The sequence below is a fragment of the Bacillus sp. NPDC094106 genome (genome assembly GCF_044764345.1).
Lineage (GTDB): Bacteria > Bacillota > Bacilli > Bacillales > Bacillaceae_G > Bacillus_A.
The window spans coordinates 1-57,671 of the sequence record NZ_JBIWHY010000015.1 but is presented as its reverse complement, the minus strand read 5'-3'; the positions used below and the strand labels follow the sequence as shown (position 1 = coordinate 57,671).

The window sequence follows — 57,671 nt, the reverse complement described above, 5'->3', positions numbered from 1 at the left end:
TATTGAAGACCTTTTACAATATAATAAAGATGATTCTACAATAAAAAATGAAGGTCAAACTTTTGAAGAACATAGGAAAGAAAGAGAAGAAAATATAAAAGAAGATAAGAAAAATGGTACATATGATAATAATGATCCTTTAAAATATCAATAAGTTTAAGGGGAAAAGAGAGTATACTTTGGTATTGTGTAATAAAGATAAAGCCCACCCACAGAAATAGGTGGGCTTTTTAATACGAAAAGAAAAGACACTCATATAAGAGTGCCTTTTCCGATAGTTTTTTAGCAGAAGCAAGCAGCTCCAACTATGATTAATAAAATAAATAATACAACTAATAAAGCAAATCCTCCAGTAAAGCCGCAGCCGCCACAACTACCACCAAAGCCCATAATAGTTCCTCCTTTAGATAAGAGGACAAAACAAGGGTTCACTCATGTATTTTAACGGATTCAATTTACTTTGTGTTTTTACGTATTAATTGAGCAGGTCCTTTTGAAAATAAAGAAAAGACACCCTAAGGTGCCTTCCTCCGACTTGAAACACTTTCATTCAATACGAATCTATCCGTATTACCCCTTTGTTATACGTGTAAACACGTCCTATAAAACAGAATCATTTATTTTTACCAGATTGTTAGGGTAACAAATACAAGATTATTGATATCATTTGGTTGACTAGATTGTAATAACGCTACATCTGTATGGTTAAGATGCGTTATGCTTCTAATCATAGAATCTGTTTTATAGAACGTATCCACAATAGTTATTTTATCATATTAATTATTTATTTCGTGTAATTTGTTCTGAATATGTATAATTGCATAAAGTTTATGAAAAAAAAGAGAGTATACTTTGATAGTGTGCAATAAGGCGATAACCTACCTACGGAAATGGGTAGGTTATCATATATTGGTGAGCTTGGGGTAGCACCACATCGCTATCAAGCTAACAGAACAGGTTGCCCCCAAAAACGACAAATCCTAGCTTCCTGGGATACCATTGAAAACATGGTATGTATATGGTATGATCTCCTTCTATGTTTTGAAGTGTGAAAAAATTCAGATATTATTTTTTGTCAGGGGGAAAAACAATATGGAAATTTTACTAATCAGACATGGCGAATCAGAAGCAGATATACTGAATGTACATGAGGGAAGTGCTGATTTTTCATTGACTGAAAATGGAATTAATCAAGCAAGAAAGATGGCAAACAGGGTAAAACAAGAATTCCCACCAGATTTCATTTGGTCTAGTACCATGACAAGGGCTAAACAAACAGCTGAAATATTAGCTAATGTTATTTCATGTCCAATAGAATTTACAACGGAACTCCGAGAGCATGACAACGGAAACATGGCTGGAAAACCTCTAGATGAAGTCGCGTTTCCTTCTTGGTTGTTACCTCATGAAAAATGGGGAGAATACGGAGAATCAAAAATTGAGTTTAGAGCTAGAGGAGAACATATTCTATCTCATATTCTAAAAAATAGTAATCAATACAAAAGGATTGCTATTGTAACTCATGGAGGGATGATCTCAAGATTAATTGAAAGCTTTCTTCAATTACCTGTAAATCATAATATCTTCTTCAAAACAGAGGATACTGGAATTCACCTCCTTGAATATGGTGATCAATACAAATTTATAAAATTTACAAATAATGCTACTCATTTGAATTAATTTTAATACAGAATCACTTCCTATAAGACCTGGAGACAGGGTTTCACAAAAAAGAAAAAACTAGTGCTAGCAAAGTCACAGCCGAGTCTGATGGACGTTTTTCGTATTTTTTGCTTAGCGTGGGGGTTTTCTAAAAAATTGGCAATAGCGATGTAGCGGGACCCCTTCTAATAAAGATCAAAAGGTAAGAATAGAATAATTATGATGTTATGTGGCATATATATAGTCTGGTTGACCTAACTATAAACAACAAGCAACTTATATCAGTATATTTATTTCTGTATAATCATTGTTTAAAAGGGGATGAGTGAATGAGGTTGAATCATTTGAATCTATGTGTTGATGATTTATCAGAAGCTAGACATTTCTTTGAAACATTTTTTGATTTTCAATATTTGGAACAAAAAGGAAAAGCTCTTGTAGTGATGAGTGATAAGAATGGATTTATTCTCGTGTTAAGTGATCCAAAAGCATTTAAGGGGGAAAAGGACGTTAGATATCCTGAAGCTTTTCATATTGGTTTTTTGGTGGAAACTTCACGTGAAGTTGATCAAGCATATGATCGTTTAGTAGCTGGGGGTATTGAAATAGACAAGGAACCTTATACAATGAGAGGTAGTAGTTATGGTTTCTATTTCACAGTATTTAATGATTTATTAATTGAAGTTTCTTGTCTCGATTATAGAGATGGTCAAAAAGTTTCAAAACTCAATGACACTCGTCTTGAGTAATTGTTTCAAGATATAAGCCCCTTCCCAGACTTGGGAAGGGGCTTATTACCATAATTCCCGTTATCAGTAGTCAACGATGCATAAAATTTTTGTTATGGGGGTAATTAAAAATCTTAGCTTGATGGTGATGGGGCTGATCCCCTATTTGGTAAATAAATTAGAATCTAATAATAGAAAAATTTTTACCTATTCGTATATAAGAATTGCCCTTTTTGATTACCGATAACAAAGATTATGGTAACTAAATTTTATAAGAATAACCCCTTACCATTTCAAAGGTAAGGAGTTATTCTACTGCTGTTGTTTAGCATAAATGAAGTTATTTCTTTCGTTTTATTTTAGAAACTCCAAATCCAATAGCAACACCAATCATTATACCAAGAGCAAGATTATTAATAAGTAGCCCAAAAGTTGTCCCCAAACACATTCCTATAGATAGATATTCTAATTACCGTTTTTGCATCACTTTGTTTATTTGTATTCAAGAAGATATATTTCCTTTCTGCAGAATTATGAATTGTAAGTTTACATGACTTATTTATAGTAGGGTAAAGATGAATAACAAATCATTAATTTAACCATATAATAAGATTTTATTTATTTTGTTCATCTATGCTGGTTTATAAGGATTTTTGATCAAATGCTATTTAAAATCTACAGTTACAAAAAAATCTGGGATTGAGGAGCTTAAAGACTGATTGATCTAAATCTAAACTTCTTTCGTTATATCATACTGTAACAATTGTCGATGGTCATAAAATTTTTCAAAAATAACACCCATTAAATAGAAAAATAATAAACCAAAACAAATGTGAATGAGTGTAAATTCAACTCCAAATGAAGCAAATTCATACACAATAACCGGTAATTTTGCAGTTGTCCAAACCCCTAAAAAAAATACAATGTACCGTATGCTTGCTCCTTTTTTTAATAAAAGTGTGGCAATTGGAAAAGCGACGTAAAGGGGGCCAGCTGCAATTCCTCCTAATAATAGGGAAAATAAGGTGCCATAAATGCCAGATTTTTTCCCCATATATCTAATTAGCGTTTCTTTCTCCACCCATTTGTCAAGCAAACCTACGAATACTAAGACAGGAGGGAGTAGAAGCAGCATATCTAAAATGCTTTTTCCTGTTAATTGAAATGCCTTCCATCCCACCGTTTGGTTTATAAGAGTTAGGATAATGAGACCAGATAATAAAATGAAAAAGAACCGATACTTTCTTAATTCATTCATACCATCACCACCCAAATAATATATGAAAATATGAGAGACATTACCACTGCAGATGCATTGCGAGAATAAGCAAAACTTCGTCCAAATATTTTTCGTTCCATAGGTAAAGTTGTGATTCCTACTGACATTAATGTAGACATTAATGCAGCTACTTGAGGAAGACCAGCACCATTTTGGACTAATGTATGTCCAAGAGGAAATACAACAAAGCTTGGAAGTAGTGCAACAGAGCCAATTATTGTCGAATAAACAATACCTATCAATCCAGATTTTTCTCCAATGATTGAAGAAATGAGTGATGGCGTTAATATAGATAGTGATAGTCCAACGAAAAGCATAATTGATAACATGTCAGGTATAATATTACGAAACATTTTCCATGACTTTAATAGAGCATCTTTTGTTTTATTTCGATCCTTTATAAAAGAAATACTGATAAGAATAATAGCGATAGCGTAAAGGATAACACCATTAATCATGATCAGACTCCTTCCATTCTTTATATTTGTTTAAGAAAAATGATAAATTCTTAATTTTTTCTTCAATATCTATTTGAAAATCTTCTAATTTTCTTTTTCCAACTGTAGTAATTTTGTACATCTTTATCGGCTTATCTTGATCAGTTGTATCCAAATAAGACTCAACAGCACCTTCTTTCTCTAATTTTTTTAGTGTGCGATATATGATGGCACTATCAATTGGATTGATGGGAAGCTCTTCTTCACATTTCTGCAGAAGTTTCCCTCCATAGCAATCTCCCTCTGTTAAAAACAGCAAAAGAAATGCACCTGTATGTCTCCCTGTATGTTTCATAAAATATACAACCTCCTAATTTAAATGTGAAAATTTTTTCGTTAACATAACATTAAAGTTATTACTGTCAGTAACATATTACTGTCATTAACAGTAATATGTTACTGACAGTATAAAATTAATATAATCTCATGTCAATTCTAAAATATACAACATGTTTTTTTATCTTTGTGATAACATGAATTCAATTGCAAATATTACCGAAGAATTGATAAAGTCAACAGAAATGAATGCGATGTCTTCTAGGGGGCTTGCCGCATGCCCATCAAGCTAATATTTTAAAGTGACCCCATAACGAAAATTTCATCTTTTCATAGGTGTCCATGGGAATTTAGTTCATTTTTTTCGTTTTGGGGAACAATTAATTTCTTAAGTTGATGGATGCGGGGCGATACCCCTTAAAGTATTATTTCTTTATAGTATACATATTTTGGTATGTACATTGTACACAGTTTGGACACATGATTTACATATGTGTGTGCTATATTTCAGGCTAAAGCTGTTTGCTCTTGTTTTTTGTATTTTCTGCGTAATAATACTAGAACGAAATTTATATAGCGTACAGTGGAAAAATAATTTGTTATCCAATACATGTTACTGTGGGGAAAGGATTGAATTGTATGAAGTCCATACTAGAAGCATCTACACATACGCATTTTCCTCCTTTCGAATGGAATTACGGTCAAAGAAAACCAGAACTCCTTAAAGAGGAATGTTTACATCACTTATTTGAAGAAACTGTAGATCGTTATGAAAATCGGATTGCTGTTATTTGTGACGATGAGAAGATAACGTATAGAGAGCTAGAAGTAGAATCGAATAAATTAGCGAGATATTTACGGCTGAAAGGAATTAAACGCGGCAGCCGCGTAGCGATTCTTCTCGATCGCTCTATAGAAACTTATATTGCGATGCTGGGTATTATGAAAGCGGGAGCTGCGTATGTACCGCTAGATCCGAGTTATCCAGAAGACCGGGTGCAATATATTGTACAAGACTGCGGTATTGCTGCAGTTATTATGACTGCGGAAATTGCTGCTCGGTATGATGTAGAATGCTTAACTGTTCTATTGGATCAAGAAGCTATGTTGATTGCAGATCAAGATGGTGAACGCTTATGTAAAGAAGAAGTGCAAGTACAGTGTGATGATTTGTCTTATATTATTTACACTTCAGGTACGACAGGACGTCCAAAAGGTGTGTTAATTGAGCATCATACTGCAGCTCATGTTGTGAGAGCTTCACAAACTTTTTATCAAGTTGTGCCGGAAGATCGAGTGTACCAAGGATTTACGACTGCATTTGATGCATCTGTTGAGGAAATTTGGATGGCATTTTCAAACGGTGCAGCGCTTGTAGTTGGTACACGTAAGTTACAGCAAAGTGGAATGGAGCTACCGAAGAGGTTGACAGAGCTTGGTGTAACAGTTCTTTCTTGTGTACCAACATTGCTTACGATGTGGGAAGAAGATATTCCAACACTTCGTTTGTTAATTGTTGGAGGAGAAGAGTGTCTAAGTCATGTTGTACAGCGCTGGTGTCGCCCTGGAAGGCGCATGATGAATACGTACGGTCCAACAGAGGCAACCGTAATTGCTACTTATGCAGAATGTGATCCGAACAAACCAGTGACAATTGGAAAGCCTCTTCCGAACTATACTGTTTATATTTTAGATGAACAGATGCATTCCGTTCCTATTGGAGAATCTGGTGAATTATATATTGGAGGTGCCGGATTAGCTCGTGGTTATGTGAACCGAGAAGATTTAACAAAAGAAAAGTTCGTTGATAATCCATTTTGTAAAACGCCTTTTGATTCAACTCGTTTATACCGGACAGGAGACTTAGTTCGTTTTAACAAGCAAGGAGATATTGAATTTTTAGGAAGAATTGATAGTCAGGTGAAAATTCGTGGATATCGCGTTGAGCTTAGCGAAATCGAAGCGGTTATCATGGCTGTTCCTCATGTGCGGGGTGCTGTTGTGAATGTACATGAACAAGCACCTGGGCTACAAGTATTAGTTGCTTATCTTGTATTGGATGAAGGAGAAACGCCACATATGTCGGTTATACACAACCGTCTAAAAGAACGTCTCCCGGCATATATGGTACCTTCTTATATTGAAGTGCTTGATGAGCTTCCGACTCTTATAAGCGGAAAGGTTAATCGTAAGAGTTTACCGGCACCAACAGGGCAGCAGCGTTTTCAGAAAGAATATACAGCGCCTAAAAACGAAACGGAAGAAATAATCGCCAAGGCATGGCAAGACGTTTTTCAGCAAGATAATATTTCTGTTACGGAACATTTCTTTGATGATTTAGGCGGGCATTCCTTATTCGCTGCACTCGTTGTCTCAAAACTTCGGGAACATCGTACGATGACAGGTATGGCTGTTTCAGATGTGTATGCACATCCAACAATTGAGCAGCTTGCTGATTTTATACAATCACAATCTAGACCTGAAATAAAGCAACCAGTTCGTAAAGAAGTACCGCCTGTATCAGACGGTGTATATAAGAAAAATGGGTTTATGCAGGGAATTAGTATATACGCTCTTACACTTTTAGCATCGTTGCCGTTTGTGTTTGTATATTTACATTTATCTAATAGTCCGTGGGGAGATGAGCAAATTTTCTTAGCTGTAGTTTCTATGTTTGCTATTTATTGTCCGGCTATGATTATTATTTCCATTGCGGCAAAGTGGCTCTTAATTGGTCGCTTTAAAGAGGGGGAGTATCCACTTTGGGGAAGTTATTACTTTCGTTGGTGGCTTGTGCGCCGAATTCAAGCACTTGCACCGGTTAACTTCTTAACAGGGACACCGTTTTTAAATTGGTATTATCGTCTGATGGGAGCAAAAATCGGAAAAGATTGTTACATTGGCACGCAGCACTTGCATTCGTTTGACTTAATTGAAATCGGAAATGAAAGCAGTATTGGATTAGACGCACAGCTGCTTGGTTACACAGTTGAAGGGAATACGCTGAAAATCGGTAAAATTTCAGTAGGAAACAACTGTTATATCGGAGCAAATGCTGTTATTTCACCTAATACAACTGTCCAAGATCACTCGCAATTAGGAGAGCAATCGATGCTTCCTTCTCATACGGTTATACCATCTAATGAGTGTTGGAGCGGCTCTCCTGCAAGACAAACAAATGTAAAAGATGATCATGTAGAGGCAATGGCAGCTTTTTCAGCAAAACAAAACAGATTGCATCGTTTTGGACTTGGCGTATTGTATATAGTTGGAATCATTATGCTTATGTTAGTTCCAAGTTTGAGTTTTTTACCAGCTATTTTTCTAATACGAGGTTTATTTCCATATATGGGAGCTTGGGAGTTGCTTTTAGCACCTATATTTTCACTTATTGGTGTAGTTACGTTATGTTTTGTAATCGTCTTGCTAAAACGGGTTATACTAGGCCGAGTAAAAGAAGGACAATATTCGTTGCATAGTACATTTTATGTACGAAAATGGTTTGTAGATAAGCTACTCATGATGAGCTTAGCATTCAATAATTCACTGTATGCGACCATTTATGCAGCACCATTTTTACGTCTACTCGGTGCGAAAATGGGGAAAATGGTTGAAGTTTCTACAGTTACGAATATTGCCCCAGATTTACTAATCGCGGGTGAAGGCAGCTTTATTGCTGATGCTGTTTCTATTGGTACGCCAAAAGTATTTCACAATCAAATTTATATTGCGAAAACAAAGATTGGAAGCCGTACGTTTATTGGGAATAGCGCTCATATTGAAGGAGGAAAAACAATCGGAAATGGTTGTTTAATTGGAGTTATGTCTGTTCCTCCTGAAGAAAAAGAGATTTCGGATGGTACATCATGGTTAGGTTCACCATCTATGTTTTTACCAAACCGAGACATTAATACTAATTTTTCGGAAGAGGAAACATATCATCCAACAAGAAATCTTTATATAAAACGACTTATGATTGAATTTTGTCGCGTTACGCTTCCTGGTGCTTTTGCTATTTGGATTAGTGGCTTTTTAGTGTTTAGCCTCTGGGAGGAAACTCGCTATTTTTCTGCCTTCGAGATCATTGCATTGTTTCCATTGTTAACGATAGGAGCAGGTTTACTAGCATCAGGATTAGTTGTTCTTATTAAAAGACTCCTCATTGGTCGTTACGAGCAGACAGCAAAGCCGCTATGGAGCACATTTGTATGGCGTAGTGAACTAGTGACAGCTTTATATGAAAATGTGACTGTTCCTTACTTGTTAAATTTATTTTTAGGGACACCGTTTGCGCGGTATATTCTGAGCTGGTTTGGCGTGAAAATGGGAGAAAGAGTATTCTTGGATTCTACACACATATCAGAGTTTGATTTAGTGCATATTGGAGATGGTGCTGCCATTAACTTGAACAGTACGCTGCAGACGCATTTATTTGAGGATCGTGTTATGAAAATGTCAAATCTTGTTGTTGGTAATAGCTGTTCAATCGGAAATGGCTCAGTTGTTTTATATGATACGGTTATGAATCCGGGATCATCACTTGGAAACCTTTCGCTTATCATGAAAGGAGAAACTTTACCTGCTTATACACATTGGGAAGGAGCACCTGCTAACTATTGTTATGCCACAGAGAAACAAAGTAAGGAAGTTGGGTGATTTCATATGCTAGAAATATATGCAGTGCATATGGAGAAAGAGACGTTCATCAATTGGGAACGCCTTCTTCCCTATATAAGTGAAGAAAGACGTGCAAGAATTTCGCTTCGAAAAACGTACGAAGATATCATGAGAGAAATAGTATGTGACGCACTAGTGCAGCATATTGTATATAAAAAATATGGTATGAAAAATAGACTTGAGTGGGGCCGTACTTTATATGGAAAGCCCTATATTCATAAACTGCCTTCATTTCAATTTAGTTTATCTCATGCAGGCGAATGGGTTGTATGCGCAGTGGATACGCAGCCTGTTGGAATAGATATAGAATGTGTGCGGGCAGTGGATTTTCAAGCAATAAAGCATTTATTTTCGCCGCAAGAACAAAAATGGTGGGAGAAAATACCGGAAGACAAACAAGTAGAGACTTTTTATCACATTTGGACTGGAAAGGAAAGTTATATAAAAGCGATTGGAACAGGCGTATCTAAAAACTTGTCTTCTTTTACAGTTTCCCTTTCAGAGGGGAGAGTATACGATGAACACTTGAAGGGAATTTGGTTTATAAAACAAATTCCCTTCCACCAAGAGTATATTCTCTCAGTATGTACAAGAGGAAAGGATTTTTCTAAGAACATTCAATCTATGACTATGAAATATTTAATAGAAGAAAGACTTTATCGTTCTATATAAATACAAAATTAAAAAAACGACATAAAACCTTTCTTTTTAGATGGACGAGAGCATCTTGCCATGCATAGAAGCGGCCATGGTCTTTTCCTGCCACGTGCAAAGGTTAAAACAAAGGGAGAAAGCGAGTGCAGGTCATGTTTTGTCTGCATAGCAGCGATTTATATGTCACTCCCTTCCTTTGGTGATGAACCAGATTTATATAGATATTAATGAAGAGTTTTTCATCTCAATCTAGCGGTCGGAAAACTTCATTGATGGTTTATTACAATCATAGTGGAAAATGCAGAAGAACTGTTCTGATTTTGATTGTTTTATCTTAAAAAACATAGTGTTAGCAAGGATTTTCAACTGTAGCTATCTCTTGTACAAAATACGTGCAAGAAATAGAAAAGTTAATTATACTAGTGCTACATTTCATTTTTTATGAAAGAGGGATTCAGATGAATATGAGTAAGAAAATTTTCACACTAATGTTAGCTTTCACTCTGTTTGCCTTACCAACATTTGCACAGGCAAAAACCTATAGTGGCGGTAAATCGTCAGTTTCATCCCATTCTAGTAGCGGAGGATTCAGTACGAAAGGATCGACTTCATCCCGTTCTTCGGATGGAACATATCATTCTGGCTATAAATCTTCATCATCAAATGTACAAGCAAAGAAGCCAGCTTCTGTCGATCATGCACCGCAGCCACAGCCAGCTCCTAAGAAATCTAGCTTTTGGGGCCACGCAGCATCATTTGGGGCAGGAGCTTTACTAGGTAGTATGCTACATCCATTTGGAAATCATGGAGTTGGTGGAGTAGGCGGAAGCTTTTTTTCTAGTGGTTTGTTAATAGATATTGTCATTCTTTTAGGAATTGTTTGGGTTCTGCGACGTATTTTCGCAAGACGTTAAGAAGGAGAGAGAACGATGAAGATTTACTTTACTGAACAAGATGTAGTTGATGCGGTTTGTGTACATGCAGCCTCTATCTACGCGTACCGTCCGGAGCAAATTGATGTTGATTTGCAGTTTCATCCGAATAAAGGATTTGGCGCCAGTGCTCGTTTGCCGTATCGAACTGTAGAGCTTGGTGAGCAGGAATTAATTGATGCAATTGCATTTTACCTACGTGAATATCACAATTTTATTCCGGAGAGTTTGCGCATTGACTTACAATTTCATGAGCAAACAGGATTTGCAGCGGATATAGAGGTAGCGTAAAGAAGAAAACAATTTAAAATAGAAGAAAACCGATTCTTATGTATTTAAAGAATCGGTTTTTTGATTTTTATTCGGTTTTTTTAATTTCCGATATAAAGCAGCTTGATTTACACTTGTAATGAATTGTTTTGCAGGTTGTCCCGAACGATATAATTCAACAACCATTTTTTTAAACGCTTCATTAAATTTCTTGTTTGTCATACGGACACTTCCTCCTTGAAACGCATTGTAAGGACTTAACTAAGTTGTGTTCATATGACTATACTAACTCCAAGGACTTTATGGAAGTGAAAGGGTAGTTTTGATTATAAATAATCTCTTAGAGTCCCGTTTTCGATACAGGAGAGAGGAATCTTTTTCTCTACACCTTCTTTCATATTACGTAAAACAATGGTTTCCGTAGAGATTTCGGTTTCACCAATAATAAGCACGTAAGGAATCTTTTCTTTATTTGCGTAATTAAGAGCTCGTTTCAGCTTGCGGCCAGCAAGTTCAAGTTCAATTTTAAGTGTATGATTCGAACGTAATTGCTGGGCGATTTGTAAACACTTCGTTTCCGTTCCAATTGGAATAATGAAAATATCAGCAGAATTAGAGTCTGTTTCTTTTTGCGCAAGCGCAGTATAAATAACATCTAGACCAAAGGAAATACCTACTGTTGGGTAAGGTGTATTATCATTACGAAAGGCTCCAATTATATTATCATAACGTCCACCACTGCCAATACTTGAAGATATACTGCCATCTGTTAAGAAAATTTCATAAATTGTACCCGTATACATTGTAAGACCTCGCGCTAAGAATGGATTGAAACTAGTATTGTTTTTGATGCCAAGTGCGAGTAAATATTGTTGTAATTGCTGAAGTTCATTGATACCCTCTGTAACAAGTGAATTTGAGAACGTTTCTTTAAATTCATTCAAGTCTAATGTCAGGCAAGACTTAATCGTATTACAAATAATCTCTATCATTTCTTTTACGATTCCGCGACTTTGTAAGTCTTTTCGTATACCGTCAATTCCAATCTTTTCAATTTTATCTAATGATAAAATGACATCATTTGTTAATTCATCTGGAATTTCAATTGATTTAAGAATACCTGTTAATAACTTACGATTATTATATTGAATCGTAACATCTAAGTTTAAAGTTTGAAAAAGATCAAAAGCCATGCCCATTAATTCAGCTTCAGCGATAACAGATTCTACCCCAACTATATCAACGTCACATTGGATAAACTCGCGGAACCTACCTTGTTTAATTGGACCGTCACGGAATACCTTGCCAATTTCATAGCGTTTAAAGGGAAGGCGAATGTCCGGATTCATTGCTACAACTTTTGCAAAGGGAATCGTTAAATCATAACGAAGTGCGAGTTCACGGTTTCCTTGGTCACGTAGTGTATACATTTCTTTTAAAATCTCGGAACCACCGCCATATTTGTAAGCCATAAGTTCATACATATTTAGTGTAGGCGTTTCAAGTGGTTTACAGCCATAGCGCTCAAAAGTCTCTTCACAAGCTCGTTTAATTGTATTTCGCAACATTTGTTCTGACGGTAAATAATCTTTCGTTCCTTTTACATTTCTTATATCCATTTGAATCACTCCTTTTTAAATTTAAAAAAGCTATGCAGGTATAAAAATACCCACATAGCTTTATAGATGCTTCGTGGGTCAACAGGAAAAGCCCTGTACCCACGAAGAAAAAATTCTTCGGATACACGGCGTTATGTATGATGATGAAGTTGGAAAGAAGTATTAAAATAAAACATATGCAATCTCTCCTTAAGTTTTTTAAAAATTATAACAAATGTTTTTTTGAATATCAATATTTTTCAAAAAAGAATCCCTTAACATGTCATATTGTGTTAAGGGATCATATTTATAATGTAATTGTAGCAGTAGTAGCTTTTGTTACTTCAATTAAATCTTTGCCAGATATAAAAATTTGTAATCCTCTTTTACCAGCACTAATACTGATTGGATTAAGATTAGCTGCTGATTCATCAATATATAATGGATAGTTCTTTTTCGCGCCTAGTGGTGAGACACCGCCGCGAATGTAACCTGTAAGCCCTAATATTTCTTTCATGTGAACCATTTCAACTTTTTTATTATGACTTGCGGATGCTAATGCTTTTAAATTCAATTCTTTATGGGCAGGAACACACGCCATAATAACACCTGTCTTATCTCCTCGAAGGACCAGTGTTTTAAAAACCTGTTCTAATTGCAAATCAACTTGCTCTGCGACATGCTTAGCATTTAAATTTTCTTCATCCCATTCATATTCATGGACGGAGTACTTCGTTTTATGCTTATCAAGTAGACGACAAGCGTTTGTTTTGCTACTCATATAGTACACTTCCTTATATATTTCTTCTTAATTTAGTATACAAAATTTTATAACATAAGACAGGGGAAATGCAAAAATACAAGAATATGTAACATATAACGTAGAAGAAGAGAGGGAGAAAGATGTGGAAAACAGCAGATCTTTGTGATGTTTTTGAAAATGAGGTACAAGTATGTCAACAAGCGTTTCAGTCATACGGCAAGAAGGAGCAATTTTATGGGAAGATTGCAACAGTTAAAGTGAAAGATGATAATGTATTAGTGAAAGAAGCGTTGCAATCGTTACCAGAAGGAACAGTATTAGTAGTTGATGGAGAAGGCTCTACGAATTGTGCGTTACTTGGAGATAATTTGGCAAACATTGCAGAAGAACGAAATGTAGCAGGGGTTATTATATATGGATGTGTTCGTGATTCTAAGGAACTGCGAAACATTAATATTGGTATATTTGCATTAGGAACAATGCCAAAGAGAAGTAGAAAAGAGGGAAAAGGAGAGGCGGAAATCCCTTTACAATTTGGAGCAATTGAGTGGATTCCTAATCAATATGTGTATGCGGATGAAGATGGTGTTATTGTATGTGAAAAACGTATTCACGATAACCTGTAGTGGGCGTATAGTATATATACATCAATTAAAAAACGACATAAAATCCTTCCTTTTAGGTGGGAGAGAGCATCTGACCATGCATAGAAACGGTCAGGGCCTTTTTCTGCTACATACGAAGTAAAAATAGAAAGAGCAAATGAGTGTAAGTTACTTTTTGTTCTGCATAGCAGGGATTTAGATGTCGAAAAATAAAAATGGATTTATATAGAAGCTTTATTACCCAATATAATTATCTAGTATTCTTAGAAAATAAATCCAATAAAGCATAGACAAAATTCTATGTCAATAGTAAAATAATACAGAAATTTATTGTCTGATGAATGTATAGGTATGTCGTTTATACGATAACTTTAATAAGGAAATTGGTGAAAATGAAATGGGTTCGCCGTTAAAAGTGAATGTTATCACAATAATACATTCATAAGCTACATAATCTTTCCTATACAAATAAAACAGTCACCTATGAATAGGAAATGCACCCATGGTAGGGTGCTATTACATGCTCTTGAAGGGCCTTTTTTAAGCAAAGGGAGGAATAACTGAGGATGGCAATGATGAAAAAATGGCTGCTTACGTCGGTAATGGCAGTTGCATTAGTATTTGTTTCATTCGCAAATACAGTACATATTACGTTTGCTGAAGGAAAAACAGCAACACTTGCGATTATTGGGGAATCGCAAAAAGGAGTTATTTTGTGTCCGAAAGAAGTGTCAATTGAAGACGGAGAAACAGCCTATAGTTTGTTACAAAAAGCCATGGGGGATAAAGTAATAGCTGAAAATACAAAATACGGTATGTATGTAAAAGGTATTGACGGTTTAATGGGCGGCGACACAAGTGGTTGGACATACGATGTAAATGATAAAGCAGCAATGGTAGGGGCAGATAGTTATAAATTAGATTCTGGAGATATTGTAGCATTTCGTTTTGTTGCAGATTGGAACAACATGAGTCAAGAAACATTACAACAAGCGCTTGATAGAATTGGAACTTGTAAGAGTAACCAAGATGAACAAAAGCCGGACGAGCAAAATCCAGGTGAGCAAAATCCAGATGAACAAAAGCCAGATACGACTCAGCCGAAAGAACCAATCACAAATGAATTGCTCGTGAAACAATTAGATCAAGCGATCGCTAAAACATCACAAAAGATGATGAATGATGGAATCGATAGCGACTGGACAGCAATTGCGCTTGCTCGTTCAGGACAAAATGTACCAATAGAAATGAAGGTTGGTTATCTGCAGTCATTAACACAAAAGGTAGAAAAACAGATGAACCGTTTGACTCCTACGGATTTAGCGAGAACGGTTTTAGCTGTGACAGCAGTAAATGGGAATCCAAGAAATGTAGCCGGACAGAATTTAATCCAAAAATTGTATCAATCTGAAAAACTAAATTCTGTTACGGGCTATACATTTGCTTTAATTGCGCTTGATACAAAGAAATATGAGGTGCCAGCTGAAGTAAAATGGAATCGTGCAGCTTTAGTAAAAGAGATTTTAGATGCACAGCATACAGATGGTGGCTGGACTTACAATGTTGAAAGCGGTAAGGAAGATGCTAGTAGTGTTGATGTAACAGGAATGGTTTTATCAGCATTAACACCTTATCAGAAACAACCAGAAGTTAAACAAGCTGTTGAAAAAGCGGTACAATATTTATCAAGTAAACAATTAAACAATGGTGGATTTGAAGCTGACGGTCAAGAGAATTCTAATAGCGCTGCACAAGCAGTTATGGGGTTATCGATGATAGGAAGTGACCCAACTGGTGATGCGTTTACGAAAAATAATGTAAACGCGGTTCAAAATCTACTATCATACCAGCTGGAAAATGGTGAATTTAAATGGTTGCCAAATGATACAGAGGGTAATAGTATGGCTACTGAACAAGCCCTTTTAGCATTACTTCAATATAAAGAGTTTGTACATGGTAATGGATCTATATATGATTGGTCAAATGATACAATCGGAACTGAAATTGATAAGAAACCAGTTGTAGAACAAGAGATACCAGCAGTAGAAAAAGAAAAAGTTACAGAAGAACCACAACAACAAACAAAAGGCGAGGTATCGGATGTTGTTGTAAAAGAAAAAACAGTAAATAACGAAAAAACTGCAAAAAATCGTCAATTACCAAAAACAGGATCATCAGCTGGTGATGTTGCTGTGCCAGTCGGAATGGGTGTATTATGCATCGCTTCCGCATATGCTTTATGGAGACGAAAAGCAGCTTAACAAAAATTAGGAGCAATGATTTGCTCCTAATTTTATTAGGAAAGGTGAGAACAGTATGAATATGATGAAATGGTTCATTTCATTTGTCCTTTCACTTGGATTGCTTGTAGGATGTAACCAAAGTGAAGTGAAACCAGAACAAAAATCGGCTTCTAAACAAACGGAGCAAAAAGAGGCAGCAAAACAAAAAGAACAGAAAGATGAGAATAAACAAGAAGAGTCGAAAAAAACAGAGGAACAAAAACAACCGGAAGAACAAAAACAAACAGAAGAACAACTAAAAGATAATCAAGAGCAAAAACCTCAAGAAAAAGCTGAGGTAAAACAAGAAGAGAAAAAAGAGCAAGAACCAGCCTCTGAGCCAAAACAATTAGAACAACCAAAAGTAAAAGAAAAAAAGGCTGAACAAAAGCAATCGGAACAACCAGCAGTAAAAGAAGATACGAAAGTAGTCAATCAGCCGAAAGAAACGCCAAAACAGGAACAATCAGTACCACAGCTAGTAGTTCCTAAACCTGAGCCTACACCAATTCCAACGCCACAAACCAAGCAAGTTACTATTTCTGTGCGTGGAGATCAGGGATATCTATTAGATGCAAAAAAAGTCGATATTCAAGAGGGAGCTACGGTTTTTGAAGTGTTAAAAAATACAGGGCTGGAGATTGATTCAACTGGATCAGGAAACAGTAAATATGTAAAAGGAATTAACGATTTATATGAATTTGATAAAGGATCAACTAGCGGATGGAAATACCGTGTAAATGGTACTTTCCCAAATCGCAGTGCTGGTGCGGTAACAGTGAAGCCGGGAGATAAAATCGAATGGGTATATGTGCTAAATTAGGAAAGGATCTTTGGTAAAGGGTTATGAAAATTATCTTTTCTTCTTTACATCCTTTTGTGAATTTCTTCTATTATATTGGGGTGATGATACTATGTATGCTGTGTCTTCATCCTCTTTTTTTAGTTGGTGCGATTATGATGATGGTGTTGTTAAACATCATGCAAGGAAATAGCGAGAAAATCAAAAAAATGTTACCAAGCATGTTTGTTTTCTTTGTAATGATTATTGTGTTAAATCCATTACTGACGCATAGAGGAGCAACCACATTATTTCGTTTAGGTGATAACCGAATTACATTAGAAGCATGTATGTATGGGTTAGTAATGGGACTATCGTTACTTGCTATTATGTTTACTTTTACTTCCTACAATGATATTATTTCGAGTCATAAATTTTTGTATTTATTTTCAAGGATTTCACCAAAAGTTGCGCTGTTAACAATGATTACTGTGCGTTTTGTTCCGTTATTTATTCGGCGTTTAAGACAAATTACTCTCGTTCAAAAAACGAAAGGTGTTCAATTAGATTCCGGTCCAATAATAGAGAGAATTAAAAGTGGAATGAAACTTTTACAAGTACTCCTTGTTTGTTCCTTGGAGGATGCATTACAAACGGCAGATTCTATGCAAGCACGTGGGTTTGGTGTGACAAAGCGCAGCATGTATATTCGCTATCGAATGGGAAGACAAGATTGGTACGTAATTACGTATTTAGTGATTGTATTACTAAGCTGTCTTACATTCAATTTTTGCGGGGCTGGTAAGTTATCAATCTATCCAAGAGTAGAATCGATTGTATTTCAGCAGTATGATGGAATACTATTCGTTCTATTTATAATGTTTATTAGTTTACCAATTATAATGGAGGGGAGGGAATGGATATGGTGGCGCATGCAGAAATAAAGAATCTATCATTTACATATAATGATGAAAGTGTACAAGCTTTAACTCATATTTCTTTATCTGTTTCACAAGGTGAGTTTATTGTACTAGCAGGCCGATCAGGATGTGGTAAGACAACACTTTTGAAACATTTAAAAAAAGAGTTACTCCCGATTGGGGAACGTGCCGGTAATGTGTATTATGATGGAGTTTCTCTGCAAGAGATATCAGATTTATTGTCAGCGCAAGAAGTCGGAATGGTGTTTCAAAATCCAGAAAATCAACTCGTTATGGATACAGTGATCCAAGAGCTAGCGTTTTCTTTAGAAAATGTTGGACTGGCATCACATGTTATTCAAAAAAGAATCGCTGAACTCATTAGTTTTTTAGGTTTTCAAGATTTACTCCATCAGTCTGTTCATACCTTATCTGGCGGACAAAAACAACTGGTTAATTTAGCGGCAGTCTTGGTTTTACAACCAAAGCTACTATTGCTTGATGAACCAACAGCACAGCTTGATCCGATTGCTGCCAAGGATTTTTTAGGGCTGCTAAAACGAATTAATGAAGAACTTGGGATTACCATTATCATGAGTGAACATCGTTTAGATGAGGTCATTCCACTTGCAACGCGAGTTGTGTTTATGAATGCTGGAGAAATTATTTATGATGGAATCCCGCAACATGTTATATCGAAAATGTGGGAATTAGAAGAATTTCGACCATTTATACCTCAAATTCCAAGGTTGTTTTTAGAATGGAATGTAGAGCAAATACCCTTTACGGTAAGGGGCGCGCAAACACAAATTCATTCCGAAGTATGTATCGAACATGAAGCGCCAGTTATATCGCAAACAGAAAAAAAAGAAGTGATTTTACAAGCAAAACATATATCATTTCAATATGAAAAAAATAGTCCTTTTATTTTACGAGATTTAACATTATCAATTGAACAAGGGAAGTGGACTGCGCTTGTTGGGAAAAATGGTACTGGAAAATCAACACTTTTAGCGATTTTAGCGGGCTTACAAAAAGCGAGAAGAGGAAAAGTACGGTGGAACGGAACGGAGATTCATAAAATTAATTCAAAGGAACGATTTAAAAGAATCGGATACGTATCACAACATCCGTACTATCATTTTACATGTGATACAGTGTGGGAAGAAGTTTTTGAACGAGCGAATGAGTTATATGGTGAAAAAGCAAATCAAGTGACAAAAGATATGTTGCAGCGATTTTGGCTATATTCTATTCGTGATCGTCATCCGCATGATTGCAGCGGGGGAGAGCAACAGCTACTCGCACTATGTACGGTTTTATTATCGAAACCAAGTTTATTGTTATTAGACGAACCAACAAAAGGATTAGATCCAGGGAAAAAAGAAAGATTAGGTCAATTGTTTCAAGAGTTGCAAAAAGAAGGGACAACCATTGTAATGGCAACTCATGACATTGAATTTGCAGCAAAATATGTAGATCGTTGTATGATGTTATTTGATGGAAAGATCATTATGAATGATGCGCCGAAGGAATTCTTTAGTGATAATTTCTTTTATACAACATCTATTAATCGTTTCATTCGCAAACAATTACCTTATGCATTAACATGGGAGGATGTGTACGAAGCGTGTCCAAACGATACTTTGCTTTTATAATATGTATTTTTATTATTGTAATAAGTACACTCCTTTTTACTTCTCTTGTAATAGATGGACATTATATTTGGTGCAGTTTACTTTTATTAGTTATGATCATGTTACCTTTTTATATACGGTTTGAGAAGAAAGCTTTTGTTTCACGTGAAATTGTTATAGTGGCTATTTTAGCAGCGATAGCAGCAGTTAGTCGTGTCCCATTCTCCATTATGCCAAGTGTACAACCAACTTCTTTTGTCATTATTGTCTCTGCGATTGTGTTTGGAAGTGAAACAGGATTTATGATTGGGGCAACAGCAGCGATTGTATCCAATATCTTTTTAGGGCAAGGACCTTGGACACCGTGGCAAATGTTTGCTTGGGGAATGATAGGGTTTATGGCTGGTTTACTTCGAAACACATGTATTATGAAAAAGTTGTGGGGAAGAATCATTTACGGTTTTATAGTTGGCTTTATCTTTGGGTGGATTATGAACTTATGGGGACTTCTTGGGTTTATACAAGACGTAACATGGAAAGCATTCCTTTCGTATTATGCTGCAAGCTTTTATTTTGATTTAAGCCATGCGATTTCAAATGTCATCTTTCTTACTTTATTTAGTTCTTCATGGATTACCATTCTTACGAGATTTAAAAAGAAATATGGCATTTTAGATGATAATAGAGAACGAATATCTGAAAGAAACAAAGCATAATTATATACAGTAGGGTCGCGACTTACATATTCGTTTGCCTCTTTCAGGCTTCTTACCATTGGTAAGAAGCCTTTTTTTATGAAATAGCAAAAAAGTGTCAAGAAATTGTTTTAATATATTCTAATTTTTATATGAGATTTTTGTATAATAGCAAATGAAAAAGGTTTTCAAAGAGGAGATGTAATATTCATGAGGCTAGTTGTTCCAAAACAGCACGGTGCATGGGGGATGCTGCTGATTCCATTTTTACTCAGTGCATTACTAGGTAAACCTACTTTGTATCATATCCCACTCTTTCTTGCTTGGCTGTTTATCTACTTAGCAACGTATCCATTTTTAATGTATATAAAGCAGATGCGGAAAAAAGAGTTTCTACATTCAGCAATCATTTATTTTCTTATTGCATGTATTTTTGGAATCGTATCTTTACTATATGAATGGAAAATTCTTTTATTTGTAGGTATGATGGTCCCTCTCTTTATCGTAAATATGTATTTCGCCCGTCAAAAAAAGGAACGAGCGTTAGTCAATGATATTTGTGCAATACTTGTTTTCTGCATTGGCGGTTTAGTCAGTTATTATTTTTCGATGAAGACAATTGATGGAACAGCATTGTGGATTGCAGTCGTTTCTTTTCTTTATTTCTTAGGAAGTACATTCTATGTGAAGACGATGATACGAGAAAAGAATAATCCTATTTATCGCTTTGTATCATGGGGATATCACATTGTATTGACCATTGTGTTGTTTGTAGTAAATCCATGGCTTTCCCTTGTTTTTATTCCAAGCTTAGCTCGCGCCATTGTATTATATGGTAAAAAAATATCTATTTTAAAAGTAGGGATTTTAGAAATCGTTAATTCAGTATATTTCTTAATTGTGACGGCAATACTGTTACAGTATGCCATTTGAGGTACTGCCCATCTAGTAAAGAGATGGGCAGTGTTTATTTTTGTTCTAAAATATGAACAGTATGATCACATTCTTGTAATGCTTGTTCCACAGCTTGGAGAGATTGTTCGATTTGCTTCCGATTATTACTTTTTTCAACTGTTTGTAAGGCATTTTCTAAACAATGTTTCGCTTCTTGTAGTGAATGGAACGAATCTTGAACATATCCGCGGGCATTTTTATCCATTATAAATTCCTCCTTTTGTACATACAATTTTAGTATGAGCATTAGAGGAGAAAATATAACTCCATTGTCGTTAATTTGTATGGTTTGACAATGACAACAGAAGTAGCTATAGTAAGATATAAAGTGAATATTTTCTTATCCAGAGAGGTGGAGGGACTGGCCCGATGAAACCCAGCAACCGCGATGCAGGTGCTAATTCCAGCAGAACATATTTGTTCTGGGAGATAAGACGAAGATATCGTACATAACTTCTTCTTATCGAAGAGGTTTTTTTATTGCAAAAAAACCGATTCCGAAAACAACAGAATAAGAAGAAAGGGGTTGCAATTGTACTGTGACACTTGAAAAATACGTAAAGCTGCGTAATGCAGTGTATGAATATATGATAGAACAAGATAAACCCATATCACTATTAGATATTCAAGAGCATATCGTTTCGCATCATGAAGGAAAATTCACGAAAAAAATGTTACACCAATTTTATTTATCAAGGCTATTAGACGAACTGAAACTGGATGGGAAAATTACTTTAGCTGATGATGAATACTCTTATGCTGAAAAAGGGGTATATTATAAGGCGAGAAGAGGGAGCTAGTCTCTCTTTTTTTATGTTATCATTTATTTGAAAATTTAAAATGTATGTAGAGTAAAAGACTGCCAAAGCAGCCTGATACAAGGGAATGGTGTTGAGTGTGTAGTGTCAAAAGTTGAATATGCCCTGAAAGAGGCATTTCATTCGGCTAGAAACGAAAAGAGACACCTTCGCCGAGTAGGTGTCAGTTGTTTTGTCAAATAGGCTTGCCACTTGACATGTAATAGAATACCATGTGATGTGAAAGAAAGTCAAAAGGGAATTTAAGGAAGTGAATTGTTATGTACGCTTTTTTATTAACTGAACTGAAAAAATGGATTCCTAAGCACATTATAGATAGGGGATGTGAATATTATGAAGAGGGACATGTAGAGGATGTAGAAATACATGATGGTAAAGTATTTGCGTTTGTAACAGGGAATTATGGAAACTAAGAAGTAATCGTTGATCTTGTAGATTTTATGAAAAGTACTTGTGAATGCCCTTATGAGAATTACTGCAAGCATATGGCAGCGGTTGTATACGAAATACAAGGTGCTGGGGAAAGTATGGTTAGAGAGAAGTTGAAAACGTTAGAAAAAGAAGAATTGTTAATAATCATGCAGAGATTATTAAGGAGTTCTAAAAATGTACAGGTTGTAGAGAAGATGTTGCGAAAAGGTAAATTTTAGAATGATGTTGTTTAAAGATGAATGTATGAATTGTATACGCACATCCTAATTTATCTAGTTTCAATGCATCCATTTTAGAACATGTATAAAAAGGGCTTCAGAAACGAATCATTCGGTTACTTGAAAGTAGTTACTATATGTTTCCATTTGGGAATGGGGAAAAGCGATTATATGTATTGAAAGGGAGTTGTCTTTGTGACACTCTTTTTTTATTAGATGTAATGCTTAAAGGTGAAATAGAAAATAAAGTAAACAATTAGTCAATTAATTGACTAATTTCCGAAATAGTATTAAAGTAAAACATGGAGGTGGACGAAAATGGAAAATAAAGATGAGATCCTTGTTGAACTAGCATTGAATATCATGCGCTCTAACAATTTACTTAGTCGAATTGGTGGGCAAATCGCTGGGGAAGTTGGTTTGAGTAGGGTACAACAATGGGTTGTACTTGGAAATATTTATAAAGCAGGGACGTTACCATTAAAAGAATTAAGAAAAAATACATTGGTGACAAAACAATCGATAACGGGGATTGTAGAACGATTAGAGCTAGGAGGGTTTATAGAGACATATAATGACCCTAATGATAAACGATCTACTCTTGCTTCTTTAACACAAAAGGGGAGAGAAACAATGGAAAAAATAAAACCATTGCGTTTGAAAAGTAACTGTGAATCATTTTCAATCTTTAATGAAGAAGAAATAAATCAGTTTTCTTCTTACCTATATCGATTAGTTGAGCATTTGGAAGAAATAGAAGAGAAAAGATAGGAGAAGGGGAGAGAAAAATGAATGGTGAAACCAAAAGGAAACCAGTACTTCTTGCATTATTAATTGCAACATTTTTAACTGCAATTGAAGGGACAATTGTGAGTACAGCAATGCCCAAAATTGTGAATGATTTAGGCGGGAGTCAATTATTTACATGGGTTATATCTGTTTATTTACTAGCAACGGTTATTAGTACACCTGTTTTTGGAAAAATGGCAGATTTATATGGAAGAAAGAGTATGTTTACAATAGGCGCAATCATTTTTTTAGTTGGCTCCATGCTTTCTGGCCTTTCACAAACGATGGGACAACTTGTGTTATTTCGAATGGTTCAAGGATTAGGAGCAGGAGCTTTAACAACAATTCCTTATACAATTATTGGTGATATGTATACGTTTGAACAACGAGCAAAAATACAGGGATGGATTAGCAGCGTGTGGGGAATAGCAGGTATTGTTGGGCCGCTTGCTGGCGGTATGATTGTCGATACAGTTTCATGGCACTGGATTTTTTATTTAAATCTTCCTTTTGGCATAATCGCTCTTATTCTGCTTTGGACATCATTTCATGAAAAAGTGGAAGCGAAAAAACGTACAATTGATTATGCTGGTATTCTCACCTTTGCATTGAGTATGTCTTCTTTCTTATATGGTTTAACTTTGTTAAAAGAGCAAAAAGAATTAACAAGTTATACGTTGCTATTCTTTGGCATAACGGTAATTGGAATGTTATTATTTATTCGAATTGAAATGAAAAGTAAAGAACCGATGATTCCACTTGAACTGTTTTCTAAACGGTATATTACAGTATCGAACTTTGCAGGATTTCTTCTTGGATTTATATTGGTGACCGTCACATATTATATACCGTTATGGGTACAAGGTGTAAAACATTTAAATGCAACATATTCTGGATTTGCGATGCTACCAATGTCAATCACATGGCCACTTGCTTCAATTTTATGTGGAAAATGGTTAACGAAACATTCCGTTCGCAAACTAACAATGATTGGAATTTTCTTTGTTGTAGCAGGATGTTTTGGAATGACTTTTTTTCATGAAAATATGATGATTGCAACCATCATGATTGTTATCGCAATCATTGGATTTGGATTTGGTTTAGCGCTCACGTCATTTACGGTTGCAGTTCAGTCTTCTGTGGATTGGAGTATGAGAGGCGCTGCTATCGGATCGAACAATTTAATGCGAACATTAGGTCAAACAATAGGTATTTCAGTTTCTAGTTTATGGTTAAGTGATGAACTAAGCGGAAGAATGTTAGAAAATAGCTTACATCATGTATTTTGGGTATTATTTAGTTTAGCAGTTCTGGCAGTTTGTATTGCTAGTTTGTTAAGCAAGAAAAAGAAAGAGGAGAGCTTGGCTTAAATATCAAATTAGAATGTTATTATATAAAAAAGCTAGTATAAAACTAGCTTTTTGTGTGTGTTGGAATTTAGATAAAAAGGAAACATAAACCGATAACTGCACCGGCATAAAGCAAGTTAATCACACAGAACCCCATAATATCACGCGCACCTAAGCCTGCAATCGCTAAAGCTGGTAATGCCCAAAATGGTTGGATTAAGTTCGTCCAAGCATCACCCCATGCAATCGCCATCGCTGTTTTAGCAGCAGGTACACCAAGTTCTGCTCCAGCTGGAATCATAATAGGAGCTTGTACAGCCCATTGTCCGCCTCCAGATGGAACAAAAATGTTTACAATTCCGGCACTTAAAAATGTGAATAAGGGAAAAGTAGATTCATTTGAAATCTGAATAAAGAAGTTCGAAATAGCTCCCCCAAGTGAAAGTCCATCGCTATTTGTGCCAATCATCATTCCCATAATTCCAGCGTAAAATGGAAATTGCAATAAAATCCCGGAAGCACTTTTCGTTGAGTCTGAAAAGGCACGAATATATTGGATAGGCGTACGATGAAAAATAAGACCAGCGATTAACAACATGAAAATAACGATATCGAGTGTAAGATTAAATCCTTTCGTACTAAAGTAATGAATAATATAGATAATTCCTAAGAGACCAATGCAAACAGTCATCCAAATACTATTTTCCATTTTCTCAGCAAATGTACGGGCCTCTACTTTTTGAGCAGCGGCTTCTTCATGAAATACACTTGGGTCAACTGTAATTGTATGATCTGCATCGGGATGCATTGCTCTATTAATAAGTGGCATGGTAACTAAGAAGACGATAACAGGGACAATAGCATATGGTGAAAATAATGTTTCTGTGATGGGGATTGCTTCCTTTATACTACCAGCTGTTGTTTTGATTAATGTTTCTCCTCCGGATGCTAAAGTAAGTGGAATGGAGGCAGAAAATCCTGCGTGCCATATGAGAAATCCAGAATAGGAAGAAGCGATTGCAAGACGATAGTCTAATCCTTTTATGTGCCTGGCAACTTCTTTAGCGTATAAAACAGAAACAACAATGCCGAATCCCCAATTTATGTAGGCACCTAATAAACTAACAATGGAGATCGCAATAATACCTTGTCCGCTTGTTTTCGGTAATTGAGCAGCTTTTGCTAAGCCTTTGCGAATAAGCGGAGCATTAGCTAAGGCGGAACCTGTAACAAGTACAAGCGCCATTTGCATTGCGAAGGCTAAGAGACCCCAAATACCATTACCCCAATGAGCAATCATTTCTACTGGTGATTGGTGCGTTGCAAACATTCCAAAGAAGATAACGAAAATGGTTAACAAGCAGGATAAAATAAAGGGATCTGGTAAAAATCGTTGTACAAGTGTAACACAACCATTTGTAAAAGAGCGAAACAAATACATCAACCTCCTTGACTATATTTCTTTACAATATTCGTTATCGTGTAAGTAATAACCTTTCTAAAACAGAAAATTCAGATAATTAAAAGAAAGAAAATCTTTCACTCGTGTGAAAGATTTTCTAAGTATTTTGCGATATCTACATACATATTTGAATAAATAGAATGTATATCACCGCTCGGTTCAGCATTTGATGAAAAATGTACAATAACCATATTGGCTTTTGGATCTATATAGAGACATTGTCCATAACTCCCCAGCACTTCAAAGGCACCTTGCTCATTATGAGGAATCCACCATTGATTATGATAAGAAGTGGGGGCTCCATACCCGATAGCCAGCTCACCTTCTTGTATGCTTTTTATATCTTCTGAAATAGAAGAAGGTAGAATTTGCTTTCCGTTGTATTGACCATTATTTAAAAGCAATTGACCAAACTTAGCCATATCTCTTGCAGTGGCATTTAAACCAGCGCTTGCTTGTTCGACTTTTGTATCATCAGTTACATAATACGCACTTTCTTCCATGCCGATTTTGGACCAAATTCGTTCACTTACATTTTTAGCTAATGATTTACCAGTTACTTTCCGTATGATCCAGCCAAGTGTTTCAGCAGAACCATTATTATAGGAAAACTCTGCTCCAGGTGGTGCGGTTTCTTTTGCTTCTTGTAACATATCATAAATGTTCATTGGGCCATCATAGTTTTTAGAACGAGGAAGAATGTTACTAGCTAAATATAGCTGTGCATCTTGATTTTCTAATCCCCGTTGTATATATCCATGTGTAGGGTATTCCGCGGAAACTTGCATGTCCATTAACTGTTGAATCGTCGCTTTCCCAAATGGAGTGTTCCGTAATTCTGTGACATACGTTTCAGCAAGTTTATTTACATCAATTTGCTTTTCTTCGGCTAAAGATTGCACAAGTGCACCGGTAAAGACTTTAGCTAAAGAAGCCATCCCATGCGGTGTATTTTGTTTATAACCATTGAAGTAATGTTCGTAAACGAGTTTTCCGTTATGTATAACAACAAATGCATCGGTTTTATTCTCATCTAATAGTTTCTTTAAAGGAATATCCTGTCCATTTCCTTGTTTAACAGAGAAATCATCTAAATTTTGTAATGCAGCAGGGAATGTTGATACTTGTTCAGGGTTATTTTTTACTTCACTTGTTAGTACCAGTTCGTTCATATGTGTATATGCCCAACGTAAGTAAGGATCTTGCAGCCAATTTTCCTTTGTCACGTTTTCTTTTGACGGAGTTACTTTATTATGTTTAAAAACCGTAAAACCAAGCCCTGTTACTACAAATAATAGTGTGAGTATGAGCAATAGAAGGGGAGATTTTTTAAAATTCATATAATACCTCCTTGATATTTCTACAGTAAGTATACGCTCGTTTTCTTAGAAATACAAAATAAGGGAAGTAAACAGAGGAGTTTACTTCCCTTATTAACATTAAGCTGATAATTTTCCATCCGTATCTTGCTTTTTGAATTTTTGCTTTCTACCATGTAAGCAAAAATAAATAAGTAATGTAAATGCAACGATAATGGCAGAAATGAAATACATATTATGATAACTTGATTTTGCAGCTACTATACCTAAAATGAAAGAGCCAAAACCAATACCGCTATCAAAGAATGAAAAATAAGTAGCGGTTGCTGAACCACGTCGGTGATTTGGCGCGGAGGAAATAGCAATTGTTTGGAAACTTGGAATGAGTGTTCCGTAGCCTAAGCCGATTAACATACCTGCACCGAGGAACCAAAATGATGTTTGTGCTTGGCTTAAGACGAACATTCCTACTGTAAAAATAATAATAGCAGGATAAATCAGTACATTTTCACCAAAACGGTCAAATATCTTTCCTGTAAATGGACGAGAAAGAACAACAACGAGTGCATATAAAATAAAGAAGTAACTCGCAGCTTCTCCTAAACCAAGCTCTTTCGCATAAATAGGAATAAAGGATAAAATACCACTATAAGAAAATGCTAGAACAAAGCCTGTAAGAGCAATTGGAATGGAAGAAGGTTCAATTAAATCTTTCCATTTCATCGGTTCACGTTTTTGTTTATTCATTGGTTTTTCATGTGGAATATTTACGAGTAAGCCTAATAAAAATGCTAATAATGAAAATACAGAACAAACCATAAATAAAGCAGTAAATGAAAAATGTGAAATAATCGTCAAACCTAAAAAAGGACCGATTACCATTGGAAGACTCATAAACACACCATAATAGGCAAGTGCTTCACCACGTCGATGAGGTGGTGCGACATCTGTTACAATCGTACCTGTTGCTGTAGTTGCCATTCCAAATCCAATCCCATGAAGGAAGCGAAGAGCAAGTAATAAAAATAAACTCTGTGTACCGAAATACATGATGGTAGCGGCTAAAAATAGCGAAAGAGAAATAAATAATATTTTCTTTCTTCCTAAATCATCAAGCCATTTCCCTGTAAACGGTCGGCATAGAACAGAAGAAATAAGGAAAACTGTTGCAACTAAACCGATTTCTTCAGGTTTTCCTTTCAGACCATCTATTACATAGACGGGTAAAGTGGTCATAAGCATGTAAAACGTTAAAAATAGAAACAGACTACTAAAACAAGTTCCAAGGAAGTCCTTCGTCCAAAGCTTCTCACTTTGCATCGTCATCCCTCCAATTAATCATCTAAATTTTTAATAATAGTTTGTAAAACTTGAAATGCTAGTTGCAAGTCGTCTTCATTAATAGTATGCAACGCTTTTTCTTCGAAAGTGTCGACTTCTTCTTGCCATACTGGAATCATTTCCAGTGCTGTTTCTGATAATGAAATTAGCTTTTCGCGGCGGTCTTTTCCTTCAGTTCGAATAATCCAGCCCATTGTTTCCATACGTGTTAATGTCCGAGTCATTGTTGGTGATTCAACGTTTAAATACTGACATAACTCAGTTTGTGTACAAGGTCCAGTTTGATTGATTCGGAAAATAACAGCCCATTGTGCACTAAATAAACCTGTTGGTGATACACGTTCATTAAATTTTTTCGTAAACTTCCGAGAAGTTTGACTGACAATGTGAAAAAAATGCTGTTTTTCGTCCATTTGTTTAATCCTTTCAAATTAGTTACCTAGCTAACTATATACTTTTTTACTATGATTGTCTAGTAATAGACATGTTGTTTTATGTAAAAATTTTGTATAGATTTCATGTTGAGAACGTATATTCTACATGGTATCCTAAATGTAGGTTCGGAATTTTCTTTCTATTAAAGTGGATGGAGGGGACGTGTGATGATTAAGCCGGCAATAATGGAATTTGTTTCGTTGTCAAATGGAGAAACGATTGCATACCAAGAAGTTGGAAGGGAAAATAAAGAAATACTTGTACTCATTCACGGCAATATGACATCTTCACAGCATTGGGATTTAGTGATTGAGAAATTACAAGGCGAATATCATATTTATGCCATTGATTTAAGGGGATTCGGGAAATCGACATACCATAAGTCAATAGATTCATTACAAGATTTTGCTGCTGATTTAAAGCTATTTATAGATGAACTACAATTGAAGAAATTTTCATTGATGGGCTGGTCAATGGGTGGTGGCGTTGCGATGGAATTTACAGCTTGTCATACGGAGTTTGTAGAGAAACTCATTTTGGTAGAATCAGTCGGAATGAAAGGATATCCAATCTTTAAAAAAGATATGAATGGTCAGCCTATCGTGTCCACTTTATTAAAAACAAAAGAAGAAATTGCACAAGACCCTGTTCAAATCGCTCCTGTTTTAGATGCAATCAAAAATAGGAACAAGTTATATTATCAAACGGTTTGGAACCTATTGATTTATACACATCATAAACCAGATCCAGAGCGCTATGAAAAATATTTAGATGATATGTTAACGCAGCGTAATTTTGTCGACGTAAACTACGCTTTAACTACGTTTAATATTTCAGATGAACATAATGGGGTTGTACCAGGAAACGGACATATTCATCGTCTCCAAGTACCAACACTCGTTGTACAAGGAGACCGTGATTATGTGGTCCCGCAGGTAGTAGGGGAAGAATTAGCAAACCATCTCCCGAACGCTAAGTTAGCCATATTGGAGAATTGTGGGCATTCACCGTTTATTGATTGCTTAGATGAATTTACGCAGCATGTAACAAATTGGCTGGAAAATAAATAGAGGCTTCCTAATGGGATAAATGTCACATGATAGTATACAATTTTCCTGTACGCAATGTTTGTAAGTACATGATGTAGAAAATCTTACCTAAAAGTATCATATAATAACTTAAGATCGTGATAGAAAAGGAGTTAGAAAGGTGACTTTCTAACTCCTTTTTATAATGACATTTACGCACTCATCCTTGAAAACAGTTTATAATGAAAATTGGTGAGTTTGAAAAGGGAGAGGGAAGATGATGTCAACACGATTTACATTTTGGATTATGGTTGGAATTGTTGCGATTTCTGGATTGTCACAAGGAATGCTTCTACCTGCTATCGCAATGATTTTTGAGCAAGAAGGGATTCGTTCTAGTTTTAACGGCATTCATGCAACAGCGCTATATATTGGAATCTTATTTATTTCGCCATGGCTTGAAAAACCGATGCAACGCTTTGGAATGAAACCGATTATCGTAATCGGTGGCTTTCTTGTCATTATTTCATTATTCTTTTTTACACAAACATTTTCATTTTGGACATGGTTTATCCTCCGCTTTTTAGTTGGCGTAGGGGACCATATGTTACATGTCGGAACACAAACGTGGATTACAACGACAGCTGACCCTAGTAAAATAGGCAGACAAATATCTATATATGGAGTCTTTTTTGGTATTGGTTTTGCGGTAGGCCCATACTTAGCTAGCACTGTTCAATATGGACTTGCAACACCATTTATTGTATCTACGATTCTTTGCTTAATTGGATGGTTACTATTACTTCCAACTAAAAACGCTTTTCCAGAGCAAGATGAAACAGGGAAAGAAAGTGAATCATCGTTTTCACGTTATAAACAAGTAGTTGTTCTTGCATGGATTGCACTTATTGGACCTCTAGCATATGGTGTGCTAGAAGCAATGCTAAATAGTAACTTACCGGTATATGCACTTCGTAAAGGATGGGCTGTCTCTGATGTATCCTTCTTATTACCTGCATTTGCAATCGGGGGAATTATCACGCAAATTCCGCTTGGTATATTAAGTGATAAATATGGAAGAGACCGCATTTTAATGTGGACATTCAGCATCAGTACAATTATCTTCTTACTTGCTGCAGCGTTTGATCAGTATTATTGGATTGTATTTGGGTGTATGCTCCTAGCTGGGATGGTAATCGGTTCATGTTTCTCATTAGGGCTTGGATTTATGACGGATTTATTGCCAAGACACTTACTGCCAGCCGGGAATATATTGTCTGGAATTGCCTTTAGTATAGGAAGTATTATGGGACCTGTATTAGGAGGTATATTTATAGAGAAAATACAGTATACAAGCTTTTTTATAGCGGTTATGATTATAATGGCAATTATTGCACTTTTATACATCACCTATATGAAAAGCCAATTCGCATCAAGAAAAATAGAAAGTAGGTTAGGGCATGACGAAACAACCTAATAAGAAAAAATTTGAAGTACAAGAGGACGAAACCATTACAGATTGTTTAGCGCGTATGGAAAAAGAGGGGTATGCACCTTCACGCCGTATGGAAGAGCCAATCTTTCATGAAGTGAAAAAGGATGGAAAAACAGTAGTAGAGCCGTGCGGAAGAAAAATTGTTTTTGAAGGAAAATTGAAATAAGAAGAGAGGTCTAATATGAACGGTACCCTATAAAATGGACAGTTTACTAAAAAGACCATTAAGAATTAAATACTTAAAAGATGGATTCGGTTTGACCGGTGCCATCTTTTTTAGTATCCACTGTACATTAATTGGACTATTTCGCTTAATAGTTCTCTCTGTAAACATTTCCACAATTTTCTATGTTAAAATCAAGGTTGGAGGTGTTTCATATGGAAGAATTGCAAGGGATTTTGGAGAAAAATAAATATACATATGAAATAATTCAACACGAAAAAACAATACTTTCAAGACAAGATGGCTCGGAATATTTTGGGATTGAAGTTGGGCAAACAGCTCCGACGATGATATTAAAAAGTGATAAAGGTTTTTTTGTTTTAATTGCATCTGGAAGTCGTAACAAAGTTAGTTTTGAGAAAATAGCTGATATTTTAGGTTGTAGTAAAGTGAAATTAGCATCTCCAGAGGAAGTTCAGAGAGTTACAGGATTTCAGGTAGGAAGTGTACGTATGGTAGGTCTTGATTTACCTTGTGTGATAGACAACCGACTTTTCCATTATGATTATATTTATGGAGGTACCGGTCAATCAACATTTACTTTAAAAATTGAACCACAAGCTTTAAATGAATTAAATCCTGTGATTGCAACCTTCGATTAACAGGAAATAATACTTTTTTTTCAGCAAACAGGCGCAATTGTGGAGTAACACAGGTAGAGAATGATCAAACTTTTTTATTAAAAGTCAAGATACTACTTAAAACCCTTAACAACATTATATTTTTGTTTAATGTCGGACATTGTAAGGGATAAATTATAAAGGATAGATGAGCAGTATAAAATATGCTCTATCTATCCTTTTTTGTACTATAAATGGCCTCAGTTACTACAACAATATTTTTAGCACCTTATTAAACTTAATTTTTTGGGGATTTTTCAAAATAGAAACCTGTCCCATTTGCTTGTGGAACAAACCCTTCTTGAGCTGAACTATTTTCCACCATATCTTGCTCTTCTGCTGTTATAACAGTGGTAACATCTTTCCTTTCTGCTACTGTACTTTCTCTTTGAACTTGTTCCTCTTTAGTAACAAGTTTGTATTGATCTCCATTAGTCTGTGCAACTACCTTTGTACTTTGAAAGTCTTTTGCAAATCCGATTGATAATGCTAAAGCACCTGAAAAAATAATAGATAATACTAATTTTCCTTTCATAAATAAACCCCCTAAATTTTTGGCAAATTTCTCCATGTTATTACTGTAAATATAATACCATAAATAACTTGGTTAATCTTGTTCAACTAAACTGCCCACTAGTTTAGTAAGAAATAGGGGATATTCAAACTTATCATTTTTATATTCTTTATTAAGTTTAGTAATTTCAATGAATATACTTCAACTATACTAGGGTACAGATATTTTTGAAGGAGAAACCTTTATTAATATGATACGAATAACAGTTGTTGTTGGAATTGCAAACAAGCCTGGTTATTAGGATATTAATTTGTTAGAATATTATTGTGTTAAAGATAGAATTTCATATTGTTAATTATTTATTTATTCAGTGAATAGAAACAATATTGCGGGAGAAAAGATAGTTATTTAGTAGATACTACATTGGATGCAAAATAAATGGGATATGAAAAGGAGTTGAACACCGTGATTTATGATAAAGCAAAGTATCATTATAATGGCGATTTTCCAGAGGACTTGCCAATTGAACAAGCATATGTACATACTGGTATGTTTCTTGGGTGGATAATTGAAAATAATTTATATAGTAAAGCATTTGAAGAAAAGTCTCAAGATGACATTAATAAGTTTAAGCTTAGACAAATCACTGGTACGCAAATCTATATGAAGTGGGGGGGTGTGTTTGCAGACGACATGTTAAATGATGAGGGTAATCAATTTGCAATGTATTACTTTAATAATGATAATGGCTGGGAATATCTAAATGATTATAGGGATGTTTTTATATTTGAGGGCGAAACACTTTATCATGTACAAGATACTTGGGAAAACTATTTTGAATTAAAAATAGAGGTTGATTATAGCTATTTGAATTGGAAAAACAACATACAGAAACGGTAATTCATTGAACAAGCGAGTCGTTTGAAGAAGGGGATTTCTGTTGGAGTACTGTTAAATTATTGTGTTAATAGAAAAATAGGTACATATGAGATTGGAAGTATAATGTATTCTGAGTTAATTATGAATAAAATAAAAGATTAAATTTTAAAATAGGTTCTTTTTTACTAGGGGAATATTTAATTTCACGCACCGCACTTAATGACAATAAAATAAAAAACAAAATGAATCGTCTACATTGCATGATTCGTATTGTTTTAGAGGAATTCATACAAAAACTCCGAAAAATATAGTATTGCAACTAATAAGAATAAAGTTAGTACCACGTCTTTACTATTAATAGATTGTAAAAGAAAGGAGCGGAATATGCATAAACTGCAGACAAATAAAGGCGCTGGATATATGATGATTTTATTTATTTTTTTATTTCTCATCATGATATTACGCTTTTTTTATATTCAGGCAGTAGGAGTTGTGCATGATGTTAATGTAAAGGATTTTGCGAATGAACAACATAATAAAAATGGTGTTTTAGAAGCTAATCGTGGTACGATCTATGACCAAAACGGAAAAGTGTTAGTTCAAGATTCAACAACATATCGTATCGTTGTAAATTTAAAAGGAAAAAATAAAGTTAAAAATAAAGAAGAAACTGCTCAAAGTTTAGCAGATGTACTTGAAATGGATAAAGATGAAGTCATTAAGTATTTTCACGAAGGGCCTACGCAAGTTGAAATTGGGAAAGTTGGAAGGAATTTATCTAGAGAAACAAAGGACAAAATTAAAGATTTAAAGATACCAGGTGTATCTTTTATAACGGAAAAAGCTAGAGTATATCCTAATGAAGATTTCGCATCGTATATACTCGGATTTGCAAGACCAGATGATAAGGGGAATGCTGAAGGTAAGTTTGGTCTCGAAAAAAGTCTCGACAAGTATTTACGTGCTACGAATGGCAGTGTTTCATATGTAGGATCACGAAAAGGGATTCCGCTTACAAATAATATAGAACAGGTGGAACCCGCTCGAAATGGAAATAACGTGTATCTTACGTTAGATAAACAAATTCAAAGTTTTTTAGAAGAAGCAATGAATACTGCAACAAAGCATTATGATCCTTCTATGCTAGTAGGTATTATCGCAAATCCGAAAACGGGAGAAATTTTAGCGATGTCCAGTAAACCTAGTTATAATCCGAATAAAGGAGATATTGAATACTTCTTAAATGATCCGATTGCAAATGCATATGAACCTGGATCTACAATGAAAATTTTCACATTAGCTGCCGCGATTAATGAAGGGGTTTATGATGGTAATCAATATTATCAATCTGGGAAATATGAGGTAGGCTCAGCAGAAATTAAAGACCATAATAGTGGTTATGGGTGGGGGTCTATTACATTTGATGAAGGTTTTGAACGATCGTCAAATGTTGCTTTTTCTATTTTAGAAGATCAATTACTAAAGCCAAATAACTTCAAGAAATACATAAATAAATTTGGTTTTAATCAAAAAACAGGGATAGACTTACCTGGAGAAAGCAAGAATAAACTATTACTAGATACACAAATTCAACAAGTTACAACTGCTTTTGGACAAGGATCCACTGTTACTCCTATTCAATTAATACAAGCTGCTACTGCGATAGCTAACGATGGGGAAATGATGAAGCCTTATATTATCGATAAAATTGTAAATCCAATAGACAATCAAGTGATTATGGAAAATCAACCTAAAGAAATTGGAAATCCAGTTACAAAAGAAACCGCGGAGAAAGTAAGAAGCTTAATGGAACGTGTTATCACTTCATCAAAAGGTACCGGAACGATGTATAAAGTGGACGGTTATCCGATTGGTGGTAAAACAGGAACCGCACAAATTCCGAATCCTGAAAATGGGCGGTATATGGAAGGGAAAGAAAATTATATTTTTTCATTTTTAGGAATGGCTCCAATTGATGATCCACAATTAGTAATATATTTAGCTATTAAACAACCTAAATTAAAAGGTAATGAATATGGCGCTCAACCCCTCGCAGAAATTTTTAAACCAGTTATTAAAAATAGCTTAGAATACTTAAAAGTGAAACCATATACAGAAAAGCAAATAGCAGATGCTACAAAGCAATCTGAAGTGAAAATACAAAATTATGTAAATCAACCGATGGATACAGCAAAAAACATGACAGAAAAAGCGAAACTCCATCCGATAGTATTAGGAGAAGGAGAAATAATAAAACAATATCCAGAGGCTGGTGATGTAACTAGTAAAGGAGACCGTATTTTTCTAGTAGGTAGTAACGTGAAGATGCCTAACCTTAAAGGCTGGGCAATGCGTGATGTTATGTATTTATCTGAAATATTGAAGTTAGATTTAAAAACGACGGGTACGGGATATGTAACTAGCCAAAGTATAGAAAAAGGACAAGATTTACAAGAAGGGGACACCATAAAGATAGAGTTAGAACCTCCATTAGAACCGTTAATGGAAGCACAAACAAACTCAAACAGAAACCCGTAAAGGGCCTATAGAAACAGGCTCTATTTTTTTGCGGAATATTCAATTTCACGCACCGCATCTTATATGAAAAATCAAACCAAAAACAGTATCTACATATTTTTACTTGTCAGTTGCTAAAAAACAATTTCTTTCATACATTTAAATTAGAACAATCATTCAATTCTGAAAATTAAAAGATGAAGGAGTAAATTTTGAATAAAAGACGATATGATGGTGAGTTAGCTAAACAAATCATAGCTGAAAAAGCTACAGAATTATTTTCTTTAAAAGGATATACAAAAACCTCAATTGAAGACATCGCAAAAGCTTCTGGCTACAGCAAAGGACATATTTATTATCATTATAAAAATAAAGAAAGTTTATTTGTCCATTTAGCAAAAAAAAGCATGCAACAATGGCATGAGAAGTGGAAAATAACAGAAAAAAATTACCTCAATGCCTCCAAAAAATTATATGGGATGGCCCAGCATGTGCTACACAACTATAAAACGCCTTTATTGAGGGCAGGACAAGAACTTGCGGCTGATCCAAATACAAATCCCTCTATCGTTCAGCAACTATACGGTTTAGCTGTTGTCCCTTTAACTGCATATCAACAAATTTTAGAAGAAGGCTTAAAAAGTGGTGAATTTTCAATAGAAAACGTTGAAAACTCAAGCTTTTTATTAGGATCATGGTTGGGTGGATTATGTCAATTTATCCACACAGTGGAAACAAAAAAATTAGAACGATTATTTGAAGAAGCTATTATGATTTTCTTACTATCTATCTCAAAAGAAAGTGTCTAATACTCTTTTGTTTTTTATTTCATTTACATGTGGAAAAGGAGGCATGTGAAATGCAAATAGGATTATATGGAGATAGCTTAACAGAAGGTAGACCAGGTGTTTCATTTTATAACATATTAAGTGGGCAATTTCCAAATGATACGCTATACAATTTAGGGAAACCTGGTGAAACAGTTATAAGCTTAACAAATCGAATTAGCAATCAAAAACAAAATGATGTTTTTGATATTTCTTTCTTATGGATTGGTGTAAATGATATTTACGCAAAACTTTTAAAGGTAAAAGCAAATCCTATCGCATCAAATCAAAAAGAATTTCAAGAGCGTTATAAAATACTGCTCGAGAAAATTCTCAAGCAATCAAAAAGAGTCATTGTAGTATCCCCTACTATAATTGGAGAAAACATAAATAATGAGTGGAATAAGAAAATATATAAATTTAGAACAGTTATTTCTGCATTATCACAACAATATGAAAATGTAGTATATCTTAATTTATATAAAGAGTTTAGTTCAATCCTCAAAAATTATGATACCTCTGAATATATAACAACAAATCCACTAAGAGTAATGTGGGAAGCTTTATTCTTGAAAAACCAAGAAAAAATTGATCGTATATCACAAAAACGCGGCCTATATTTGACTTTAGACGGAGTACATTTAAATAGCAAAGGAGCGAAATTAGTTGCCGACCACTATGCCAAAATCATTCGTATGACAAAGAATTGAGTGTTTTATATTATGCAAATTAGAACGATTGTTCAATTTCTTAGATTCATCCGTACACACCATGTATTTTCAAAAACAGGGGGTTTCAAGATGTCTAAGCAAAAAGTTGCAATTGTTACTAGTGGATATATTTCTTACAATTTTTCCATTTCTCCATAAAAAATTAATGCGTGTCGTTTGTCGGATTAGCCGCAAAGCAAAAATGAATTCGGAACATACTATCTGATTATTCTTTTTATTCATTTGCAACAAGGAATCCTTGTGATAATATGGATAAAATTACATGCGATGAAGAGAAGAATAAATAAAACGAATTTTTCACAGAGAGCTCCGTATTGGAATCTGTTTAAATTTGACCGTTTGTAATAAAGTTGCACCGTTTTGAAAAAAGATGAACTGAAATCCTCACTTAATACAGAAGGGATTTCAGTTTTTCTTATTGTGCTAACGGTCAGTTTAATTCAAGAAGGAGATATCCGAAAATTAAGGGTGAATAGAAGACATGAACAAAAAAGAGATTATTAAATATTTAAATCAATCAATAATATAGGTTTGAAAATTTTGAAGAGTATTTTTTAGCAATGATTAAAATTATAATATTTTTCTTTTTCATTTACCATATTTTTACTACTATAATTATCTTATACTAATACTATAAGTCTCTTTTGGGGAGAGAGAAACTATGAGTAATTCTGTTAGTGATAAAACTTTACAAAGATTAGCAAATGATAGCTATATAGATAGCTATGAAATTGGAGTAAACATTGGGGATCATAAAGAGGTTTGGAAACGTATTACAATACCTGATGCTGTATTACATAATAAAAATAATAGTTTGGATGCAACTGTTTATAAAAATGAAGCAACTAAACAAGTTGTCATTGCTTTTCGGGGTTCGAAAGAAGGTCCGGATTTTTATGATGCGGATACCTTTGATGTTATGGGGAGTCGACTTAGAAAAAATCAAGATAATTTAGAGAAATTGAATGCTCTTGATACTTCATCACTCCCTTTAACCACGCAGTTTAACTTTGCGATGGCTAAGGAAAGGGCACAAAAGGTAGTTGCTGAAAGTCAATTTACTAATGCTGATGTTTTAGTAAAAGAAGTGAAAAATTATATGGCCAATCCTAAAAATGGCTTAAAGGGGTATCAACTTACATTAACTGGTCATTCAAGAGGGGCTATATTTAGTATGAGAAAGAAGGGTGTTAACTGTTCATATATTACATTTTATTTAAGGGGGATAAAGATGGACATTTTTATTAGAAAACTAGAAATAGAGGATTTGAATGCAATTCCTGAAATTGATGATAGTTTTACGGTTGATTCTAAGTTAGTTCTTTCATTAGCAGCGATGAATCAACGAATAGAATACATAGTGAAAGAAATACAGAGCTATGAGAAAAATTATTCAGAAGGTATATATAATGAAGATCAAGAGGGTGATCTAGATTATAATGAATATATTAATAATCCAAATAAAATAATTTTTTTGGCGTTTATGAATCAACGCATGATTGGAATGATTATATTAAAAAGGAACTGGAACAGTTTTGCCTACGTGGAAGATATAAAAGTGGATAAGCAGTTTAGACAACTTGGAGTTGGTAGAAAATTAATTGAGCAGGCAAAGCATTGGGCGCAAGCTTGTGAAATGCCAGGAATTATGCTGGAGACACAGAGCAATAACGTTAGAGCCTGCAAATTTTATGAGAGTTGTGGATTTGTTATAGGAGGCTTTGATTTTCTTGTATATAAAGGCATGAATGAGCAAAGTGATGAAGTTGCAATATATTGGTATTTAAGATTTTAATGCTTTCTTTTTAGTATAAAAGAAGCGCGGCAGAATCTATATTACGCGAAAAAGAGTGCCTTCAAAAGATGTGAAGGTACTCTTTTTCGCGTAATCAATATTATGAGTAGTTATCGTGTTAAACTGAAATTTTTCTAAATGTACAAGGAATATGTCAGTTCACTGTATGTGTAAATTTCATCATCAGTAAATCCAAAACCTGTGTAGAATTTTTGACCTGAATCGTTTTCAGGATGTACGGTTAAACGAATACAAACAAAACCTATGATTAGGGCTATGCAAATAAAGGATGTTGAAGTTCTTGAAGAATTAGCTAGTAGAAGATAAATTGAAATGAAGGGGGACTTGTTTTGGATAAAAAAAGTGTAAACAAAGCAATAAGGAATGCAATTAAACTTGGTGATATTCATGAAGTCAAACAATTAATAGGTAATGAAAAAGAAATTTTGAACACAATGACTTCATTTGGTACATGGTTACATGTAGCAGCAAAGAAAGGACATCTTGAAATAGTTAAGTATCTCATTGAAAAAGGGATAGATATGGATGCTAGAGGTGGTACATTCGATGCTTCTGCGTTAAATGTGGCAGCAGGAGCGGGACATTTAGAGATAGTAAAATATCTAGTAGAGGCTGGCGCAGAAATAGATGTGAGCTTAGCAAAAAGAAACCCATTATTTGGAGCGATTTATGGTGGGCATAAAGAAGTAGCTGAGTTTCTAGTTGAAAAAGGAATAGATATTTCAATACGATATACGGGTGAAAGTATTCAGAATATGGATGCTTATGAATATGCTAGAGAATTTGGACAAACAGAAATTGCTGAATATCTAAAGGGAAAGTTAGAAAAAGGTCGTACAGATTATTAATTCTTAGTTGGAGCTTATGCCATTAGGAAGATGCTCTTAATAACAATTAATTGAGCGAGAGAATATATAGAAAGGAGAATAATAGATGAGTAAAATAGCAATTAAAATAATTCCTAATGCTCCATTTCATACATATATAGCATCTTTAAGAAAATATACGAGTTTAGCAATTATAGAAATCAAAAATAAAATTGAAAACAAAGATTTTATTGCGGAAACTGATGCGAATGATCTGGATGATATGGAGAAGTTAAAAGAATTAGTTGATAATGTATTGGGGTTAGGTGGAGAAATAAAAATATTTGAAAGTGATGGACATGGCAAGGCGGGTGATTATCAAAAAATTTCTCACCAAGAATTTATTGATAGTATTGAACAATTAAAAGAAATTATGAAAGAATTACAAGATTACGATGATGCTTTGGCTGACGAGGTTTAATTTGAGGAGGTAAAATGCTATAGAGTGATTTTACTTCTGAAGCTAAACACAACAGATTAGTTTTTTAAGAAATATCAATCTCTAGACCATATCTTCAATGATTGTTTCAAAATAAATATAAAACTTATAGAAACGTATGTTCGTATAAGAGCTGATATGATATACTAATAATGTAAATATATTCCGTATTCTTGTATCTGAAATTTCAGATATGTGAGAGAATGGGTATTATCATATGTATATGATCCAACGATGAGTTTATAAAAGAACTAGGGAGGCGTAGAAGATGGCAGTCAGTACATATCAGTTGTTTCAACACCTTAATATGACAGGGACACAAGAAGAATTAGCAATGCGTTACTTGCAGACGAGAGATGAAGAAGTTTTAAAACTTATAGAACAAACGACCATTCGCGAAAATAAGCGAAGTGATTTTGCTTGGCGGTTCATGAATGATTTTAGGAAGACGTATAAGCAAGATCCAGTTTTTTTTCGGTTATTTTATCATTTACTTGAGGATCAATTGCTGAATGTTCTTCTTGTACGTTTTACACATTTGAGTTTCATAGATATAAAGGCTTATTTTGAGAAAAGCGGTCTTTCATTTGATAAGCTTGTAGGATTAGCCTGCAAGTGTTTAACGGGTCTATCGCGCTCTGTAAATGAAGCAGATGTTTTTCTGAAACAATGGGTTCAAGAAAATCCGCAGTATATAGAAGAACAGTTACAAGTTACAACAGGTCAGCAAAGGTTACTTTTGCTTCTAGTTATGCTAGATGCAGATTATGAGAGATTTCTTCCTTATCGTTCTTTACTGGAAGAAGAATTGCAAGAGCATGCGGAGTATATATTGAGGCTAAGCGGTGCAGAAGACAAGCTTGAAGCAGCTCAAAGGTACGTTCGAGGCGAATCTGTTAGTAAGGTGTTTGCCGGATCATCTTTACCTGACTTTACTTGGCAGCAAATTTTTCGTATATATCCGCATTCGGATGTTGCAAGAAGATATATGGAATTATTAGTGAAATGCTCTGTTAAAAAATTTATGAATTATGCAATTTCTCATGTCAGCCATACTCTTGAACAGTCTGGAAACTACAGAAAAACAAAGAGTTTTGATACACAAGTGTATGAAACAACCCGAAATTTGTGCGAGCAATTCGGTATTTCGGAAGAAAGATTTTTCGCATATCGCCTAACGCAGCATCATTTAGACTTTATTGATTTTGATCGAATATACGAATACAAATTATTGCTATGTATGGTGGAAGAGCAACCGGAATTTGTTAAGCGTACGTTGCAATATTTAAGTCAAAGTCAATACCTTTTTGTGTCAATGCTTTTGGCGGAAAAAGGGTGCGAGTTACATAGAAACAAAGTACGTGAAGAGTTTTTAACGGTTGTCCTTCAAACGAAATCATCTGACATACGTAGTACATATCGTGACTATTTATTAGGTAATTTATCATTTGAGGATATGAAGCAACAGTTCGAAAGTTCGAAGTATAGAAATAATTACTGGAGAATGCCTGTTTTAGAAATTGCGCTTCTTTGGGATATAGAGGAAGCGGCAAAGAGAGAAGCAGCTCTTACACTTCAACTCGGGAAAACCTATAACTATAGTTTATACGAACTTCTGCAGCGGTATGCTGACATGAAAAACTCGCCGGAACAAATATTGGAGGATCTTCTTTCCTATGGTTTATCGAAAGAGAAGCTCATTACCTATTCTGTTGAACAAGCTTCCGAGCGTAATGAAAAAGGAAGTAGAGCAAGAGAAGTGCTCATTCGTTTGTTTGTAAAAGAACGGACATATGTGACAGAGAAATTTCCTGAGTATTCTGTAGATGAAAGGATTTTTATTTTGGATGAGTTGGCAAAGGATAACGCAGCTCAGACGCGTGATCTTCTCATTCAAAGCCTTGGAGATTCCTCTAAAAGGGTACGTACTGCTGCAGTTGCACTTCTTACAAAAGATGCGGAAGCTGCAGAGGATGTGGCAAAGGAATTGAGTAATAGAAAGAAAGTTGTGCGCGAAAATGTGATGCAAACACTTTTATACTATAAATCTGAAAAATATACACAGCTTGTGCAAGAAGCTTTGCAAGAAAAGAAAAACGATTCCTTGATGGAGAAGTTTGCTCCATTGCTTGGCGACGGGGACTTAGAAGGAGCATCAGGAAGTATAGAAGCTCTTTGCATGCGTATTTTAACACCGCAAAAAAGGAATGCGCTTGTGCAGTGGCTCGGATTTGAACCGCAAATTCGTCTTCGCGATTCCGATACAATTGCAGATGCAATGATTCCTCTTGCATATTTTCAGCAGTATATATCAGATTCTGTAATTGAGAAAAAAGAAGCGGCGGAAGCAATAGGCGCTGCTCTTAACGAACAAGATATGAAGGAAAATATACAAGCGATATATCAGCTATGGATTTCTCAAGGAGCGGAGTCGAAGAAACGCGGTATTCTTTCGCTGTACGGCATTTACAGTGATGATGAAATGGCGCTGCAGCTCAAAAAGCAGATTGATGAATGGGCACTTGGTATGCGCGGAGCTATTGCTGCAGCAGCTGTTCAGGCGCTAGCGTTGTCCCAATCACATATTGGGCTAATGTCTATCCATGCGATGGCATTTAAGTATAAACATAAGCAAGTGCGTAATGCTGCGAAAGAAGCGCTGAGTCTTGCTGCTAAAACGCGTGGTATAACAGAAGAAGAATTAGAAGATCAGCTTGTCCCAGACCTTGGTTTTAATAAACGCGGTGAAAAGACAATTGATTACGGAAGCAGAACATTTACTGCTTATTTAACTCCAAACTTGAAAATTGAGTTGAAGACAGAAGAAGGAAAACGAATTAAGTCACTTCCGAAACCAAATGCAAAAGATGATGCGGAAAAAGCAGAAGAGGCTAAGGCGGAGTTAACCTCTATAAAGAAGCAGCTCCGAAGTATGATTACGATGCAAACGCAGCGTCTGGAAACAGCGCTTTCTCTTAATCGCTATTGGTCACAAAATACATGGAAGTCTCTGTTTGTGGAAAATCCAATTATGCAGCAATTTGCTATCTCACTTATTTGGGGTGAATATAAGGAAGGAAAGTTACTTGCGATGTTCCGTTATATGGAGGATGGCACGTTCAATACGATTGAAGAAGAAGAGCATGAACTTACGCCAGATACCGTTATTGGCTTAATTCATCCGCTGGAATTGTCTGAAGAGGAACGGGAGTTATGGAAGGAACAGCTAGATGATTATGAGGTTACTCAGCCATTTCCGCAAATTGACCGTGAAGTATTTCAGGTGAAGGAAGATGAGGAAGTTACTGTAGAAAGATTTGCTGGTATTCAAATCAATGGTCGTTCGCTGTTTGGTAAGATGGCGAAGTACGGATGGAGCCGTGGATCGGTTCAAGATGCCGGTGTATATTATACATTCTATAAAGAAGATACTCGCGCCGGATTAGGGGCGGAGCTTGCGTTTGAAGGTGCACCGGTCGGGTATGAAGGCGAGGAAGATGTGTGCGTATTTGAAATTCAATTTTATAAAGCAGGCACGGTGAGCCGCGGTTCATATGACTACGACGAAATTGATCATGAGAGACGCGTTTTACCAAAACAAGTATCGGAACGCTTTTTCAGTGAAATTTTATATGATATAAAACGGGCAACAGAATCGAACCTTGGCCGTGATGAAAACTGGCGCAGTAAGCGATAAGAAAGGAACTGACATATGCAGTCTATTAAACCATTAATGGAAGAATTATATGAAATAGAATTGAATGCGTTAGAAGCGAATGATTCGTTTCCTAAACCACCTAACTGGCGATTGTCACCGCGTGCCGTTCGTACGTTTATTATCGGACAAGAAGAACCGCTTCTTTGGGAAGGAAAAGAAGTAGAAATTAGTCGTAAGTTTTATGGTAATGATGCACTTGTGGAACGAGCGATTGTCACATTAGCAGGAAACCGCGGACTTATGCTAATTGGAGAGCCAGGAACAGCAAAAACGATGCTAAGCGAGCTGCTTTCTGCTGCGATATGTAGAAATAGCCGCAACACTGTGCAAGGAACAGCTGCTACGATGGAAGATACAATTAAGTACTCGTGGAACTATGCGCTTCTTCTTGCGAAAGGACCTGTAAGAGAGGCACTTGTGCCAGGGCCACTTTTCATTGGGATGGAACAAGGGATATTAACTAGATTTGAAGAGTTGACGCGCTGCCCGCAGGAGGTGCAGGATTCGTTAATTAGTGTTTTGAGTGATAAAGTGCTAAATATTCCAGAGTTTGGGGAGCAAGGAATTCTTACGGCAAAGCCTGGGTTCAATATTATTGCGACGGCTAACACGCGCGATCGCGGTGTGAATGAAATGAGTAGTGCATTGAAGCGTCGTTTTAATTTTGAAACGGTGCATCCGATTAAGGATGTAAAGCTTGAAGCAAAAATAATAGAGTCACAAGTAACGCGGTTATTAGGAGCATCAGGCATCACACCAGAAGTGGATGAGACGGTTGTTCAGCTGTTGGCGACTGTTTTTCATGAACTTAGGGAAGGTGTAACCGCTGAAGGAAAACGAATTGATCAGCCGTCTTCTGTTATGAGTACTGCAGAAGCAGTATCTGTATATTATCAAAGTGCAATGGATGCGTACTATTATGGAAGCGGACAAGTGAAAATGGATGCGCTTGTTCGGTATTTATCGGGGACGATTGCGAAAGAAAACAAGGATGATTTAGAAAAGCTGCGCAGTTACTTTACAAGCATCGTCAGGGCGCGAGGTCAAGTAGGAGGAGAGGTATGGAAGTCGTTTTTCGAAGCTCGCAATCAGCTGAAGTAAATGCACTGTTTCAAAGAGCTTACAATTTAAGTAACAACGTCGTATACGTGCCGATTCGCCATCATAGCCCTGCGTGCTCTTTTCATGTACAAAAGATAGTTGAATTATATAAACCGGATGCGATTCTTATAGAAGGACCGATAGATTGTAATACTCTTATTCCACATATCGTGAGCGCAGAGAGTGAGGCTCCGATTTGTATATATTGCAGTTATGATGATAAAACGGATCTGCTTGAAAGAGAAGAGGGTGGAAAGTACCGAGCGTACTATCCCTTTCTCGACTATTCACCAGAACTTGTCGCGCTGCGGGAAGGAGCTGCGTGCAATATTCCAGTTTCATTTATTGATCTTCCTTATAAAGAATATTTGTTTGTAACGAAAAACGAGGAAGAGCGTGAAAAGCATGACGAACAATATTTTCGGCATAGTCAATATGTCCGCATGCTTTCAGAAAAAACGGGGTGCCGAAGCTTTCATGAATTTTGGGAGAAATACTTTGAATTGCAAGGTTTTCATATGACAAGTGAGGAGTTTGTCCGTCAGCTTTTTCATTATTGTTATTATACGCGCGCGGACTATACGCAGGAGATGTTGATAGAAGACGGATGCGAAGCCAGGGAGATACACATGGCAAAGGAAATTGAAAAAGCGCGTAAAGTGTATGACAAGGTGCTCGTTATTACCGGAGGCTTTCATGTGAAAGGGCTTCTTGAATTGGAAGGGAAAAAGAAAAAACTGTCCAAAAGTCCATTGTCTAAAGTATATGCAAAAAATTATCTTATGCCGTACTCCTTTATGGAAAGTGATCAGACGCGTGGTTATGAGAGTGGTATGCCTGCACCCACCTTTTATCAATATGTTTGGGAGAATAGGGATGAAGCGACAGCTGAGCAATTTATGATACGGGTTGCTAGACAGTTAAAGGCAGAAGGGATATCAATGGCCGATGAGATTGAGGCTGCGCGAATGATACGTGAACTTGCGCTGCTTCGAGGGAAGATGCAGCCTGGATTGTATGAGCTGCTGGATGCAGTGCGTAGTGCATTTGTGAAAGGTGAGATATCTGCAGCAAATAAGCCTATGATACTGCTTCAGAAGAGTTTGCAAGGGACGAAGCGTGGTAAATTGTCAAAAGAAGCGGATGTGCCGCCGCTGGTGCATGATTTTCGTGCTTCTGTTCGTTCGTTTCGTTTGCCGGCCCGTTCTACTATACCACATGAGACGATTCTTGACATATACAAGAACGAACGACACCAGCGTTTAAGCCAATTCTTTCATTGCCTCGCTTTTTTAGAAGTCCCGTTTTGCGAGAAGCTGCGCGGTCCAAATCTTGCTAGAAAGCAGAATATCAATCTTATGCGAGAAACTTGGAAATATCGTTTCTCAGCGCAGGTGGAAAGTGCTCTCATTGATTTATCTGTGTATGGCGGAACGGTGAGAGAAGCCGCGCAAGAAGTGCTAAGAGCAAAGCTGTATAAGGCGAAAGGGCGTGCTGGAGAGGTGGCTCTTTTGTTGATGGAAGCATACTTAAGCGGGTTGTTTTCCGATTTTGCCATGTACATCCCTTTCATAGATGAGGCAATACAAGAGGATGGGGACTTCGTGTCTTTGGCAGATTGCGCTTACTATTTATCACAAATAGAGAAAGCAAATCGGCAGGCGGATAGTGCCCGATGCAAAGCCCTTTCGTTATTTTCTGTTTTAGATGGAGGCGAACCAGCAATTATTGCGGAAAAGCTTATCGATTTGTATACCCTGCAGCCTGCAGACCAGCAATTTATTGAGGCGTTGGAGCTTTATTTGCAAAAGGAAAAACGAGAAAGCCAAGTAGAAGGGGCAGTATTTGGACTGTTAACTTCTTTAGGAAAACGGAAAATGGGTGAAGTAATTCAAGTGGCAGAAGGATATTTTTATGGAAGTGGTGAGATGCAAAAGCAAGCTCCGATATTTTTGAATGGATTGCTTGCTGGGGCAAAAGATATCTTCTTATATAACGAATCGCTGCTTGGCGGGATGTCTCATGTCCTAGAAGAACTTGATGAAGAGACATTTTTGCAAGTGTTACCGCATTTGCGCCTTTTGTTCAGTCAATTCACGCCGCTTGAGGTTGATACGATTGCTAAGCAGGTTGCTCGATTATATGGCGCCACAGAAGAAGTGATAAAAGAAGAACCAATTTCAGAAGATGTGCTGACGTATGCAATGCAGTTAGATCGGAAGGCACGAGAGATTTTAATTAGACGGAGGCTAGAAGATGGAGAATAACATTTCTTTAAATCGCTGGCGTCTTGTTCTTGGAAAATATGCGGATGACCAAATCACATTTCAGGAAGAAAACCCTGTGTACAGGGAAATGGATGAGGTGCTGGAGTTTTTGTACGAACGGGAACGTGGGGAGGAACGCGGCGGGTCGTTGGATCCTTCGCAGCTAACAGTGCCCACTTGGGTTTCGAAAGTGAGGGAGTTATTTCCGAAAGAAACCATTGAAATTATGGAAAATCATGCGCTAGAAAAGTATGAATTAACGGCTCTATTGCAAGATAAGAAAACGCTTCAAAAAATGGAACCGAATATGAATTTATTAAAATGTATTTTACAATTTAAAGATTATATGAATCCAGATGTATTGGACACGGCTAAGCGTATTGTAGCGAAAGTAGCTGAGGAGTTGCGTCGTAATTTAGAGCAAGAAGTGAAGCACGCTTTAAGCGGTAGACCCGATCGTAATCGTTCTAGCCGCGTGCGCACGATGCGCAACTTTGATTTTAAGAAAACGATTCGGAAGAACTTGAAGCATTTTGACAAGGAAACGAACACCATTCATATTGAAAAAACGTATTTTTATGCTGCGACGAAGCACGTTAGCCCATGGCGTGTGATTCTCGCAGTAGACGAGAGTGGTAGTATGATTGATTCTGTTATTCATAGTGCGGTTATGGCTGGCATTTTCGCAAGCTTACCGACGATTAAGACGGATTTGTTCATCTTTGATACATCCGTTGTCGATTTAACAGACCGTATTGACGATCCGGTGGAAACGCTTATGAGTGTACAGCTTGGGGGAGGAACATATATTGCTCAGGCGCTTCGCTACGCAACGAATAAAATAGAGATGCCACATAAAACAATTGTCGTGCTTGTAACGGATTTATATGAAGGTGGCAGTTATGCTGAAATGTACCGAGAAGCGATGAAGATTGTAGAATCAGGGGCAAAGCTGATTGTACTTACTTCCCTTGATCCGACTGCACAGCCTTTTTATGATAAACAGGCAGCTAAAAAAATGGCGGTGCTCGGTGCTCATGTAGCAGCGCTAACACCAGGGAGGTTGGCACAGTGGATCGCAACAATCATTTCTTAAATGTACTTTCCTCTATTGATGAAACATACTTAATCGCCATGTCCAACAAAGGAACATATAAGAGAGCAATGAAGGATTTGGCTGCTGTATCAAATGTCAAAATGGACGTAGAAGAGGATGCAGCGCAAATACAGTTTGATGATGGAATTACTGTAACATTTACGGGTGATATACGCAGTTACTCTTGTATTTGTGATGCCCGCTCTATTTGCAAGCATGTCATTATGGCACTGCTGGAAGCTAAGAAGATGTATGTAGGAGAAGAGAAAACGAAGGTTGATTTCTCTTCTCTATTGAATGTGGACGTACGCAGCATTGTTTCCGAAAAAATGTGGGCTGAAATTATGTTCCGCGAAACATTTCAGCCGAAGTTCGTTTTGGAAGAAGAGGCAGCTTTAATTGCGTCCTTCCCAGAAGAGAATATAATCGTTCGCTTTCTAACAGCTGAATCGGTAGAGGATGCAATCTGTACATGTAAAGCAGAGGGAATATGCCGTCATAAGGCGGAAGCGGTATATTGGTATCAAAAAGAGAAAGGAATCTCGCATGAAACGAAACAGATGCATCCTCTTATCATTGCGCCGGATAAGCTATCTATTTTCAAAGAGATGATCGAGCAAATTGTTCACTTTGGATTAACACGCCTTACCAAAAACACAATCTATGAAATAGAACAACTTTCTGTAAAAGCTCGTTCTTTGAAATTAGCAAAGTTAGAAAATTTATTTCGTAAGCTCGGGACCGATATTGGGCTATACCGGATGAAACATGCGTCCTTTCAAATGGCATCCTATCGGCAAACGCTGTCCGCGATTTATGAACACATTTTGTTGTTAGAGCGCCATCGTCTGCAAGAGAGTCCGTTTCGTTCGGAATATTATGAGGTTCCACCGCTTACTTTGCATGCTTTCGGTGCATCCGGCTGGAAAACGAAGTCTGGTTATGTTGGTGTGACGTATTATTTCTATAATCGAGAACAGGAAAAGTGGATAACATACACGCAGTCGCGTCCGATGTTCTATGAAGGGAGCAGCACAACTCCTGAAGAACTCCATGAAAGGCAAGTTCCATGGGGAATTGCAGGGAAAGGATACGAACTCTCTCGTTCATCTTTCCGATTGAAGCATGCAAAACTTAACGCCGATTTTCAATTGTCATCTAGCTCACAGACAGTAGGAGAAGTGGAAGGAAAAACAAATGTGGCAGAGTGGCAATCTCTCTTTTTAACTTCATGGGAAGAACTACTAAAGAAAGTAAAAGAGCACAGGTTAGAGGCAAATAAACAAGGAGTCTTTTGTATCGAAGTTGCTGAAATAGAAAAATGGAAATTTCAGAAACAGGAACAAAAATGGATCATACCTCTTATCGATAAGAATGGGAAAACATTGCAAATGCAAATGATGAAACGACCAGAAAATGAGCGGATGATTCGACTTGTAAAAACAAATATGGACTTGTTGCATGTAAAGCGAATGCTAGTCCATTCTTATCAGGAAGGAACAAAGCTCGTTGTTACACCTGTCATTTTATATACAGAAGCAGGAGAGATTATAAATATTACACTCAATGAAGGAGAAACGTTCTATGATCGAGTTAATGCGCATAATCGATGAATTGGAACAAGTTCTAGATGAGATGCTTGTCTCAGGAGCAGGGGCCGTACCTCTTTCTTTTTTTCATGATATAAAGCGAGAATGCGAAAAGTATGGTCTTTCTTATGCTGCCGCGCAGCTACTTGTCATAGAGGAAGAACGAAACAAGGACCGCTTTCTTCATAAAGAAGAAACAAGCAAACTGACAGAAGCATTTTGTAAGTTGCAGGAATATATTCAAGTTGTAAAGGCTGAAATGCTGCATTTATGATTCAGCCGAGAACATTCGTGATTTCAATCATGAGATGAATCAGTTTCGGACAAGGCGTGTCTTTTGACACGTCAATTGTTCGATATATGCAAAATTTGTAATTAGAAAACACGGGTATTTGGTACAAATATTTATTCAAATACGCTAGCAATTACGATATTAAGGAGTTTGAAAGTGAAAATAAATAATAGTGAGTATGGTGGTTTTGTTGTTTCAAAAAATATTCTTGCTGGAAAACCAGTTAGATATTCATTTAGAGAAGAAAGTTCTATCTCGCAATTCAATGGCTGGAATTTGTATTCTATAGATGATACTGATGAATATGTGAATCATGTGGATAATTTCATCATTTTAAACGCGGAATCTATTTTTAAAATCGCCCCTGTAATGTTTGAGATTTTTGAAGCTCCTTATGGAACGGATCTGTGCTGGTTGTATGAAGAAGGAGTTCATAGAGGCTTTTATGATTTAGTCGCTGATAAAGAAGTGACAATTGATGAAGTTATAAAACAAAATTAGCTTTTTCATGTAGTACTATTTTATAAGTTCTTCAGCAGATGACAATAAGAGAAGCCCCTTCCAAGCCCCTTATAAGCCCATACCAAGTAATAAATCATTAAATAAACAAAAGAAAAAACAACTACAAGAACAACTACAGGAACAACTACAAAAAAATAAAAAAGTAACATTCTAGTACTAGTAAAAAATATAAAATAAATTCACCAAATTCCTGCCTGCAATCCTATATATATGAAGGAGTAAGTAATTCTATAATTACCACTAAAAGAGCGGGAGGAAGAAACATGGGAGTATACCGGAGTGTACAGGTGAATTTTTGGCAAGATGAGTTTGTATTAGATTTAACGCCAGAGGAGCGATATTTTTATATGTATTTACTGACATGTTCGAAAACGAGACAATGCGGGATTTATCCACTTCCGTTACGCTTGGTAGAGATGGAAACGGGGTATAATCGTGAGACTGCTGAGAAGTTGTTGCAGCGGTTTATTGCGTATGGAAAGATATTATATGATGTGAAAACGAAGGAGTTATATGTTCTAAATTGGTTACGTTATAACCCTGTTACGAATACGAACATAGAAAAGTGTGTGTTACGTGAGTTAAAGACTGTGAAAAATAAAGAGTTTGTACATATGTTTCTTCAAAGATGCCTCGAGGAAGAGTTGAATATTCCGTTATTGCTAGAGCATTTCGGAATGCCGGTTGAAGCATCTGATGTGATTTCGCAAGAAGTTGTTCAAGATTGTGAAGCAAATGAGGAAGTAGTTGAAGTAAAAAAAGTAGAGGAAGTGAATCCAGGTAGTAGTGTATTCACGTTTTATGAACAAAACTTTGGTAGTTTGTCGTCTTATGCAGCGGAGGAATTAAGTGAATGGATGGCAGAATTGTCAGAGGAGCTTGTATTGAAGGCACTTCAGATTTCCTATGAAAATAATAAGCGGACGCTTGCTTATGTGAAGGGGATTTTACGAGATTGGCATGGGAAGGGATATACGAGTCTCAGTGAAATAGAGAAAGCGGCAGCGAAATTTCGGAAGAAGGAACCGTCTGTTGTTTATGAAACGGAGAAGTTTTTGGAGGAATGTGAAGAGTGGAAGAAGAATGTACCGTCTGAGGAAGAATTACAGAAGTTCTTGCAGGAGAAGGGATGGAAGCCATGAGTATTTAACATACATAGGTAGAACAAGTGGTATCCAGGATCTTTACTTGTTAATGATGAACCATGCTTGACCAGTACGAAAAATAGAGGAAGATATGCGGTAGCTAGAGGAGCTAATTTTACTCAACCAGTTTATTTGCATGTTAGATTAACGCGGAAATGGATGAAGAAAAGAAGACGCCCAATTATATTATGTGTAAAGAGTTTTAATTTATATTGAAATTTAAATGAAGCATGAGGTGAATGAATTGTTTACAAAAGATACATACATTAGCTCGGTAAAAGAAAATCTTGAAACAAATTCAGAAAGGTTGATTCATAATATAAGAGAAATTCTTAAATTTAATTATTATAGTAAAATAGAGTTAGTAGATTTTATGATTTTTATCGGATCATTCGATCTTTCTATCATGATGTTTTCTATGAATAGAGAAGCAAATGAAGTTTTTTATGAAGGAAATGATAGTAGTATTTTTGCAGGAAGTCATGAATTACTCGAACGTATATCATATTATAACCTTTCTTATGATAAATCAGACGAGTTCTGGGGATTTTATGAGGAAAACGATGAGATCATATCGGAAGATGAGGAAAAAATCATTGTGGAATGGTTTGTTGATTGTTGGAATAAAGCAAACGGAGGAAATATAAAATTACCTGCCTATTGTGGTTTCCACGATGCTAATAAATCGTTTGATTTACAGAAAAATAAATGGATTTCTGATGAGGAAATGTGGTGTGATTAATACGCAAAAGATAACAGCTTGTTTTTTAGAGTATCATAGAATCAAGAAAAATGATTATTGCTGAAAGAGGATATGTCTAATCGACTTATGCCAATGATACACAATCAAAAAGAGATGGTGAAAAAAAGTTTGCCAAGGAGTGGGAATGCGTTGGAGATTGAAATGATTCATGAAAAATTATCATTAGAAGAGTTAGAAGCTTTTGAGGAAAAACATCAGCTGCGATTTCCGAAGTATTATAGAGAGTTTTTATTGAAATACAATGGTGGCTATCCAAAGGCAAGTATGTATAAAATCTCTGATGATGCAGGAGAAAGTGTATTAAATATTTTCTATGGAATTGGGGGTATGTATGATAATTTGGATAAAATAATAGATTTTTTTGATGATCTTTTAGATATGGGATTTATACCAATTGCAGATGATCCCGGTGGTAATCAAATATGTTTGGGCATCAATGAAGAATATTGTGAAAAAATATTTCATTGGGCTCATGATGAAGAGCACGACGGCATGAAAAATATGTATTTTTTTAACAAATAATATAAATGAATTTCTTGATCATTTATATGAGGAGTAAAGTTAAGCAGTCTTCTAAGTTTGTTAAAAGTATTATCTATTCATCTATATAGACCTTAGGGGGAAAATAAAAATTCATGTGTATAAAGGGGAATTCAAAGAATGATTCATTATGGAGAGCTATATTATGACCATTATAGTAAATACTTAGGTGAGCCAATCGACCGGGAAGTGTTCAAAAATGATGAGGACATGCCGAGTATACAAATTTTGAAATATGAAAATGTATTTGAAGAATGCCTTGTTTTTAATACACTTGGAGTGAGTAAATATGAAGAAATAGTAGGAGCTAATGTTGAAGTTTCCATGGTAGTTGATGGAGCATTTCGGAGTACGGGGTATATTCTTGCAAATGCTTTATTTTATTGTATAAGTAATGGAATCGAAATAGGAAGAGGAACAGCAATTAGTGGCATTGAAAGTATCGATAAGTCTTTTGTTCAAAAATACAATAAAAGTGCAGTTTACTTTACGGAACCATTTGCTTTCCCGGAAGAATATGGTCATGTACTTACTGGAAATACAGAAAAAGATGGTAAAGTTTTGCTGGCCTTTTTTATTTCAGAATCGGAATATGGATATTTTATAAAATGCGGAACAGAGAAATTTGAGGAATTATTAGAAGAGAATCATGTGGATCCTTTCCATATCTAAACCTAATTCATAGTCAAACATGGAACTGTAAAATAACTTTTTTGTACCTTCTCCTTTTTCTAACATTGTTAAATAATACTCAATAATTTTTTCATCATACCTGGTAGCTAATTCTGGTCCATCCATAAAAAACGCTCCTTTTGAAAACTGTTTTGTTATTAGATATAATCTACCACATTATATTTTAATATTCCAAAATAAACCATTCACAAAAGGTACACCTTTACAGATAGATAAAAAACTATAAAAAACCACGTTTATAAATGTTTATTTCTTATTTTACAGACATCTGTTTATTTCATATACCTTTACAGACATAATTGGTATAATTACCAGTGGGGTGTAGCATATGAAACATAAAAAATTTGGATATGTCCGAGTTTCCAGTAAAGATCAAAAAGAAGAACGACAAATTCAGAATATGAAAGATTTAGGAATAGAAGATCGAGATATTTTCATTGATAAAGAATCTGGAAAAAATACGGAACGAGAGAATTACCAAATGCTAAAGCGTCTTGTTCGTACAGGAGATACGATTGTGTTTGACTCCCTAACAAGGCTTGGGAGAAATATGAACGATACATTAGAAGAATTTAGATACTATGAAAAACATAGGATAAATTTACAATTTATAAAGGAACCCTATATTAACATCCATTACACTGGTGAAAATACAAATGATGTTATTCAGAGCGCAATTCAAAAAGCAACTCTTACAATATTATCAGCATTTGCAGAAAAAGAGCGCATTGATATTAAGCAACGCCAAGCTGAGGGAATTGCTCTTGCCAGGAAGCAAGGTAATCGTTTAGGACGTCCGCCTGTCGAAATAACAGAAGAATTTATTGATGCTTACAAGGAATGGAAATCTGGTTCAATTACAGCCGTAGGAGCTATGAAAAAGTATGGCATCAAACGTTCCTCATTTTATAAACTTGCCAAACAGTATGAGGAAAATTAAATTGTACATGTTTTGACATATTCATTTTAAAATGTGGATGGGACCCCTTTTAACAAAACCGGAGTGGAAATGATGAGTATAAATAGTTTTGTGGGATTGATAAAGGACGAATTATTAAAAGAGGTAAGCATAAGAAGTGAGGATGAATTCGAGCCTGTAGTAGTTAAAGATATTCCTAGACTTTGGAAGTGTTTAGGGACAGGTAATTATGCCGCAGTATTTATGCACAAAGAATACAAAGATTGTGTAGTGAAAGTTTACGTGCGAGAAGGAGAAGGAATTGAAAAAGAGTCAGAAGTATACCGAAGAATCGGAAATCATCCTTCTTATTCGAAGCTTATATATAAAGGAGAAAATTTCATAGTATTGAAACGTTTAAAAGAAATTACCTTATACGATGCTATTCATAAGGGGATTAAAATTCCTAAGCAGGTAATCCTTGATATCAATGAAGCTTTAGAGTATGCAAGGGAACAAGGATTAACTCCTTGTGATGTTCACGGGAAAAATGTGATGATGGAAAACGGAAGGGGATATGTAGTCGATGTATCTGATTTCTTAAAAACAAAAGAAGATAGTAAGTGGAGAGACCTAGAAAAGGCATATTTTACATTTTACTTGCCTTTCATTTATAAATTGCCTTTCCCTGTTAAAATACCATATTTCATGTTAAACATTGTTAGACGTTCATATAGAAAATATAAGAAGCTTAAAAAGAAATTCAAATTGTAAAAGGACCACATACTTATCTTTAGGTTAGATAAGTGAACCACTAGTAAACAAAAGGACCGTACATTTTAGATATGTCTAATATGTACGGTCCTAATTTTATAACTTCATGAAGTAATCAGTAAGCTTTTCATTTTCTTTTTCACGCAATTGCTTATTTTCTTCTTCAAGGGGTACCGTCACACATCCATCAAGCTAAGATTTTGAAGTACCCCTAAAAAATTTTTTCTCTCACCAAAGTTGTCTATGAGAATCCAGTGTATTTTTTTCGTTTTGGAGAACAATGAGTTTCTCAACTTGATGGCGATGTCCTTTTACCCCTACTTACATTATTTTTAAATTTTCGCACCATAGCCAGGTGAAAGGAACTCGTACGGGTGTCTTTTTTAAATTTAAGATTTATCGAAAAATTGGCAAGAAAACTCCATCTTCAAAACGTGCAGGGCATAGCCCAGTTTAAGGTGGAGATGAATTGTCAGCGAATTTGTAAAAATATTTTTGTAGTGCATCGAATATATGTTCCTTTTGGCTGTTTTGTAGTATCATGAAGAAAAGAAGGTGGTGAACAGGATGACAAAAGAAAAAGAATATGCAACCTATCAAATTTGGATTAAGAAAGGGCATAGATTGTACGCCTACTTCATGGAAATGTGTCAAAATGCAAAAAATCTCTACAATACAACAAACTTTTACATTCGCCAAGTGTATACGGCTTTGCGTACAGAGAAACCATTACAGCCACCTCAACAAGAAGTTCTCCATACACTACAAACGTATATTGAAATTATGAATGAAAATCAACTTCGTGCGTATCAAAAACGTGTACAAAAGCAGAAAGAAAAGCCGGCAGAAGTGAAGTGCACCCCGATTGTTAGACACAGTCTAACAATCGGAGGTGCACTTTTTAATGGCTAAACTTTCTTCAAAAGAAAAAATACGAGCGATAAG

General features: G+C 35.7%; 55 protein-coding genes, 3 pseudogenes and 1 riboswitch (1 of these 59 running past the window's edge). Of the genes and pseudogenes, 43 read left to right on the top strand and 15 right to left on the bottom strand.

Annotation, left to right across the window (positions count from 1 at the left end):
* Nucleotides 1–154 carry the 3' portion of a hypothetical protein gene (locus tag ACIQ7L_RS20345; RefSeq protein WP_400571233.1) on the top strand. Its footprint begins 311 nt before the window's first position, so the window shows 154 of its 465 coding nt (coding positions 312–465); the start codon falls outside the window, past its left edge; it ends in the stop codon at nucleotides 152–154.
* A 128-nt stretch (nucleotides 155–282) separates the two neighbouring features.
* Here ACIQ7L_RS20345 and ACIQ7L_RS20340 read toward each other — a convergent pair whose 3' ends face one another.
* Nucleotides 283–390: a YjcZ family sporulation protein gene (locus tag ACIQ7L_RS20340; protein WP_087979667.1), complete on the bottom strand. Its 108-nt coding sequence runs from the start codon at nucleotides 388–390 to the stop codon at nucleotides 283–285.
* 702 nt (nucleotides 391–1,092) lie between these two features.
* On the opposite strand from ACIQ7L_RS20340, the gene ACIQ7L_RS20335 reads away from it, so the two are divergent.
* Both ACIQ7L_RS20335 and ACIQ7L_RS20330 read left to right on the top strand, forming a co-directional pair.
* A complete protein-coding gene (locus tag ACIQ7L_RS20335; RefSeq protein ID WP_400571232.1) occupies nucleotides 1,093–1,680 on the top strand; it encodes a histidine phosphatase family protein in 588 nt (195 codons plus the stop codon).
* Between the two features lie 311 nt (nucleotides 1,681–1,991).
* Entirely contained in the window at nucleotides 1,992–2,411 is a 420-nt protein-coding gene (locus ACIQ7L_RS20330) for a VOC family protein (protein WP_400571231.1), read from the top strand.
* Nucleotides 2,412–2,730: 319 nt separating this feature from the next.
* Here ACIQ7L_RS20330 and ACIQ7L_RS28180 read toward each other — a convergent pair whose 3' ends face one another.
* The 4 genes from ACIQ7L_RS28180 to ACIQ7L_RS20315 form a co-directional block, all read right to left on the bottom strand.
* Nucleotides 2,731–2,838 (bottom strand): hypothetical protein, encoded by a 108-nt coding sequence (locus ACIQ7L_RS28180; protein ID WP_483861811.1) that lies wholly within the window; start codon nucleotides 2,836–2,838, stop codon nucleotides 2,731–2,733.
* A gap of 282 nt (nucleotides 2,839–3,120) precedes the next feature.
* Nucleotides 3,121–3,648, bottom strand: coding sequence for a permease (locus ACIQ7L_RS20325; RefSeq protein WP_400571230.1), 528 nt, complete (start codon nucleotides 3,646–3,648; stop codon nucleotides 3,121–3,123).
* Nucleotides 3,645–4,127 carry a hypothetical protein gene (locus tag ACIQ7L_RS20320; protein ID WP_400571229.1) on the bottom strand — a complete coding sequence of 161 codons (483 nt, stop codon included), beginning with the start codon at nucleotides 4,125–4,127 and terminating at the stop codon, nucleotides 3,645–3,647. The genes ACIQ7L_RS20325 and ACIQ7L_RS20320 overlap by 4 nt, the downstream gene beginning before the upstream one ends.
* Nucleotides 4,120–4,461 (bottom strand): PadR family transcriptional regulator, encoded by a 342-nt coding sequence (locus tag ACIQ7L_RS20315; protein ID WP_242221317.1) that lies wholly within the window; start codon nucleotides 4,459–4,461, stop codon nucleotides 4,120–4,122. Before ACIQ7L_RS20315 ends, ACIQ7L_RS20320 begins: the two co-directional genes overlap by 8 nt.
* A 620-nt stretch (nucleotides 4,462–5,081) precedes the next feature.
* On the opposite strand from ACIQ7L_RS20315, the gene ACIQ7L_RS20310 reads away from it, so the two are divergent.
* The 4 genes from ACIQ7L_RS20310 (at nucleotide 5,082) to ACIQ7L_RS20295 (ending at nucleotide 10,996) form a co-directional block, all read left to right on the top strand.
* Complete coding sequence (locus tag ACIQ7L_RS20310; RefSeq protein ID WP_400571228.1) at nucleotides 5,082–9,098, top strand: Pls/PosA family non-ribosomal peptide synthetase; 4,017 nt, start codon at nucleotides 5,082–5,084, stop codon at nucleotides 9,096–9,098.
* 6 nt (nucleotides 9,099–9,104) lie between these two features.
* Nucleotides 9,105–9,791, top strand: coding sequence for a 4'-phosphopantetheinyl transferase family protein (locus ACIQ7L_RS20305; RefSeq protein WP_400571227.1), 687 nt, complete (start codon nucleotides 9,105–9,107; stop codon nucleotides 9,789–9,791).
* 440 nt (nucleotides 9,792–10,231) lie between these two features.
* On the top strand, nucleotides 10,232–10,687 hold the full coding sequence (locus ACIQ7L_RS20300; RefSeq protein WP_400571226.1) for a hypothetical protein: 456 nt from the start codon (nucleotides 10,232–10,234) through the stop codon (nucleotides 10,685–10,687).
* A 15-nt stretch (nucleotides 10,688–10,702) separates the two neighbouring features.
* On the top strand, nucleotides 10,703–10,996 hold the full coding sequence (locus ACIQ7L_RS20295; protein ID WP_400571225.1) for a DUF2653 family protein: 294 nt from the start codon (nucleotides 10,703–10,705) through the stop codon (nucleotides 10,994–10,996).
* A gap of 36 nt (nucleotides 10,997–11,032) precedes the next feature.
* Here the strand turns inward: ACIQ7L_RS20295 and ACIQ7L_RS20290 are convergent, their stop codons facing one another.
* The 3 genes from ACIQ7L_RS20290 to ybaK form a co-directional block, all read right to left on the bottom strand.
* Nucleotides 11,033–11,197 (bottom strand): hypothetical protein, encoded by a 165-nt coding sequence (locus ACIQ7L_RS20290; protein ID WP_400571224.1) that lies wholly within the window; start codon nucleotides 11,195–11,197, stop codon nucleotides 11,033–11,035.
* A 104-nt stretch (nucleotides 11,198–11,301) separates the two neighbouring features.
* On the bottom strand, nucleotides 11,302–12,594 hold the full coding sequence (locus ACIQ7L_RS20285) for a histidine--tRNA ligase (protein ID WP_400571223.1): 1,293 nt from the start codon (nucleotides 12,592–12,594) through the stop codon (nucleotides 11,302–11,304).
* Nucleotides 12,595–12,880: 286 nt separating this feature from the next.
* Nucleotides 12,881–13,354 (bottom strand): Cys-tRNA(Pro) deacylase, encoded by a 474-nt coding sequence (gene ybaK / locus ACIQ7L_RS20280; protein WP_400571222.1) that lies wholly within the window; start codon nucleotides 13,352–13,354, stop codon nucleotides 12,881–12,883.
* Nucleotides 13,355–13,476: 122 nt separating this feature from the next.
* Between ybaK and rraA the strand changes: the two genes are divergently transcribed.
* The 7 genes from rraA (at nucleotide 13,477) to ACIQ7L_RS20245 (ending at nucleotide 21,189) form a co-directional block, all read left to right on the top strand.
* Nucleotides 13,477–13,962, top strand: a complete 486-nt coding sequence (rraA, locus tag ACIQ7L_RS20275; protein WP_400571221.1) for a ribonuclease E activity regulator RraA — start codon at nucleotides 13,477–13,479, stop codon at nucleotides 13,960–13,962.
* Between the two features lie 545 nt (nucleotides 13,963–14,507).
* Complete coding sequence (locus tag ACIQ7L_RS20270; RefSeq protein ID WP_400571220.1) at nucleotides 14,508–16,202, top strand: DUF4430 domain-containing protein; 1,695 nt, start codon at nucleotides 14,508–14,510, stop codon at nucleotides 16,200–16,202.
* A 55-nt stretch (nucleotides 16,203–16,257) separates the two neighbouring features.
* Entirely contained in the window at nucleotides 16,258–17,046 is a 789-nt protein-coding gene (locus tag ACIQ7L_RS20265) for a DUF4430 domain-containing protein (protein WP_400571219.1), read from the top strand.
* A 23-nt stretch (nucleotides 17,047–17,069) separates the two neighbouring features.
* The gene (locus tag ACIQ7L_RS20260) at nucleotides 17,070–17,948 is read left to right on the top strand and encodes an energy-coupling factor transporter transmembrane component T (RefSeq protein ID WP_400571218.1); all 879 of its coding nucleotides are present in this window, start codon (nucleotides 17,070–17,072) and stop codon (nucleotides 17,946–17,948) included.
* On the top strand, nucleotides 17,921–19,582 hold the full coding sequence (locus ACIQ7L_RS20255) for an ABC transporter ATP-binding protein (protein WP_400571217.1): 1,662 nt from the start codon (nucleotides 17,921–17,923) through the stop codon (nucleotides 19,580–19,582). Before ACIQ7L_RS20260 ends, ACIQ7L_RS20255 begins: the two co-directional genes overlap by 28 nt.
* Nucleotides 19,555–20,277, top strand: a complete 723-nt coding sequence (locus ACIQ7L_RS20250) for an ECF transporter S component (protein WP_400571216.1) — start codon at nucleotides 19,555–19,557, stop codon at nucleotides 20,275–20,277. Before ACIQ7L_RS20255 ends, ACIQ7L_RS20250 begins: the two co-directional genes overlap by 28 nt.
* Nucleotides 20,278–20,466: 189 nt before the next feature.
* The gene (locus ACIQ7L_RS20245) at nucleotides 20,467–21,189 is read left to right on the top strand and encodes a YwiC-like family protein (protein ID WP_400571215.1); all 723 of its coding nucleotides are present in this window, start codon (nucleotides 20,467–20,469) and stop codon (nucleotides 21,187–21,189) included.
* A gap of 34 nt (nucleotides 21,190–21,223) precedes the next feature.
* Here the strand turns inward: ACIQ7L_RS20245 and ACIQ7L_RS20240 are convergent, their stop codons facing one another.
* Nucleotides 21,224–21,415, bottom strand: a complete 192-nt coding sequence (locus ACIQ7L_RS20240) for a hypothetical protein (protein ID WP_400571214.1) — start codon at nucleotides 21,413–21,415, stop codon at nucleotides 21,224–21,226.
* Nucleotides 21,416–21,547: 132 nt separating this feature from the next.
* A riboswitch (SAM riboswitch) is annotated at nucleotides 21,548–21,646 on the top strand.
* A 103-nt stretch (nucleotides 21,647–21,749) separates the two neighbouring features.
* Between ACIQ7L_RS20240 and ACIQ7L_RS20235 the strand changes: the two genes are divergently transcribed.
* From ACIQ7L_RS20235 to ACIQ7L_RS20220, 4 genes and pseudogenes are all read left to right on the top strand, one after another.
* A complete protein-coding gene (locus ACIQ7L_RS20235) occupies nucleotides 21,750–22,010 on the top strand; it encodes a hypothetical protein (protein WP_141523109.1) in 261 nt (86 codons plus the stop codon).
* Between the two features lie 278 nt (nucleotides 22,011–22,288).
* Nucleotides 22,289–22,678, top strand: a pseudogene (locus tag ACIQ7L_RS20230) (SWIM zinc finger family protein).
* A gap of 318 nt (nucleotides 22,679–22,996) precedes the next feature.
* Nucleotides 22,997–23,449, top strand: coding sequence for a MarR family winged helix-turn-helix transcriptional regulator (locus ACIQ7L_RS20225; protein ID WP_400571213.1), 453 nt, complete (start codon nucleotides 22,997–22,999; stop codon nucleotides 23,447–23,449).
* A gap of 17 nt (nucleotides 23,450–23,466) precedes the next feature.
* The gene (locus ACIQ7L_RS20220; RefSeq protein ID WP_400571212.1) at nucleotides 23,467–24,837 is read left to right on the top strand and encodes an MDR family MFS transporter; all 1,371 of its coding nucleotides are present in this window, start codon (nucleotides 23,467–23,469) and stop codon (nucleotides 24,835–24,837) included.
* A 67-nt stretch (nucleotides 24,838–24,904) separates the two neighbouring features.
* On the opposite strand, the gene ACIQ7L_RS20215 is transcribed toward ACIQ7L_RS20220, so the two are convergent.
* The 4 genes from ACIQ7L_RS20215 to ACIQ7L_RS20200 all read right to left on the bottom strand — a co-directional run bounded on the left by ACIQ7L_RS20215 (nucleotide 24,905) and on the right by ACIQ7L_RS20200 (nucleotide 29,351).
* Entirely contained in the window at nucleotides 24,905–26,251 is a 1,347-nt protein-coding gene (locus ACIQ7L_RS20215; protein WP_400571211.1) for a short-chain fatty acid transporter, read from the bottom strand.
* Nucleotides 26,252–26,355: 104 nt separating this feature from the next.
* On the bottom strand, nucleotides 26,356–27,618 hold the full coding sequence (locus tag ACIQ7L_RS20210; RefSeq protein ID WP_400571210.1) for a serine hydrolase domain-containing protein: 1,263 nt from the start codon (nucleotides 27,616–27,618) through the stop codon (nucleotides 26,356–26,358).
* 99 nt (nucleotides 27,619–27,717) lie between these two features.
* Nucleotides 27,718–28,917 carry an MFS transporter gene (locus tag ACIQ7L_RS20205; protein WP_400571209.1) on the bottom strand — a complete coding sequence of 400 codons (1,200 nt, stop codon included), beginning with the start codon at nucleotides 28,915–28,917 and terminating at the stop codon, nucleotides 27,718–27,720.
* 14 nt (nucleotides 28,918–28,931) lie between these two features.
* Nucleotides 28,932–29,351 carry a MarR family winged helix-turn-helix transcriptional regulator gene (locus tag ACIQ7L_RS20200; RefSeq protein ID WP_400571208.1) on the bottom strand — a complete coding sequence of 140 codons (420 nt, stop codon included), beginning with the start codon at nucleotides 29,349–29,351 and terminating at the stop codon, nucleotides 28,932–28,934.
* A 189-nt stretch (nucleotides 29,352–29,540) separates the two neighbouring features.
* On the opposite strand from ACIQ7L_RS20200, the gene phaZ reads away from it, so the two are divergent.
* The 4 genes from phaZ to ACIQ7L_RS20180 all read left to right on the top strand — a co-directional run bounded on the left by phaZ (nucleotide 29,541) and on the right by ACIQ7L_RS20180 (nucleotide 32,721).
* Entirely contained in the window at nucleotides 29,541–30,443 is a 903-nt protein-coding gene (gene phaZ / locus ACIQ7L_RS20195; RefSeq protein ID WP_400571207.1) for an intracellular short-chain-length polyhydroxyalkanoate depolymerase, read from the top strand.
* A gap of 238 nt (nucleotides 30,444–30,681) precedes the next feature.
* Nucleotides 30,682–31,878 carry an MFS transporter gene (locus tag ACIQ7L_RS20190; protein WP_400571206.1) on the top strand — a complete coding sequence of 399 codons (1,197 nt, stop codon included), beginning with the start codon at nucleotides 30,682–30,684 and terminating at the stop codon, nucleotides 31,876–31,878.
* Nucleotides 31,862–32,062 (top strand): NETI motif-containing protein, encoded by a 201-nt coding sequence (locus ACIQ7L_RS20185; protein WP_400571205.1) that lies wholly within the window; start codon nucleotides 31,862–31,864, stop codon nucleotides 32,060–32,062. Before ACIQ7L_RS20190 ends, ACIQ7L_RS20185 begins: the two co-directional genes overlap by 17 nt.
* Nucleotides 32,063–32,274: 212 nt before the next feature.
* Nucleotides 32,275–32,721 carry an aminoacyl-tRNA deacylase gene (locus ACIQ7L_RS20180; RefSeq protein ID WP_400571204.1) on the top strand — a complete coding sequence of 149 codons (447 nt, stop codon included), beginning with the start codon at nucleotides 32,275–32,277 and terminating at the stop codon, nucleotides 32,719–32,721.
* Nucleotides 32,722–32,977: 256 nt separating this feature from the next.
* On the opposite strand, the gene ACIQ7L_RS20175 is transcribed toward ACIQ7L_RS20180, so the two are convergent.
* Entirely contained in the window at nucleotides 32,978–33,274 is a 297-nt protein-coding gene (locus ACIQ7L_RS20175; RefSeq protein ID WP_400571203.1) for a hypothetical protein, read from the bottom strand.
* A gap of 444 nt (nucleotides 33,275–33,718) precedes the next feature.
* On the opposite strand from ACIQ7L_RS20175, the gene ACIQ7L_RS20170 reads away from it, so the two are divergent.
* The 18 genes and pseudogenes from ACIQ7L_RS20170 to ACIQ7L_RS20085 all read left to right on the top strand — a co-directional run bounded on the left by ACIQ7L_RS20170 (nucleotide 33,719) and on the right by ACIQ7L_RS20085 (nucleotide 55,033).
* On the top strand, nucleotides 33,719–34,153 hold the full coding sequence (locus ACIQ7L_RS20170; protein ID WP_400571202.1) for a DUF7832 domain-containing protein: 435 nt from the start codon (nucleotides 33,719–33,721) through the stop codon (nucleotides 34,151–34,153).
* Between the two features lie 363 nt (nucleotides 34,154–34,516).
* Complete coding sequence (locus ACIQ7L_RS20165) at nucleotides 34,517–36,670, top strand: penicillin-binding transpeptidase domain-containing protein (protein WP_400571201.1); 2,154 nt, start codon at nucleotides 34,517–34,519, stop codon at nucleotides 36,668–36,670.
* A gap of 191 nt (nucleotides 36,671–36,861) precedes the next feature.
* Nucleotides 36,862–37,458 carry a TetR/AcrR family transcriptional regulator gene (locus tag ACIQ7L_RS20160; protein WP_400571200.1) on the top strand — a complete coding sequence of 199 codons (597 nt, stop codon included), beginning with the start codon at nucleotides 36,862–36,864 and terminating at the stop codon, nucleotides 37,456–37,458.
* Nucleotides 37,459–37,508: 50 nt separating this feature from the next.
* Nucleotides 37,509–38,186, top strand: a complete 678-nt coding sequence (locus ACIQ7L_RS20155; protein ID WP_400571199.1) for an SGNH/GDSL hydrolase family protein — start codon at nucleotides 37,509–37,511, stop codon at nucleotides 38,184–38,186.
* A gap of 1,252 nt (nucleotides 38,187–39,438) precedes the next feature.
* Nucleotides 39,439–40,002 carry a GNAT family N-acetyltransferase gene (locus ACIQ7L_RS20150; RefSeq protein ID WP_400571308.1) on the top strand — a complete coding sequence of 188 codons (564 nt, stop codon included), beginning with the start codon at nucleotides 39,439–39,441 and terminating at the stop codon, nucleotides 40,000–40,002.
* A 350-nt stretch (nucleotides 40,003–40,352) separates the two neighbouring features.
* Nucleotides 40,353–40,871, top strand: a complete 519-nt coding sequence (locus tag ACIQ7L_RS20145) for an ankyrin repeat domain-containing protein (protein WP_400571198.1) — start codon at nucleotides 40,353–40,355, stop codon at nucleotides 40,869–40,871.
* An 85-nt stretch (nucleotides 40,872–40,956) separates the two neighbouring features.
* Nucleotides 40,957–41,310 carry a hypothetical protein gene (locus ACIQ7L_RS20140; protein WP_400571197.1) on the top strand — a complete coding sequence of 118 codons (354 nt, stop codon included), beginning with the start codon at nucleotides 40,957–40,959 and terminating at the stop codon, nucleotides 41,308–41,310.
* Nucleotides 41,311–41,596: 286 nt separating this feature from the next.
* Nucleotides 41,597–45,025, top strand: coding sequence for a DUF4132 domain-containing protein (locus ACIQ7L_RS20135; protein ID WP_400571196.1), 3,429 nt, complete (start codon nucleotides 41,597–41,599; stop codon nucleotides 45,023–45,025).
* A gap of 15 nt (nucleotides 45,026–45,040) precedes the next feature.
* Nucleotides 45,041–46,147, top strand: a complete 1,107-nt coding sequence (locus ACIQ7L_RS20130; protein ID WP_400571195.1) for an ATP-binding protein — start codon at nucleotides 45,041–45,043, stop codon at nucleotides 46,145–46,147.
* Nucleotides 46,108–48,414, top strand: a complete 2,307-nt coding sequence (locus tag ACIQ7L_RS20125) for a DUF5682 family protein (protein WP_400571194.1) — start codon at nucleotides 46,108–46,110, stop codon at nucleotides 48,412–48,414. Before ACIQ7L_RS20130 ends, ACIQ7L_RS20125 begins: the two co-directional genes overlap by 40 nt.
* Nucleotides 48,404–49,510, top strand: a complete 1,107-nt coding sequence (locus ACIQ7L_RS20120; RefSeq protein ID WP_400571193.1) for a VWA domain-containing protein — start codon at nucleotides 48,404–48,406, stop codon at nucleotides 49,508–49,510. The genes ACIQ7L_RS20125 and ACIQ7L_RS20120 overlap by 11 nt, the downstream gene beginning before the upstream one ends.
* Nucleotides 49,486–51,123, top strand: coding sequence for a hypothetical protein (locus ACIQ7L_RS20115; RefSeq protein ID WP_400571192.1), 1,638 nt, complete (start codon nucleotides 49,486–49,488; stop codon nucleotides 51,121–51,123). Before ACIQ7L_RS20120 ends, ACIQ7L_RS20115 begins: the two co-directional genes overlap by 25 nt.
* Complete coding sequence (locus ACIQ7L_RS20110) at nucleotides 51,095–51,373, top strand: hypothetical protein (protein WP_400571191.1); 279 nt, start codon at nucleotides 51,095–51,097, stop codon at nucleotides 51,371–51,373. The genes ACIQ7L_RS20115 and ACIQ7L_RS20110 overlap by 29 nt, the downstream gene beginning before the upstream one ends.
* A gap of 174 nt (nucleotides 51,374–51,547) precedes the next feature.
* The gene (locus ACIQ7L_RS20105; RefSeq protein ID WP_400571190.1) at nucleotides 51,548–51,892 is read left to right on the top strand and encodes a DUF2185 domain-containing protein; all 345 of its coding nucleotides are present in this window, start codon (nucleotides 51,548–51,550) and stop codon (nucleotides 51,890–51,892) included.
* Between the two features lie 284 nt (nucleotides 51,893–52,176).
* On the top strand, nucleotides 52,177–53,055 hold the full coding sequence (locus tag ACIQ7L_RS20100; protein ID WP_400571189.1) for a DnaD domain-containing protein: 879 nt from the start codon (nucleotides 52,177–52,179) through the stop codon (nucleotides 53,053–53,055).
* A 226-nt stretch (nucleotides 53,056–53,281) separates the two neighbouring features.
* On the top strand, nucleotides 53,282–53,800 hold the full coding sequence (locus ACIQ7L_RS20095) for a hypothetical protein (RefSeq protein ID WP_400571188.1): 519 nt from the start codon (nucleotides 53,282–53,284) through the stop codon (nucleotides 53,798–53,800).
* Between the two features lie 150 nt (nucleotides 53,801–53,950).
* Nucleotides 53,951–54,380, top strand: a pseudogene (locus ACIQ7L_RS20090) (SMI1/KNR4 family protein).
* A gap of 101 nt (nucleotides 54,381–54,481) precedes the next feature.
* Nucleotides 54,482–55,033 carry a suppressor of fused domain protein gene (locus tag ACIQ7L_RS20085; RefSeq protein ID WP_400571187.1) on the top strand — a complete coding sequence of 184 codons (552 nt, stop codon included), beginning with the start codon at nucleotides 54,482–54,484 and terminating at the stop codon, nucleotides 55,031–55,033.
* Here ACIQ7L_RS20085 and ACIQ7L_RS20080 read toward each other — a convergent pair.
* Entirely contained in the window at nucleotides 54,998–55,159 is a 162-nt protein-coding gene (locus tag ACIQ7L_RS20080) for a hypothetical protein (RefSeq protein ID WP_400571186.1), read from the bottom strand. The two genes, ACIQ7L_RS20085 and ACIQ7L_RS20080, sit on opposite strands and share 36 nt — an antisense overlap.
* Before the next feature lie 223 nt (nucleotides 55,160–55,382).
* Here ACIQ7L_RS20080 and ACIQ7L_RS20075 point away from each other — a divergent pair, with 223 nt between their 5' ends.
* The 3 genes and pseudogenes from ACIQ7L_RS20075 to ACIQ7L_RS20065 all read left to right on the top strand — a co-directional run.
* Nucleotides 55,383–55,994 carry a recombinase family protein gene (locus tag ACIQ7L_RS20075; protein WP_400571185.1) on the top strand — a complete coding sequence of 204 codons (612 nt, stop codon included), beginning with the start codon at nucleotides 55,383–55,385 and terminating at the stop codon, nucleotides 55,992–55,994.
* A 72-nt stretch (nucleotides 55,995–56,066) separates the two neighbouring features.
* A complete protein-coding gene (locus ACIQ7L_RS20070) occupies nucleotides 56,067–56,726 on the top strand; it encodes a protein kinase family protein (RefSeq protein WP_400571184.1) in 660 nt (219 codons plus the stop codon).
* 567 nt (nucleotides 56,727–57,293) lie between these two features.
* Nucleotides 57,294–57,575: pseudogene (locus ACIQ7L_RS20065) on the top strand (RNA-guided endonuclease InsQ/TnpB family protein); the annotation flags it as partial.
* Nucleotides 57,576–57,671: the final 96 nt, after the last annotated feature.

Excerpts from the sequence above, each read along its gene's own strand:
- ACIQ7L_RS20165 (WP_400571201.1), top strand. The coding sequence starts at position 34,517 with ATGCATAAACTGCAGACAAATAAAGGCGCTGGATATATGATGATTTTA.
- ACIQ7L_RS28180 (WP_483861811.1), bottom strand. The coding sequence starts at position 2,838 with ATGTGTTTGGGGACAACTTTTGGGCTACTTATTAATAATCTTGCTCTT.
- ACIQ7L_RS20340 (WP_087979667.1), bottom strand. The coding sequence starts at position 390 with ATGGGCTTTGGTGGTAGTTGTGGCGGCTGCGGCTTTACTGGAGGATTT.
- ACIQ7L_RS20220 (WP_400571212.1), top strand. The coding sequence starts at position 23,467 with ATGAATGGTGAAACCAAAAGGAAACCAGTACTTCTTGCATTATTAATT.
- ACIQ7L_RS20315 (WP_242221317.1), bottom strand. The coding sequence starts at position 4,461 with ATGAAACATACAGGGAGACATACAGGTGCATTTCTTTTGCTGTTTTTA.
- ACIQ7L_RS20100 (WP_400571189.1), top strand. The coding sequence starts at position 52,177 with ATGGGAGTATACCGGAGTGTACAGGTGAATTTTTGGCAAGATGAGTTT.
- ACIQ7L_RS20130 (WP_400571195.1), top strand. The coding sequence starts at position 45,041 with ATGCAGTCTATTAAACCATTAATGGAAGAATTATATGAAATAGAATTG.
- ACIQ7L_RS20300 (WP_400571226.1), top strand. The coding sequence starts at position 10,232 with ATGAATATGAGTAAGAAAATTTTCACACTAATGTTAGCTTTCACTCTG.
- ACIQ7L_RS20270 (WP_400571220.1), top strand. The coding sequence starts at position 14,508 with ATGGCAATGATGAAAAAATGGCTGCTTACGTCGGTAATGGCAGTTGCA.
- ACIQ7L_RS20305 (WP_400571227.1), top strand. The coding sequence starts at position 9,105 with ATGCTAGAAATATATGCAGTGCATATGGAGAAAGAGACGTTCATCAAT.
- ACIQ7L_RS20095 (WP_400571188.1), top strand. The coding sequence starts at position 53,282 with ATGAAGCATGAGGTGAATGAATTGTTTACAAAAGATACATACATTAGC.
- ACIQ7L_RS20180 (WP_400571204.1), top strand. The coding sequence starts at position 32,275 with ATGGAAGAATTGCAAGGGATTTTGGAGAAAAATAAATATACATATGAA.
- ACIQ7L_RS20185 (WP_400571205.1), top strand. The coding sequence starts at position 31,862 with ATGACGAAACAACCTAATAAGAAAAAATTTGAAGTACAAGAGGACGAA.
- ACIQ7L_RS20285 (WP_400571223.1), bottom strand. The coding sequence starts at position 12,594 with ATGGATATAAGAAATGTAAAAGGAACGAAAGATTATTTACCGTCAGAA.
- ACIQ7L_RS20150 (WP_400571308.1), top strand. The coding sequence starts at position 39,439 with ATGGACATTTTTATTAGAAAACTAGAAATAGAGGATTTGAATGCAATT.
- ACIQ7L_RS20085 (WP_400571187.1), top strand. The coding sequence starts at position 54,482 with ATGATTCATTATGGAGAGCTATATTATGACCATTATAGTAAATACTTA.
- ACIQ7L_RS20155 (WP_400571199.1), top strand. The coding sequence starts at position 37,509 with ATGCAAATAGGATTATATGGAGATAGCTTAACAGAAGGTAGACCAGGT.
- ACIQ7L_RS20310 (WP_400571228.1), top strand. The coding sequence starts at position 5,082 with ATGAAGTCCATACTAGAAGCATCTACACATACGCATTTTCCTCCTTTC.
- ACIQ7L_RS20080 (WP_400571186.1), bottom strand. The coding sequence starts at position 55,159 with ATGGATGGACCAGAATTAGCTACCAGGTATGATGAAAAAATTATTGAG.
- ACIQ7L_RS20245 (WP_400571215.1), top strand. The coding sequence starts at position 20,467 with ATGAGGCTAGTTGTTCCAAAACAGCACGGTGCATGGGGGATGCTGCTG.
- ACIQ7L_RS20140 (WP_400571197.1), top strand. The coding sequence starts at position 40,957 with ATGAGTAAAATAGCAATTAAAATAATTCCTAATGCTCCATTTCATACA.
- phaZ (WP_400571207.1), top strand. The coding sequence starts at position 29,541 with ATGATTAAGCCGGCAATAATGGAATTTGTTTCGTTGTCAAATGGAGAA.
- ACIQ7L_RS20070 (WP_400571184.1), top strand. The coding sequence starts at position 56,067 with ATGAGTATAAATAGTTTTGTGGGATTGATAAAGGACGAATTATTAAAA.
- ACIQ7L_RS20205 (WP_400571209.1), bottom strand. The coding sequence starts at position 28,917 with ATGCAAAGTGAGAAGCTTTGGACGAAGGACTTCCTTGGAACTTGTTTT.
- ACIQ7L_RS20075 (WP_400571185.1), top strand. The coding sequence starts at position 55,383 with ATGAAACATAAAAAATTTGGATATGTCCGAGTTTCCAGTAAAGATCAA.
- ACIQ7L_RS20175 (WP_400571203.1), bottom strand. The coding sequence starts at position 33,274 with ATGAAAGGAAAATTAGTATTATCTATTATTTTTTCAGGTGCTTTAGCA.
- ACIQ7L_RS20225 (WP_400571213.1), top strand. The coding sequence starts at position 22,997 with ATGGAAAATAAAGATGAGATCCTTGTTGAACTAGCATTGAATATCATG.
- ACIQ7L_RS20125 (WP_400571194.1), top strand. The coding sequence starts at position 46,108 with ATGGAAGTCGTTTTTCGAAGCTCGCAATCAGCTGAAGTAAATGCACTG.
- ACIQ7L_RS20295 (WP_400571225.1), top strand. The coding sequence starts at position 10,703 with ATGAAGATTTACTTTACTGAACAAGATGTAGTTGATGCGGTTTGTGTA.
- ACIQ7L_RS20240 (WP_400571214.1), bottom strand. The coding sequence starts at position 21,415 with ATGGATAAAAATGCCCGCGGATATGTTCAAGATTCGTTCCATTCACTA.
- ACIQ7L_RS20200 (WP_400571208.1), bottom strand. The coding sequence starts at position 29,351 with ATGGACGAAAAACAGCATTTTTTTCACATTGTCAGTCAAACTTCTCGG.
- ybaK (WP_400571222.1), bottom strand. The coding sequence starts at position 13,354 with ATGAGTAGCAAAACAAACGCTTGTCGTCTACTTGATAAGCATAAAACG.
- ACIQ7L_RS20335 (WP_400571232.1), top strand. The coding sequence starts at position 1,093 with ATGGAAATTTTACTAATCAGACATGGCGAATCAGAAGCAGATATACTG.
- ACIQ7L_RS20135 (WP_400571196.1), top strand. The coding sequence starts at position 41,597 with ATGGCAGTCAGTACATATCAGTTGTTTCAACACCTTAATATGACAGGG.
- ACIQ7L_RS20265 (WP_400571219.1), top strand. The coding sequence starts at position 16,258 with ATGAATATGATGAAATGGTTCATTTCATTTGTCCTTTCACTTGGATTG.
- ACIQ7L_RS20325 (WP_400571230.1), bottom strand. The coding sequence starts at position 3,648 with ATGAATGAATTAAGAAAGTATCGGTTCTTTTTCATTTTATTATCTGGT.
- ACIQ7L_RS20330 (WP_400571231.1), top strand. The coding sequence starts at position 1,992 with ATGAGGTTGAATCATTTGAATCTATGTGTTGATGATTTATCAGAAGCT.
- ACIQ7L_RS20290 (WP_400571224.1), bottom strand. The coding sequence starts at position 11,197 with ATGACAAACAAGAAATTTAATGAAGCGTTTAAAAAAATGGTTGTTGAA.
- ACIQ7L_RS20210 (WP_400571210.1), bottom strand. The coding sequence starts at position 27,618 with ATGAATTTTAAAAAATCTCCCCTTCTATTGCTCATACTCACACTATTA.
- ACIQ7L_RS20120 (WP_400571193.1), top strand. The coding sequence starts at position 48,404 with ATGGAGAATAACATTTCTTTAAATCGCTGGCGTCTTGTTCTTGGAAAA.
- ACIQ7L_RS20110 (WP_400571191.1), top strand. The coding sequence starts at position 51,095 with ATGATCGAGTTAATGCGCATAATCGATGAATTGGAACAAGTTCTAGAT.
- ACIQ7L_RS20320 (WP_400571229.1), bottom strand. The coding sequence starts at position 4,127 with ATGATTAATGGTGTTATCCTTTACGCTATCGCTATTATTCTTATCAGT.
- rraA (WP_400571221.1), top strand. The coding sequence starts at position 13,477 with ATGTGGAAAACAGCAGATCTTTGTGATGTTTTTGAAAATGAGGTACAA.
- ACIQ7L_RS20190 (WP_400571206.1), top strand. The coding sequence starts at position 30,682 with ATGTCAACACGATTTACATTTTGGATTATGGTTGGAATTGTTGCGATT.
- ACIQ7L_RS20260 (WP_400571218.1), top strand. The coding sequence starts at position 17,070 with ATGAAAATTATCTTTTCTTCTTTACATCCTTTTGTGAATTTCTTCTAT.
- ACIQ7L_RS20255 (WP_400571217.1), top strand. The coding sequence starts at position 17,921 with ATGGATATGGTGGCGCATGCAGAAATAAAGAATCTATCATTTACATAT.